The following is a 44808-nucleotide window of genomic DNA, read 5'->3' as shown; positions in this document are numbered from 1 at the left end:
ACCGTCGCAACTTCCGGCACCGTCCCTGACCGTCCGGTCACGGCCGCCGACGCCGGCAACGTGATCGAGCTCTCCGTTCAGGCCCGCAACGGCCTCGGCGTCACCGGGAACACCCTCACCGACAATACGCAGGCCAACGGCGGGCAGGGTAACATCACGGACGGCAACAACGGCCAGGCCGTCGATGCGAATGCCGTTCCGAAGATCAATAACCTCACTGTTGTACAAGCCGCTGATTTACAACCAGGTTCAATCATAAAGGCAACGTATGACTTTGATGACAACAAAGGTGATCCTCAGGATATCTCGACCTATGTCTGGAGCGATTTAAATACTCCAGATGGTTCGACGGCCTCCGCTGCACCTCAGGGGCAGACAATTGTGAACAGTGGGACCGTTCCTGACCGTATTCTGACCGCAGCCGATCTTGGCAAGATCGTTGAAGTATCGGTCTCCCCCCGTAACGGACGTAATACACGCGGGACGACAGTGACGGCACAGATAAAACATGCAGTTGGTTATGTCCTTGCAGCATCATATTTTGCCGATGCGCAGGGAAATGGAAAAATACCTGGAGTAAGTACCTGGATTTGGATAAGAGATCCGAATAGTCCATACTTCGCTTCAGGGCAGTTTACCTTTACAAGTAAAGGTTTCACATCGACTTCAACAACAGGAACGCTCTATGTGAACGCCGATGATAAGGTTGATAAAGTTGTACTGAACGGCACGGAAATAAGCCTTGGCAGTTGTGTAAACAACTGGAGAGACACTTACTGCACAGCCCAGGTCACTAACCTGAAAACAAACGGCTCTAATACCGTGAGCGTAACTGCAACCAACAACCCGGGAGTGGGTGCCGGAAACCCGGGAAGTGTCGGGATTTTAATAAGGGATGCGTCCAGCAATCCTCTTATAAGTACGGACACGGTATCTGACTGGACCTACGATTGATAACAGTCAGCACTAACCTGTAAATGAGGGGCCAGTAAACTGGCCCCTGTCATCTTGACCGTCTGGTCATCTCCGATCGTGCAATGAGCGCAACGTTCAGCGTTGCTGTGAACCTTAGAGGTATTCCATGACTGAGCAAAATAAAAACAGCATCACGCCAGTGCCGGATAGTGGCGCAAAAGAAGAAAGTAAGGCCCCTGAGATTAAGAAAAAAAACTCCGGCGAGTTGATGAAAAAGTACTGCCCTACCGCCATACAACACGCGGAAAGAAAAGGCACGCTTGATGAATCCACGTTTGATTATTTAATCGCTGAGCTTGCTGAAAACGCCCTCAGTGCCGATGTGACAGGAAAGCCGGGGCTCAATCTCAATCTGATATGTATTGAAATTGATGAAACACTCACCCCGCAGGAATCAATACTGCGACTTAAAAAAGCGGAAATGCACTTCCTCGAATCACTGGAAGCCGTAAAGAAACTCAGGGGACTGCGGCACAGGGAAGAGCTGGAGCAGACATCAGATATCATTCGATCCATCAAGCTGGGTATATCAAGATTTAATATCCTGTTTGTTATTCTTTTAATATGCGGGCTGACATGGGCTGCACTTAACCTGCCCAAGGATGCGCTTGCACTCGTTTCGGCGGCGATTGGCGGTGCGATTACACACCTTCTTTCTGAACGAAATGCGGTACTGGCAATGCGAAAAAGTAATGACGGTTCGTGCCGCTGCCATCAGGACGACTAAATATCTAGTTTAGCTGCAAAAATTTTTTAATGATGTAAGCGCCATGTTCAGCTTCATTTTCCCCGACAGTGTCTAAGCACTCACTCCCTCTTCAAACAGATGATGAACTGCCGGTTAAAAGGGGAGTGAGATCGGGGATATCTCAGTAGTTCTTTATAGTTATGAACGATTACCAAGAAAACGATAAAATTCGAGATTACAGGAAATTAGAGTCATGAGCACTACTATACTCTTAAAGAGTGTCTGGTTGTTACCGTGCTTACTATTACCGTAACCTAACAGGTTGTTAAAAAGATAATATTAATAATTAATTAATCAATATCAATTCAATTTCACCTATCTTCGATAAAGCATAGAGAATGTTTTTTAATTATAAGTAAAGTTTACTCCAATTACTGACTGTACATTTCCTGTAGTTAACGTTTTACCGTTTAATACATATCGTGCTTTAAGCCCTAACTGCCTCGGTGCAGTACCTACATTTCCCATATTTACTTCTGTATTTACCGGCACAGCCTGGCCATTACGTACTATTTCAATTCCAATACCAGAAGCTGGTAGATTAGAAGAAATATTTGAAAAAATGCTCTGAGAGTCTGTTCTACCGCTTAATGAAAATTTCAGATTCACTCGTTTTGCACAGCGCACTGATAAATCTATATCTTTCTCGCTAATATCAACAGGATAATCACCCATTCTTATACTAATGTTTCTATTGTTAATATCACACCCGCCGGTGGGCACAATAACGTCATTATTTGCATAAACCTTCCAGTAAAACTCCCTGCGATCTGGAGATTTCTGTGTATTTTTATATATGGCAATTTCAGAAATTAGATCTCCTTTTTTAATTTGCACTCCACCCGCACCTGAAACAGGAGACATAATAAGTTTGTATTTAAAGTTTCGGCGATCATTTTCAGCATACTCTTGTCGGTACTTACCATGATTATCGATCACCATAGGAAACTTTATTGTATTAAGAAAATATATAAGCGTAACATTGTAGCTCTGGAATTTCGGTCCCAGTATAGAATATTTGAACCAAAGGTTGTCTTTAGTTTTACCCCCCCCCTCATGCTTGCAAGTAATAATTGGCTCGAGGTCTACGATGATGTTACCTCCACTTTGCATTGAGGGATTTATATTTACATAAACATCTCTTACTCCGTCGCCAAACCACCCTGAAGGAGGACTATAAGTAATGCATGCAAATGCAAAAGATTGAATTGGTTTAGTGAGTAATGCTAAGCATAGAAAATATCTCATCTTAAACACTGAAAATAATTTATTCATAATAGATATACGAACCTTTAAATACACAAATTATTCATTGATAGGTGTATGTGACGTTGATAGTGCCCTGTATGGTTCCGTCACTTGCCTTACCCGTACTGCTGTAAGCCCTGACTTTTACCGGTAGCTCTGCAGTTCGCTGAGGAGTTATTCCAAGTTTGATACTCTTGCCATTACTCAGATCATTTCCGGCATCTGACTGTAGCTCTATCTCCACGTTTCCTGCTGTACCGCTGTTTCTGTAAAACTTTGAACCCTGCCTGCCACTAAAGCTCGCAGTGATCCCACTTGTCAGCGCAGGGCAGTTACTCAGCCTGATAGTGCCGTTAACCCAAGGACCCGAAGAACCAGCTTTCGCGAGTTCCGAGGCATAAATCTTCCCAAGATCCATATTCAGTTGAGTTGTGTCAACGGTGCACGGTAGTGGCACAACACGCCCGGTTACAGTAATAACGACATCGTCTGCTGCAGCATGTACGCATACTGCAAGCAGCAAAAAGGGTAACAATTTCATTATTCTCAGCGCCATTTGTTAAATCTCGCTATACCACTATGTAACAGGTACGGTTATTTTCTCACTCTCACCACCGAAATCATTGATAAACACCAGTTCGGCTGTTGTTCCGGCAGCGTTACTGCTCCCCATAACCAGGGTTTCATTCGGAGCAAGAGTCAGGCTCTCTTTTTTCAGACTGCCTGTCGTAAACATTGAGATGTTCATGTAGAAAGGGCCTGGGTTATACATCACCACGTCATCACCCCGGAGCGAGACAGTGATTTTCTTCAGCGTATTTTCATCAGGCGTACCGAGCCCCTGCGGACGGTAAAGCAACTTAATACGGTTCGTCACTGCAAACTGCACAAAATTACCCTCCGCTTTGCGTTCAGCTGACGGTACTGCCTTAATGCTCATCCAGAAAAGAGACTCCCGGTCAGTCGGCAGCGGGCTTGGCGATTTAAGAAATACTCTGACTTTGTTTTCCCCCCCGGGTTTAAGAACAAACAGGGGGGGAGTCACTGCAAAATTCTGCTGATTCCCGCCATCCGCTGATTCAATAACAGACTGAACCAGAAACGTCTGACTGGTTTCAGTATTCTTCAGTGGCAGAGTTACCTCGCGCGCTTCGGAGGGATAAATCACACGCGTATTACCCAGTACAACTCCTGACTGCGCCTTCAACGGCATAATAAGCGTCGCGACCGTCAGCATGAATAGACTAATAAATCGGGCAGTTCGTTTACCGCATATAGCAATCATAAATAATTTCTCCACAGCGACACCCCGCTGGTCATGGCTGACAGGGACGTGGCACTAATTTCTGGCCTATAATCTGGACATTACGATTTTATGGGCAGAGAAACTGAATATACCCGAGCCTGATTGTCTTCCCCGATCTGTGTCCATCGCACATCGCACGATGGAGCAGACACTGAACACCCGGAGAGACGCTTTTGGCCATAAGGTGAAATTTCTCCCGGCGAAATGACAGCCTTTCCCTGTACAAAAAGCCGCGATAGCGAAACATAAAATGGAGAAGCGTTTTTCATCACAACATTATCGCCATCACGTACAATTTCAGCTGACGGAATCTGCTTTCCTTCCAGCGAAGCTGGCCGATAGAACAGCTTTATCCAGGTTCTCACCGCTATCTGTACGGTATTTTTTTCTTTACTGCTTTCAGGTATAGCTGAAACCATCAAATAAAACATAGTCTCTCTGTCACGTGCTAATCCATTATCCGGAACAACCACAATCCGCGACTCTCGCATCTGGCCACCCTTCATTAATAAAGCAGGTGGAAGAACGGTAAATTCGCGTGCTTTACTGGCTTTATCACCCTCTTCCAGTGACGTTCCTTCGAATATTCGCGAAATAACCAGATACGCACCACTCCCGCTGGCCCTCAGGCTTACATCTTTATGACCGGCGCTCTCCTGAATCACCAGACGGGTTGCACCAACGACAACACCTGCAAGACATGTTTGCGTCATGACAAGAATGCAGCAGCCCGGAATAAGCAGGTAACGCGATAATAGCCTTTTCATGTCAGTCATATGTCAGCGTAAAAATAAGACTGCCGTCAGCCTTACCGGCAGTAACGGGCATTGCTGTTGAGATATACCGGGCAACAAATCGCAGACCAGTACCATTGCTCCCTGCTCCGTTAAGAACATACGTACCGGAATCTTTGCCTGGCTCTATGCGTTTGCCATACCTGTCGTAAACTGCAATCCCTACATTTTTGGCCGTGTTCGGGGCCTGAGCATTATTCAGTATAAATACTGAAGCGTCTGAAGGGTGCGCCACGCCACTAAGGGAAGCCTTAACTCCTTTAGCAGCCGGTCCGCAGTTTTCAAGAACAATATTAAAAGGATTGTCTCTTGCCTCCACGCCTGTCTGGTAAAAAAGCTTTGTTGCCTCGATCCCCATATCAATTCTGATATTCTGAGAAACCGAGGCCACTGAACAGGTATTATTACGCACAACAGCTTTTACTTTGAGAGAGCCCTTCTCTGTTTTTGCAGCGCTGACACTCAGACTAACAAGCAGAAAACACAGAAAAATAAATATGTTATTCATATTCAATATCCATGAAAATCGTCGCACTCAGATCGCCCGGAGTGACTGACGACTTTACTGACTTCAGGCGCATTGAAAACGAAAGTGTATTATCACCGCCATTCAGCGTATAGCGGTTCAGAGCGCCGGGTACGAGTGGCTGGCCTCCTCCGTTAAGGAGCTCCAGGCCGATATCTCCACCTCCTCCCTGAAGGGCAAAAATAGTGCTGTTGAGACTCGTCCCGCTAAAACGCATCTTTGCTGCACTGATACCGGCAGTACAGTTAGTCATTTCTAATGAGAATGGCACCATTTTTGTAACGCTGCCAGCAGTCGGAAAATCAGTTACGCTGTATTCTCCAAGATCAATATCCTGATTGAGGTTATCGGTATTGATATCGCAGGTTTCAGGCAGTATTTCTCCACTCACGCGTATAGTCGTTGTCGTAGCGCCAGCCCTGAACGCTATCAACGTTGTAGCCAAAAACAGATATAACAGCGGCGAGCGTATTTTCATCCGTTACTCCCCACCGGTTCTTTGTTACATACTGCACTGATCTGAGGCAAACCCTTGCTGTTTTGCGGAATGGTATAATTTGCATGGCATGTTCTGGATGAATCATTTCCCCAGGTAGCAATCAGAGATCCTGTTTCCGGCAGACCAGACATATAAACTTCACCATCATCACCTACTATGCCAGAAATCGGGTTTTCCTCCGCATTACTGCTTAAGGTAACCATGGTACCAAACGGCAGATGCTGGCCATCGCGGGTGAGAGTTATCAGCGCCTTTTTACCTGTACGCATTCCAAAAGAAGTTTTAACAATCGCACCACGGTTTGGGACTACATTTGAGACAGTATCATCTGCTTCAGTATCATCCCCAAAAGAACGGGTATCAAGTGATACACGGTTTTCCCGGTAAGGCGAAGCGCTTGTTACAAGAGCATGACCAAAATAATCTGTTTTCACCCCAGAAACGCCCTCTATAGCAACACCGGCAGCCCCATTGGTATCAACGAGAATGTTGGTTTCACCCAGCCTTGGACCAACGGTAATACCGCCTTCATGAACAAGGATCCCACCGGATAAATCTGTACGAAGCTGACGGGATGATGCACTCCTGGAAACCCCAATACGGCCTTCACCATACCCGCCAATGTAACCAACAGACGCATCAGTACCACTACCATTCCCGCGGGTGTCGTAAGTCTGGTTGAGATTGTAAGAAAGCCTCGAATCTTCAAAAATAGTCCCCCCCAGAGAAGCGCGATGGCGACTGGTTCCATCACGTTCGAACGTTGTACCCAGTGACGCGTTAGCGGTCACACTGCTGCCAGATTTACGGGAATGAATATCAGGTGACATAAGCGGCATAGAAAAGTTAAGCGCCACAGACCTGTCATTTCCGCCCAGAGAATTGTCAGACTGACTGTAGGCCACACCCCATGTGAGACTTTTTACGCTTCCGTTAAGACCAATCTGGATGTTCTGATCAACGTCATCTCTGCCCCAGTAAGTCTGACGGCTGGCGCTTAAATAAAGCGAGCCCAGATCGCCTATTCGCTGGTTTATGCTGGCCTGGGCCTGCCCTTTTTTGGCATAACGCTGCGCGCCAGACGACGTCTCCCAGGTACTTTCATTAAGAGAATAGAAGCCTTTCGTTGAATAACGGTAACCTACCAGCTGGAAGTGTGTACCTAAGCTGTTCAGAGATTTTGCATACAGGAAACGCAGAGACTGACCGCTTTCCTGTTGTCCGCCACTCAGGGTTGTACCTGCGTGCGTGATATCACCCGACACCGCGCCAAAAGTGCCAAGGTTAAGACCACCACCCAGTGCATATGCCCGGTAATTGTTACTTGCCTGAAGACCACCATACAGCGTCACTCCAGCCGGAAGCCCCCACTTAAGCTCCCCCTGAACAACATCGTCCTGACGCTGTGACATCCCCCCTTCAAGACGGCCCAGCGATAGACTGTAACTTTTTTGTCCTTCGCGCTGCAATGATGGGACTGCCGAATACGGAACAACAAACACGTCCTTTCGACCGTCTTCTTCCTCTACGGTCACTTCAAGGTCGCCGTTAGTCCCGGATGGGTAGAAATCGGTTAGCTCAAAGGCACCCGGCTGAACGTTAGTCTGATAAATTTCATAACCATTCTGTCGGATAACAACCTTTGCCGCAGTTCTGGCAATCCCTCTTACTGCGGGGGCGAATCCCTGAAGGGTCTGTGGCCGCATACTCTCATCCGTTTCAAGTTTTGCCCCACGTAAACGTACTGCGTCAAAAATGTCGCCTGAAGAATAGGTGTCACCCAGAATGAAAACTGAGGTGATACCCGGAAACGTCCGCTGCAGTTCTGTAGAGATATGATTCCATTCGCGGCGACCACTGTAATCGCTGTAAGTTGAGAAATCGCGAAGACGCCATGGGCCGAAATTAATTCCACCCAGGAAGTTAATAAACCGACTCTCACTGCGGTGACTGCCGAAAGTATTGTTGCCCGAGAACTGATAGTTCAGATAGGCAGCTGTGATGCCATTATCCCACCTTTCAGGAGGGATATATCCTCTGAACTCAGGACGCAGCGAAATCTGCGGGATGCTAATTTCAAGGCGCAGCTTGTCAAGCAAAGGTGTCGCCGTTGCATCAGGTATAATCTCAGAGATATTCAGACATGTTGCTGTAGCATCAATCCCCGAGAGTGTAGCTGGTTCAATGTTAAACCCTTCCAGCAGCTCAGGACTTAGGCAAGGAAACAAATCCCCGCTCTCAGAAACAGAGCGGAACTCTAATTCCCGTGAACCAAAGCTGTTACCGTTAACATAGATATCAACGCGATAATTCCCCGGAAGGTTTTGGGCACCTTTTTCAAAGCGAGAAAGGTCAGCGACCAGTGACGGATCATCCCCTAAAAATGCAGGGTTGAAATAAACCCCTTCACTGGCGGAGACAGAAAGCGTCGTGAGCGTTATTGAAGCGGCAAAAAAGCCACGGGAACAGCAATTCGGGAGAAGCATACAGCATTACCGGGATTCGTTTACAGGAACGGTAAAATTACTTCATCACACCTTTTTGCTCGGGTGTGACGGCACCATAATCATTAATAGTCCGGAAGGTTATTGACCCGTTACCTGATGATTTGACTGTTGTGCTCCCTTTTGGTAACACCATAGTGTTAGGCAAAACAGTTTTACCATCCATAAAAGCAACCAGTGTTATGTGATAAGGCGTAGGGTTATGGACAACAATCTCGCTCCCCTGTCGTGAGAAGCGAATGTGTTGTGGTGCCTCAATCGCACTCATCTCAAGGCCTGCGGGTCGCATGAAAAGCTTTATCCGGCTCACAGACGCAAGCTGCAGGAGATTCTCCCCTTTTTCTATATCCTTCTGAGGGATTGCCTGAGAGTTAAACCAGTAGAGCGTCTCCCGGTCAGTCGGGAGTGAGCGAACGCCATTAAATTTTATACTGATGATGTTTTCACTACTGGGGCCGATCATGAAAAGAGGAGGGGTTACGGTAAAGTCTGCAGTTTTATTCTCTTTGCTGTCTTCAACCCATGATTTGATCAGGAACCGTGACTGTGCATCTGAGTTATTAACCGGAATAGTTATCTGACGTGAATCCGCGGGGTAAACAACACGGGTTGCCCCGAGCGACACACCGCCAGCAATTGCAGATGACGAAAATAAACTAAAAAATAAAACATATAGATTTGTTTTACGCTTTAAAAGTGAAGACATAAGAACTCCGGGAATGAAGGATGTTATTTAAAAATACGGAAGCATACCGCAAAAAAAATCAAAAAAATTAGTCTTTAAAATTTTTAGTCATAGCTTAAATGTAATAAACCTGTATACCCAGAAGAAACATCAGTAACAGGTTTTGATATAATCAACGGAAGAGAAAACTCTCCCGGATTAATCCGCGCGAACCTGAATGGCTCAACAATGTTTCCTTTGACTACTTTATCCCCTGACTGATGAATAAATTCAGCAAAAGGGGGATTATCAGAAACATCATTTAAAGACATTTTTGCAACATTAATAAAATTATCCGGGCACTGTTTAAGTGCTATTTTTACAGAGGCCGCTTGTTTGCCGGAAGGAGAAGACAGCATTGTTACTTCTTCACCTACAGTTAAAGCACATGTGGCCTCTGTCACCATTCCACTGAATCCCAGACGCCCCTCAATAATCTCAGCATTGGTAAATGCACTTATGCTACTGAGTAATAAAAAACAGGCGCTGTGATTCAGTGTCATGTATACCTCAGGAATTACTGGTAGGTCAGTGTAAATACGGCTGTTGCGTTAGCAGTACCGGCCTGAACAGTCGCAGCAGTTGAGATGTATGATGCAGAAAACGGCAGCTTCATGTTACCGTTCATCATGGGTGTAGCAGTGCCCGGAGTACCATCGAGAGCAACAGGAGCACCTGTTTTATCGGTGATGCGGAGCGCGACACCTGAAGCTGAGCCTGCGCCAGCGCTCAGAGCCAGTGCAGTAGGGTCAGTGGCGTCGACAACCCCGGTGAAACCAACAGCTACTCGTCCCGGAACAGCAGGGGTTGTACCTGTTGCTGCAGTACCACCGATAGAAGAATCACAACCTGTTAACTCAATATCAAAGGGAACAGAACCACTGGTTGCGCCAACACTTGCGAAACTAGCAGTACGGAATTGCCCCATTGGAACAGTAAGATTTTGGGTTTTAACAGCACAAGCTGCGTTTACGAGCTCTCCTTCAAAATTAACAGTGCCACCGTTCACGGTGGCAGCCTGGGCGATACCAGAAATAAATGCAGACGCTACAATTAAGGATGAAATAATGGTACGTTTCATGTTTTTGAATCTCTTATTTAAATAAAAAATTGTCATTACTGAACTGATTGAGCATGCATGCGTAAAATATAAAAAAGCATCACATCTCAAAGCGAAGCAAATATCCAAAAAAACGAGAGACACATCAACATAAATTAAAATAATTTATCATAAATTGAAGTAATTAATCCAAATACAAAAAATAAACCTTTTATATCAAACACTTAGCAGAATTAAAGACTGTCGCAGTGATTATTAAAACGGTAAAAAATTACCATAGAGGACCAAGCCAGCATTGCTATGTGACATGCACTCACCAAAGAATTTCACTCCCCGGCAGGCAGTAGCGACAAATTTTGCACACACCTTGAATAGCCCGCTGCAAAAACCACACTCCCTGAGCTGTAATGACACTGGATACAGAAACGACTATTCAGCACTGCGTTCAAAATCACCATTCTGGCAAAGAAATAAATCATATTTAATCTGAATCAGTGAAAATCGTCTCAGGCAATGTTTTCATTCGCACCACAAGCTTTACCCTCCCTCCCGGTTAATATATCAAATAACAAAGGCGCCAACGGTTAACTATGGGGATTTTTAGCCGGATGCAACTTTATACATCATCTGACTTGCACTCAAAGAAAATCAGTCATCAAGGAAGAGAGAAGCTTATGGAATGAAACATTAGGATTAGCCGCTCGCTATAATGATGAAAAATATATTGAAGTACAACATTTACAGAGAACCTTGATAATCGACCCTATAACATACATCTACCGAAATACTCTGGAAAACACGAAGAGAAGTCGTGCAGCAATGCACTTCTCAGCACGGCGACAGATATGTTGAAGATAAAAATAGCCCAGGCCTATACCGCTACAGATATAACAGCCATAGAAAATAATGTCAGTTATCAAGATCCGTATTGATAAAGGCAGATGAAGGCTACATATTGCCACATACAGCACACATGACCACTCAGTTTTTCAACTCTTCAATACTGGTAGATTGCTTCTCTGTAAGCCTTAACATCACCAGAATCCAGCTGCTGGGGGCTCTCAAACACAGTTGTAGATCAATGACCGTAATGACAGAACTGGTATATTTTCCGCCGGGATTTAGTCACATACGGAAACGATAACTTCAAAGCAAGGGTAAAACCTTGCGGCATGCCACGCACGACGAGCGGAGCGATGAGATTCAGCAGGTTAATTTCAGTCTTAAAATTAACCTGCTGAATCGGTAAAGCCCAGAAATCAAAGAAATATTACATAAAATTATGTGTATATATTATTTTTATTGTCGTAAACAATGAATTCCGGATAGCCCGGAAGATATTTCATTATGCGTTCTGTAAGGAAAATACGATGAAAAAGACTCTTATTGCAGCACTGCTGTTCAGCCCTATTATTGCTAATGCGGCGACAGTCGCCAACATTACGCCACAGACTAAAACCGTTGTTATCACAGCACCAAATGCCTTCACGCACGTCCTGACTCCTGTTACGGGCCTGACGGCAGGCTCTGTTCCGCCGGCGGGCCGGGAAGTGGCCATGGGTGAGGTGAAACCTGTTACCGGCGGAAGCCCTGCGCAGTATGCCGTTCAGTTTGCATTTGGCGGAAGTAATACGTCAACGACAGCGGGCGTTACTGCTTCAATTAAAGGCTCAACAAACGCCTCCAATTTCCTGACGGTGGCACTTCAGCCTGATAACACAATGACAGGTACGGCAACGACACAAACTGTGGGCGGTTCTTCATGGTTAGTGTATCCTTCGTCAATGTCCTTCAAATACGTGGTTAATGCCTCCAACACAACCATCAACGCAGACAGCTATCCAATCACCGTTAACGCGGCCGTGTATACACCATAATCATGGTTTCCACGCCCGGAATGTCTTTCCGGGCGTGAACGGCTTCACGCGGACAACGCGGATCCATACCGGAATATACGGGACCAGAAGTATGCTTCATTCTTAATTTTTTTGACTATAACGATCATTCCTGCACTGCGGAAAATAATGGGTGAAAACACCTGGATAATTTAACAATAAGCTGAATCGGTAAACCTTAAAATAACTAGGTTATTACTAAAAATTATGTTTTTATATTATTTTTTTTATCGTACACAACCCTTTCCGGACATTCCGGAAAAATTCACATTATAAACTCCGCGAGGAAAACACGATGAAAAAAACACTGATTGCGGCAATGGTTTTCAGCCCATTAGCCGTAAATGCTGCATCGGTCGATAATATTACACCGCAGTCAAAAACCATTGTTATCACCGCCCCGAATTCCTTCACTCACGTCCTCAACCCTGTTACAGGCCTGACGGCAGGCTCTGTTTCGCCGGGAACAACGACTGACGTCGCAACAGGTGAGGTTAAGCCAGTGTCAGGGGGCGCGCCTGCACAGTATGCCGTGCAGTTTGCCAGCGGCGGGAATAACAGTGCACCAGTAGCGGCCACTGACGCCATTATTAAAGGCACGTCAGACCCGACTAACACTCTGGTTCTGCTTCTCAAACCTGATGCCACCATGTCCCTGAGCAGTTCGACAGTGTATGTGGGAGGGACTCAGTGGCTGGTTTATCCTTCGTCGACATCCTTCAAATATGTCGTCACTGCAACCAATGGCACCATTAAGGCAGACAGCTATCCGCTTGTCGTCAATGCGGCTGTCTACACGCCATAGTACACACACTTCAGCCCGGAACGTCCATCCGGGCTTTCAGCGCATCCGGGAACAGATACATGATAAAAACGACATCAATTCTGCTGGGCTTGTCTATTCTCTCATTCAGCGTGTATGCGCAGGAGCTCCAGACAACACAAAAAACCTTCGCAATTGAACTCAGCTCCTCGCGCGTTATTTTCACCGGCGAAAGGAATAGCGTTTCCCTCTCCGTGCTCAACCCACAGCCTTATCCGGTTCTCGTTCAGTCGGTTGTATATAAAGAAGATCTCAAAACAACGGGCTCATTTATCATTACGCCCCCGCTAATCAGGCTTGAAGCACAGGACAGAACCAATCTGAGTGTCCGTCTCATAGACGCCTCCGGTTTCGCCAGTGACCGCGAAAGCATGGAGTGGATGTGCGTAAAAGGAATGCCGCCAAAGGATAGTCATGACACGCCTTCTGTACCCGGCGTACCGGAAGTGGTCCTGCAGGTCTCCCTCAACACCTGCAACAAGATATTTTATCGTCCCAAGAGTATGACGGAGTCCCCCTCCTCCTTCTACGGCAGCCTGAAATGGACCGTCAGGGACGGCCACTATGTTGTTAAAAATGACGGGCCCTTTTATATGAACTTCGCGGATGTCAGGCATAACGGAAAACCCGTTTTTGGCTTCGACTATGTGCCGCCTTTCAGCGAGAAAAAATTTAAAGCCGCCGCATCCGGTAAGGGCGTCATGCAGTGGAAACTGGTCACCGATACCGGAGGAGTAAGTTCGGCGTATAAGTCTTCGCTATAGCATGAAACTGTATCCCTGTTTTCTTATCTTCTTTATCGGCGTTAACGGAATAACGACTGCACTGGCAAAGGACTATGAGTTTGATGCCAGTCAGCTTGGAAATGCGGATAGCAGTATTGATGTGTCCATTTTCAATAGCGGGGGACAGCTGCCGGGAACGTACAGTGTTGATATTTACGTTAACAAAAATCTCTCAATGCACAAAGATATCTATTTTTACAACGTCTATGACCGTCAGGGTAAACCGGTTCTTACGCCCTGCTTAAGCAGAGAGCTGCTGCTAAGCCTGGACATCCTTGTCGACAACTATCCGCAGGCCGCGGAAACCAGACCTGAAAACGAAAACCGGCTCTGCGCCGTTCCTGAGGCGATCCCTCAGGCGCAGGTTGAATTCAGCCTCGCCGCACAGGAGCTCCACCTCAGTGTCCCTCAGGTGGCCCTGCAGAAGAAGTTATACGGGATTGCACCACAGGAGAAATGGGATGATGGCATCCCGGCTTTCAGGCTGAACTACAACGTTAACGGTGCAAGGACAACGTTTCGTTCAGGAGAGAATAAGAGCAGGGATGAGCTCTGGTCCACGCTTCAGCCCGGACTGAACTATGGCAGCTGGCGCGTACGCAATATAACTGGCTTCAGCAAAAGCAGCGGAGAAGGCGCCGTCTGGCAGCGGGGTGTCACCTATGCTTACACCGCGGTTAACCGACTCAAAAGCACCCTGACGGCAGGAGAAACCTTCACCCGATCAGATATTTTTGAGCCGTTCATACTCCGCGGCCTTACCCTGGACACCGATGAAGGAATGTATCCGGCAAATATGCGCATCTTTTCCCCCGTGGTGAAAGGTATTGCAAGAACGCAGGCAAAAGTAACCGTTACCGGCAATGGAATAACGATCTTCAGCGACGTGGTTCCTCCGGGCCCCTTTATCCTTGACTCACTGCCGCTCTTTACGCAGCGGGGAGAGCTCCTCGTCACGATTGATGAAGCTGACGGCCAGAGACAGAGCTTTACCGTCCCCTGGCAGGCACCGGCTATTGCGGTCCCGGAAGGTTATTTCAGATACAGCGTGGCCGCGGGTGAATATCAGGGCGGAGGCTTTCAGAAAAATACCCCCCGGGTTTTCCAGTCGACAGCGGTTTATGGTCTCAATGACAGGATCACGCTGTACGGAGGCTATCAGCAAACGCCTGACTTTTACGCGATACTGTCAGGCGCCGGGGCCTCCCTTGGCTATCTCGGCAGCACCAGTATTGACTATTCCCGCTCGGCCAGCACCCTTTCGGATAAGTCTTCGTGGGGGATCTGGCGGTTGCGCTATTCCAGCCAGATAGCGTCTTCAGGTACCGGTATTCAGCTGGAAGGCACACGCTACATGTCACCCGGTACGCAGACCCTGGCGACGGTGATTCAGAGTGGCGGCAGACTGGAAGAGGAAAGAAACGGGCCGCGAACGCAGTACAGCCTCTCCCTGAGCCAGTCCGCCAGTGAGTACGGTTCTTTCTATATGAACGCGTCACGTCAGGGAAATTATGATGGTTCAAAAAATGACAACATCGGCGGCGGCTATACCCTTCCGCTCCCCCTGCAGGGCTCGCTGATGCTGGACTGGTATGAGCAGAACAGGACGAATACCCGCTCAGAGAAAATGAAGGAGCGCATCGTCTCACTCTCGCTGAATCTGCCTCTGGAAAAAATCACGACGGTACCGGTCAATGTCAGCTACCGGCGAACAGCATTTCTCAACAGCATCACGCAGGATTATGCCCTGAACGGCGCATCCTCAGACCAGTCCTTTTTCTGGAATGCAGGACACACTACGGAAAAGGCCTCTTCATCCGCAAGCGTGAAAACCACCTCTGTGCAGGTCATGCTGGACACCCGTGCAGCGCAGCTGGGCGCCTGGTACAGCAACAGCAACAACTGGCAGACGGCCGGCACATCAGCGTCTGGCGGCCTGCTGATTCATCGGAACGGGATGACGGCCGGCCCGTCACTGGGGGAGACAGTGATACTGGTGAATGCAAAAGGAGCCGAGAATGTCAGCATTTTTAATGCCGGCAGTGCGGTGACGGACAGCAGGGGATATGCACTCATTCCCTCAACGGCTCCCTACCAGACAACAAACATCAGCCTCGATCCGTCAACGGTTGCCGAAAACGTTGAAATCGGGCAGACCGATGCCACCGTCACTCCGACGCGTGGTGCCATCATTCCGGCAACCTTCAGCGCCATAACGGGAAATCAGGCCATGTTCACCCTGAAGCGTAAAAGTGAACACCCCGTTCCCTTCGGCGCGGTGGCATCGCTGAAGGAAGGCGATGCCACGGGCATTGTGGATGAGCTTGGCAGGCTTTTCATGGCAGGGCTGCCCGACACCGGAACGATAAACATAAAATGGGGAAAGGAGCACTGCAGTATCAGTTTCAGCCTGACTGACGAAAACAAAAAGTCAGACCTTCATATGCTCAGTGCAGTTTGTGCCTGAGGTACGTTTAAACATCACGTCCGGATATCATTAAAAGTGCACACTTATAAACATCAGCTGCAGAGAAAAAAAACTGCAGCGCTTTCGGTTCTGATTTGTATTATTTTCATTCTTTACCTCATCACGCTGCCACTGAGTCCGCTGTGGCTCCCGGATGAAACGCGGTTTGCGGAAATCAGTCGTGAAATGCTGACGTCCGGAGACTGGCTGCTCCCGCGCATTTTTGATTTCAGCCATTTCGAAAAGCCGGTCGCAGGATACTGGCTTAACAGCATTTCACAGTGGCTGTTCGGCCACAATAATGTCGCGGCCAGGGCTGTCTCCGCCCTGTCGACGGTGCTGACAGCCTGCCTGGTGTACAGAATGAGCATGGCGATCCGCCGGGATGTGAATCAGGCGCTCACGGCGACGTTAGTCTACGCGTCCACGTCGATGGTATACGGAACGGGCACTTACGCCATTCTCGATCCGGCCTTTACATTCTGGATCACCCTGTCTTTGTATCTGTTCTGGAAAGGTCTCAGCGCGTACGGGAATGCGGATGCGTCAGTGTGGTGGTTTACGGGCGGTCTGGCCTGCGGTATTGCCTTTCTGACGAAAGGCTTTCTGGCTTTTGTCATTCCGCTGATTGTGCTCGTCCCCTGGTGCCTTATTTTCCGCAGAATGAAACCCCTGCTTTTCGCTTTACCCCTGATACTCGCCGGTGCCCTGGTAGCAGCACTGCCCTGGAGCATCATGGTCTACAGGCTGGAGCCGGACTTCTGGCGCTGGTTTGTCCGGGTGGAGCATATTCAGCGCTTCATGTCGGGTAATGCGCAGCACACGTCGCCTTTCTGGTTTTATCTTCCCGTCATCTTTCTGGGAATGCTGCCCTGGGCCGGAGCACTTCCGGCAACCCTGAAACAGACATGGCGCCAGGCTAAAGCGATCCCTGCAGTAGCCTGGATGGCATTAAGCGTCGTCGCGCCATTTATTTTCCTGAGCCTCTCAGGAGGAAAACTGCTGACGTATGTTCTTCCGTGCTTTCCGCCGCTGGGCGTCCTTACCGCGCACATGCTCTGTACGCCAGGCCAGCACGTCAAGCATGCGCTGCAGAACAACAGCAGAATAAATATCATTGCGGGCTTACTCGGGGTCATACTGATAACAGGCATCCTGGCCCCCTGGGGAGTATTCCCGCTTTACACCGGGAGCGAAATTATCCCGATGGCGGTGGCTGCCTGCTGCTTTGCCTTCTGGGCACTGGCGGGAATGGTATCCCTTAAGCAAAAGCGGTATGCACTTCTGGTTGCGCTCTGCCCCTTTGCTGTCGGGCTGCTGAATAACATGTTTATCCCGCATGCGGTAGTGTATGCGAAACAACCCCAGCCGTTTATCGAAAACATCCGAAACCAGCTGCAAAAAAGTGAATATATCGTAGTACAAAATACCGGCCTGGCTTCCGCCGTGGCCTGGGAAATGAAGCGTTCTGACATTATTCTGCTGGGCGACAAGGAGGACATTTCCCGCCGTATGTTCCGAAAGCCGGATGATGACGGGATGATCCATGCCAGTCATTTCAGCCAGTGGCTCGAGGACAGGCGTCTTGATAATGATGTCTCGCTGCTGCTGTACATATCAGATGAGAGCCTTATTGACATGTATAAAATCCCCGTTGCCGATACAATATGGCGGCAGGGTAAGTTTATGCTGCTGCATTATATCCGGCAGTCTGAGTGATCCCTGATGCGAAAAGAACCCGGATCGATTGTCATTGACGCCCTTTACCTTAACGGGCGGTACGCCCTTGCCGTTCGCGAGGGTGACGTAAAGCTGCTGATTGAGGCTGGCGCCACACACGCAGTCCGCAAAGGTGACCTCCTGCTCCCCCTGGATAAAAAGACCTATATGGTCAGTCATGAAAAGGGAAAGACCGTAACCGTCCTGAGCGCCACGCGATTTTCGGTTTCACAGTGGCGAATTCTGAAAATGCTTGTGTGCCGGACAAGCGTGGTCGGTCATCCGGAAAGCACCGCTGCGCCAGGAGAGGAGGCATATCAGTAACAGCTTTTGACTGAAAACTTACATCATGCCCTGTAACAGGCTTCTTGTGCAGGGCATTCAGCAGATCGCAGCAGTTGACTCACTGAACAGTATCAACGATCGTCTGCCGCAAGCGCCGCGTGCGATAAATCATAACGTATATCTTCCCTGCAGCATGGAGCGGCAAAAGCCTTCTCTAGTACATTCCCGTCAGAACCGTAAAGTGTGGCTAGCATTTTGAGAAAGCGGCGTGCTGAAAAGCGCAAGGCGCATGACGGGTATGCGCATAAGGCGACAAGCCGGCCGAACAACAGTAAAAACATCACCGATGTTGTCTGGCTTTCCGTTTTTTAACGGTCTGCAACGACAGGTGTTGACGCCCGGCGCTCAGTAAGATGCAGGAAACCCGCGCGGTCGCCACAACAGAAAGACAATCACAACATTACGCAATTCGCTTCATAAAAAAAGCACCCCTCTGAGGTGCTTTTGGTCAGTTAAAACGCGTTATTGAGTATATTTACTCGAATGTCCATTTAGACGGATCGCTTGTATCAAGGACATTTATGTCATCTAAACCAAAGAATCTGTCTAGAACAATCACATTCAGTGCGCCGGGGTTACCACCACCTGGCGATCCATCATTTCTAGCCACAATCGCGATGTTGTTATTTCCATTCTGAATAAAGTTATCAACAGAAACAGTACAGTTGTTCTGATTCCACTTACAGCCATCGGCCGGGACAGAATACGTTTTACCGTTAACCACAATGCCTTCAATGGCATCATCAGCAACCACGCGAATAATGCCATTTGCATTGCGGGTTGTGAAAGGAATCGCATTTCTGAAAGTGAAAGAGCCGATTGCAAACTGTTGAATACTCGCATCAAATGGCCAGATTAGACCTTTCATCCGCTGACCATTTTCGTCACTGACATATTTGAAATTACTCGCATACTCAGTGCTTTCAGGCACACTCTGCAGAATCATACCTACATTCACTTTACTCGTTACTGTTGAGACTGAACCGCGGACGTTCTGACTGTTACGGGGCAATACGGAAAGTTCGATAACTTTCCCCGCATCCGCACTGGTAATATCCCTCTCAGGCACAACACCTTCAGCTGCGATGGTATCTGTAGTGGTGGTTACCGCAGACGCAGTGCCTCCTGCGCCCTGGCCTGGCTGACTCCATGCATACCGGGATGCATCGCCGGGATAGCCGTTGTTCGCATTAAACTGATATGAGCCGGAAACCTTTCCGCCGACAGCAAAGCTGCCTTTGATAGCCAGATTTGTGATTTCAGGCGCTGCGCCAGGGTTGACGATAGCCCCGCCGCTTCCCCCGCCGCTTGTGCCATTACCGTCAGCGATCCCCATACTCGTGTTCACCGTCAGGGTGTTGCCTGATTTCGACGCCCCGTTTCGGGCCTGCACCGACAGCTCCAGCACTTTACCGACGTCAGACAACTCAATCGGGTAAGGCTCAACACTACCCGATGACGTCACAACGTTCGTTGTCGTTGCCAGAGCGTCAGCCGTTGTTCCCTGCACGCCCCAGGCATACGCCGAACGGTCGTTCTTATCGCCCGTGTTAGCATCGAACTGGTAGTTGCCATAGAGCTTCTGGCTCACCTCAAGCTTGCCGGTAAGCGTCAGCCCGGATACCTTCGGTTCCGCATCCGGGTTGACGATAGTCCCGCCGCTTCCCCCGCCGCTTGTGCCGTTCCCGTCAGCGATCCCCATATTCGTGTTCACCGTCAGGGTGTTGCCTGATTTCGACGCCCCGTTTCGGGCCTGCACGGACAGCTCCAGTACTTTACCGACGTCAGACAACTCAATCGGGTAAGGCTCAACACTACCCGATGACGTCACAACGTTCGTTGTCGTTGCCAGAGCGTCAGCCGTTGTTCCCTGCACGCCCCAGGCATACGCCGAACGGTCGTTCTTATCGCCCGTGTTAGCATCGAACTGGTAGTTGCCATTGAGCTTCTGGTGCAGCTGAAGCGTCCCGGTCAGCGTCAGTCCGGATACCTTCGGTTCCGCATCCGGGTCGACGACGCTACCGTCGCTTCCTCCGCCACTCGTGTCGTTCCCGTCGGCATTCGTCATGGCCGTATTCACCGTCAGGGTGTTGCCTGATTTAGACGCCCCGTTTCGGGCCTGCACCGACAGCTCCAGTACTTTACCGGCGTCAGACGACTGAATGGGGTAAGGCTCAACATTACCCGATGACGTCACCACTTCGGTTGTCGTTGCAACAGCTTCAGCCGTTTTTCCCTGCACGCCCCATGCATACGCCGAACGGTCGGTTGTATCGCCTCCACTGGCATCGAACTGGTAGTGACCAGACAGCTTCTGGTTGGCCTCAAGCTTTCCGGATATTCTCAGTCCCGACACTTTCGGCTGCGCGCCAGGGTTGATGACGATACCGCCGCTCCCTCCGCCGCTCGTACCGTTACCGTCGTCATTCGTCATGCTCGTGTCCACCGTCAGGATGTTGCCTGATTTAGACGCCCCGTTTCGGGCCTGCACCGACAGCTCAAGGACGTTACCCAGGTCAGATTGGCCGAGAGTGTAAGGCTTAACGTTGCCCACAGAAGGCACAACGTCCGTCGATACTACAACAGCTTCAGCCGTTTTCCCCCGAACGCCCCATGCATATGCCGAACGGTCGGTCGGTTCACCCGTGTTTGCATCGAACTGGTACCTGCCAGACAGCGTCTGGTTGAGCTCAAGCGTCCCGGACAGCGTCAGCCCCGACACCTTCGGCTCCGCATCCGGGTTGACAACCGTACCGCCGGCTCCTCCGTTTGTCGAACCGTTACCGGCAGCGCTGTCCATGCTGGTATCGACTGTCAGAACTTTACCACTCATATTGAGAGAGTTTTTAGGGAGAAGAGACAACTCGATAATTTTACCTGCATCAGCAGGCTGGAGGGTGTATCCGGGGATCTGTCCTGACGTCGTTACTGTTTTACCAGATGCAATATCGGATTCGGTTTTGCCCTTTTCACCCCATACATAAACAGATTTGTCTTCAGGTGTTACAGTATTTTTAACGGCCTTCTGTTCAGCCTGCGGCTGCAGGAAGGTATAACTGCCCGTCAGCGTTTCACCCACAGCCAGTTTTCCGCTCAGGGTGAGTGACTCCGCAGAAGGGGCGACCGGGGCAACAATCTCTATTGATACAGGTGCAAGTGAAATACCACGCACAACAGGCGTGACCACGAGGGTTCCACTGCGTGTTCCCGTTGTCATGATCGCCTCATAGACACCCGGTGAGGTTTCTTTAAAAGAAGAGAAGGCCGGAACCGTACCTGAGGTGCCGGCCATGTCGAGATTAAGAACAATATCACCTGCCAGTCCCGTTACAGGGTTACCGGCACCATCCGCAAGCTTAAGAATGACGGTCGACGTACTTTGGGCATCAGCAGGTAAGGTATTGTCCTCAGAATAAAACGCGCTTTCTGTCAGGCTGATACCCGCGGATGTCACCGTAATTTGTGTTTCAGCCCGGTTTGAGACATTGCCTTTCCTGTCAACCGCAACAGCGGATATCGTCCAGCTGTTCACGCCGCCTTCCGTGTATGACGGAAGCGTCACGCTGTATTTTTCACCGGACTGCCTGATGCTGCCGCCCGCAGCCGTGAGGGTAGCGTCATCCCAGCGAACGCTGCTCAGACCATATTTTGCGTTAATGCTGAGGTTCAAATCTTTTGTCTGCCCGGATTCACCGGTAACAAGTGGATCGGCTTTGAGGCGAATGAGCTCCTGCTTGCGGTACTCAAGCACAATTTCATTATTACGTTCGACAAGATCGTAGCGGGTGCCGGCAAGCGTGCGGGTATTGTTCACCGCGTCAGGGTCAATCTGACGACTCCAGGATCCGTTGATGTCGTAGGTCAGTCCAATGGTGAAGCGGGTATCCCCCTCACCTGATGTGGTTCCCTGCTTTCTCTCAACGCCCAGATTCAGCAGCGGGAAGGGGGTATAGCTGAGGCCAGCCGTCATCGCGGCAGGATTACGGCTGCGGGTATTTTTTCCAAACAGGCCGACTTCATCACCGTAATACTGTTCATAGGTGAGCGATCCACCAAACTGCGGCAGCGCAGGGATATAGGCCTCAGTACGTAAATCAAAACCGTTAGCAGGACGCTCGTCGTAATCGGTGACATCAGGTGAGGCACGCCAGTTGCTGGTACGGAAGTAGCTGTTTGCCCCGAATTTGAGGTAGTCTCTTGCCAGCTCAAGGCCGAGACCGGCGCGGGAGTGGTCGCGTCTCAGATCGTAGTCAAAAAACGCGTTATAACCAAACATCCATTCGTTATTGATATAATGGCGCTGGCCGAGACCAAGGTTAGCCATGGTTCTGTCGTCAATATGTCTGACACCGAACTGGGTGAACGTGAGCGAGTAGGGCGTATCGTTAAGGGGAACCAGCAGATCGAGTTCACTGCCGTCAACACGTCCTTTATTGTCAATGTTCAGCTTCGCTCTTGCCGTTCCGGCACCGCTCAGCCAGTTATTGATTTCCTGATTAGCCTGATTAACGGCGAGTCCCTTAGCCTGACCGGCAACCGACCCTGCGATATCAGAAGACTGGAGTATGCCGGCAGCCGTTGTACTTCCTGAAGCCAGCTTTTGACTGAACTGATTATCCTCAGCCTTCACTGGCATCACGTCGTCCTTTATGTGCTCAGCAGGTACGTCTATCTCATCACCTGCCTGCAGTTTCTCAAAAGGCTTGCTGTGCTTACGCAGCTGATTGAGCTTTTTAAGCTGCGCGACCGAAAGCTGAAAACGGTCGGCAACGGTGCTTACTGTCTCACCTTCAGCAAGGACATACGGTTTTACCGTCAGTTGTGCCAGCTGTGAGTCAGTCAGATTCAGTTCGCTGTGGGTTTCAGAAATCGCCGTTGAAGGAATAAAAGCGGCAGACACGGGAAAAGCAAGCTGGACAAGTATATTTGTCCATGCAACAGCCTTCACCCCTCGCGGGGACCTGAGTTCGCATATTTTCATATAATTACCGTTAATATTTTATGCCGGAAAGTCGGAAATCAGACACAACATTAGAAATGAATAACCCGAAGGAGATAAAATAGACAAACAGGAAGAAGAGATGTAGTTAATTTATTAGAAATTCAATCAAAAAAACATTAATTACAATTAATTACGGGATAAATCACCCGCCCAGAGAAATAAATTACAAATAACAATTATGAAGATGGCAATACGGTTCAATCCTGAGAGCATATACTCAAAGCCAGCCTTCCGGCGGTTTAACACTGTCATTCAGATCACCGCCATGGATACTCATCAATCAGGCATACCAGCGTCATTAACAGGAAGAACTGTCATATAACAGCACCTCTTCACGGTAAAACAACTGACTTCGTAGATTGCAGTGAAATAACTGTCAGGAAACGCTTTCGCAAATGTAATTGCGCTGAAAATTTCAACTTAGCAGAACAGGCGTCTTCATTAAAGAAAAACGCTGCCATACGGCAGCGTTATAAGCAATACAGCATTGTGTTATAAATCACTTGTGCTGTCGGTTTGAATCAGGGCTGTAATAAGACCACTCAGCAGGAGTGTTTGTGTCTAACAGCATCTGATTATTTTCATCACGAACGGTTAATGCAACAGCGCCCCTTGAGGATGCAGCATTGTAAACTTTTAATGTCATTTTATTACCTGAGACTTTCAGGTTATCTACAGGAATGGCGCATACCTGAGAGAATGAACAACCGGACGTATCATATTTTTTACCATTCAACATAAAGTATTCCATTGAGTCGTCAACCGCAAGACTGACGGTCCCCCTGGTTGTACCTGATGTGAACAACTGTTTGTTGGTAAAGTAAAACGGCCCGGATGCCTCATACGGCAGCCACATCCAGTTCGTACCAGGCACCTGAGCATAGCCACTACCAACCGATACGGGTATCAAACTCCATGCAACCTGCTCAACTGTGTTTGCCGTTAAGATATTACCGTTCAGTCCGTTTCCATTTCTGGCGATAACAGACACTTCAAGTACTTTTCCGAGATCAGCAGACGTTATAGGACGCTTCGGCACAACGCCAGATACCGCAACAGTTTGAGTGCCCGATGCTACCGCAGAATCGGTGGTCCCTTTTTCTCCCCATAGATACGCAGACCTGTCGGTCAGCGGGCCTGTGCCCGGGTTAAAGGTATATAATGCTGAGATCTCATCATTTTCAGATAAGCCATCGGTGATAATTTTAAGTGCGCTGATTGATGGTACGCCCTGTGGATCGATGACAGCACCATTATTACCGCTGCTGGTACCATTTCCCGGAGAAGAACTGTCGGTCGCGACGGTGACAGTGGTTCCTGTGATACCAATCCCGTTGTGCGGCATGACAGAAACTTCAAGCACTGTTCCGACATCACTTTTCTGAATTGTGTAGTCCTTAACAACGTTAGGACTGGAAACCGTATCTCCTGTCGACACAGCGGATGCAGTTGTGTCTTTTTGCCCCCATTTAAAATAGGATGCATCTGCGGTATGACCATTATTAGGATTAAAGGTATATGTAAAACTCAGCGACTGATCTGCTTCAAGTATCCCCTTGATAGTAAGGTCGGTTACGGATGGCGCAGCCAGAGCATCGACCACCTGACCTGTGTAACCCCCATCCGTTGTCCCGTTAGCTGGCGCAGCATCATCAGAAGCAACGGTGATAATGTTTCCTGTTTTATCAAGGCCGTTTTTTGCCAGAACTGATACTTCAATCACTTTTCCGATATCACCTGTCTCAAGGGTTCTTTCGCCCACGGAACCAGATGAGGAAACAGTGATGCCCTGTGCACCAACGTCCTGGGCAGTTTTGCCTTTTTCCCCCCACAAATACTGTGACTTATCAGTTGGTTCACCCGTGTTTGCTTCGAAGGTATAGGTCGCCGTCAGCTTGCTGAAGGTTATTAATTTCCCTGAAACAGTCAGACCAGCAACAGAAGGTGATGCAGACGGGTCCACAATTTTCCCGCTGTTTCCGCCTTCAAAGTTATTACCGGAAGACATATCTGTAGCCATACGCACTACCGAACCCTTAATATCAAGGCCGTTTTTCGGCAGTACAGAGACTTCAAGGATTTGACCTGCATGCTCCTGTCTGACAGGCTCGTCTGGCAGAATCCCCGGGGTCACAACTGGATTACCTGAAGCCGCAACCTGTGAAGCCGTGCTGCCTTTAATACCCCAATAATATAAAGACTTGTCGTTTCGATCTCCGTTATTGGCATCAAATTTATATGTTCCTTTCAGGCTCTCACCGACGACCAGCTTACCCGAAAGTGACAAATCAGTTATCGTCGGTACTGCACCAGGATCGATGACGGTCCCTGCATCATTGCCGTCAAGCCCGTTATCCTTATCGGCAGTGGTCAGCGTGATGGTGTTTCCTGTTACATCTGCACTGTTTCTGGCTCGGACTGAAAGTTCAAGGACTTTACCGATATCTGCCTGTCCCAGCAGACGTGATGGAACCACGCCACTGGTTGACACAGTGTTACCTTTGTCTGCCAGGCCGGCAGTCGTACCCTCTTCACCCCACGCGAACTGAGACTTATCCCCCGGAACACCGACACCGGATGTAAAGTCATAACTGGCAGTCAGGGAAGAGCCAGATACCAGTTTGCCACTGAACTTAAGGTTTGAAACGGAAGGGGCGCTGGTGAGATCGATAATCATCCCGCCTTCACCACCGCCACTGGTATTGTTGCCATCGCTATTTTTCGCATCAGTTGCGAGAGAAACAACTGTACCGGTAATATTTTTGCCGTTTCGTGGCTGGACGGCCACTTCAATAATCTTGCCGGCATCATCAGCTGTGAGAGTATGTTCAGGTATGATACCCGAGGTTACCACCGTGTCTGATGATGTCGCAGCCTGACCTGAAGCCTCTCCTTTTTGGGCCCAGGCGTATGTTGACCGATCCTGAACATCGCCATTTTTTGGTTCGAACGTATAGGTTGCGGAAAGTGTTTTGTTAACCTGAAGAGTGCCTTTTAAAGTCAGACCTGAAATGGCGGGACGGGCAGTAGCATTGATTACCGTTCCGGTACCATCCCCCCCTTCAGTGCCATTCCCTTCTTCTGCTGACATACTCGTATCAATAGTCAGAACCTCACCATCAATACCGAGAGAGTTTTCAGGCAGTACAGAGAGCTCAATAACATTCCCTGCATCATTAGCATTCAAGGGATAGGCGGGTATCTGACCGGAGACACTGATTGCTTTTCCGTTCAGCACAGACTGGGCTGTCGTTCCTTTTTTTCCCCATGCATACTTTGAAGCATCAGATGGCACATAGCTGTTGCGGGGCATACTTCTGTCGGAATCAGGCTGAATAAAAGTATATGTTGCGGTTAAACTCTGCCCGGATTCCAGCATGCCCTTCATGACAAGATTTTTAACTGCAGGCGCGGCAGGAGAAAGCAGTTCTACAGTGGTTCCGACAAGCCTCGTGCCAGCAACCTCCGGAGTCAGGGTTACGCCCCCCTTACGGCTTCCTGCGGTGAGGATTGCCTCGTATGTACCAGGTGAGATCTCTTTCACAGCAGATAACGTCGGTTCAGATCCCTCGCCTGCCTCCATGAAAAGTGTAATCGCAATTTTATCTGAAAGGCCCGTTACGGCGTTGTCATTTTCATCCCTGAGCTCCAGTATCAGGGAAGAGGTGCTTGTACCGTCTGAAGGAAGTGCAGATTCTGCGCTCGTAAACGTACTTTTGGTCGTGCTTATACCCGCAGCCGTTACGCTAATTTGAGTCTCAGCGCGCTTTGACACGTTGCCTTTCCGGTCATAAGCAACTGCAGAGATCGTCCAGCTGTTGACACCAGACGGGCTGTAAGGCGGCAATACGACGTTGTACTGCCCGTTGCTCCCCTGTATCTTACCTCCTGCCTGCCTGAACAGAACATCATCCCACTCGACATAGTCGAGGCCATATTTTGCATTTATACCAATATTCAGGGGCTTCGTTTCTCCTGAGAGACCGGCAATCAGAGAGGGCAGTTTTAAGCGGATGACTTCCTGCTTACGGTATTCGAGGACGATTTGATTGTTTCGCTCCACAAGATCGTAACGGCTTCCTGTCAGAGTGCGCTTATCACGCACAGCGTCCGGATCTATCTGCTTCAGCCATGGCGTACCTAAATCATAGTTAAGGCCAAGATTAAAGAGCGTATTTCCATCGCCGTTTGTACCCTGCTTACGTTCCAGTCCCAGAGAAACCAAAGGTACAGGGGTATAAGTAAGGCCTGCACTGAAGGCTGCCGGATTTTTTCCTCTGACATCCTTACTGATGATGCCCACTTCATCACCGAAATACTGCTCATATGCGAAGGTTCCACCGAGTTGAGGATAGGCGGGCAGCCATGCTTCACTACGGATATCAAATCCGTTTGCCGGGCGCTCATCGTAATCCCTCAGGTCAGGTGAGTTTTTCCAGTTACTGAGACGAAAATAGCCGTTTGTACCGACCTTCAAAAAATCACGGCCATACTCGAGACCAAGGCCAAGACGTGAGTGGTCACGCTTCAAATCGTAGTCCAGAAAACCGTTATAACCGAACATCCATTTGTTATCGATGAAGTGGCGCTGACCGATCCCAAGGTTTGCCGTCGTTCTGTCATCAATATGGCGGATGCCAGCCTGGGTAAAAAGAAACGCATCAGGCTTATCTTCAAAAGGGATAAGGACATCAAGTTCACTGCCGTTAAGACGTCCTTTGTTATCGATACTCAGCTTTGTACGGGCAGTTCCCGCTGAACTGAGCCAGCCTGTTATTTCATCGTTCAGGCGCTCTGAGGCGTATGAGCGTGCTTTATCTGACGCAGCTCTCATTGCATTGTCTGAAGCCAGCATCCCGGCAGCAGAGGTACTGGCAGATGCAAGCTTTCGCTCATCCGACGCGCTGGATCCTGCCTCTGTCTGTTTGCTCTGCCCTGTTTCAACGGGAATGTCTATTTCATCACCGGCAGAGAGCTGGTCAAACGATTTACTGAAAGTTCGGAACTGATTAACTTTTTTTAACTGCTCTATCGTCAGACCTGAACGTGACGCAATATCGTTAACTGTTTCACCCCGCCTGATAACATATGGCCGGGTATGTATATCCTTCAAAGACTCAGTGGTCCATGAAGGCGCTGCAACAGGTGACTGCCCTGCACTCACGGAGGCAGGCGTAAGAGCGGTTGCCACAGGAAAGAAGACCTGCGCGACAATATTTGTCCACGCTGTGGCCTTTAACATTTTCTGAGACGGGATCGGTTTTTTTTTCATAAGGGAACCATTGTGAAAAGTCACGTAATTAAGAAAAAAACATTTAACACGCAAGTTCTTATCCAGACTGCTTATGCAGAGCAGTCTGGATAAATGCAAATGAAAAAATAGATGGGATTTATAAAAAATAAATTTAAGTTTTGTTTTATTTGTAATAATTACGCAAAAAAAGAACCACGATCACGAAAGCAAGCGTGCTTTTTCATGAAGTATTGTGACGCAGCAATGAGTAAGAAAAAAAAACCAAAAAAATAAAATCTTAATTGTACTCTTTGTTTTATTCGTCTGTTGACTTAATTAGCGAGAAGGATTACCTTTAGTCAGCTGGTACCTTTTCTTTAATCCTGTGGAATGATACATTCGCCGTCCCCCAGACGGCATTTTTTTATTTCCGGCGTCATTTCCGGAAATAACCACATCAAAAAGATCAGGATGATTCGAGGTTAATAACAAAATCATTTTTGTGCCTGAACTTCATCCCCCTGACGTAGTTATTAATAAAATAACTCACACGGGCCTCGGGGATTTGCATTTTTTTTGCAATATCCCTGTAAGCCATTTTATAAAACGCATAATAGTAGATTGCTTTCTTCTCCATCACTTTGCTTTTATATCCGGACTGTTGAGCAATGGACAGACAGGCTTCCGGAAGCATAAGTAGATCATCGAGCCCAGTTTCCTTTAACTGAAGCACATGAATCAGCCTGTAAGCCCTGTCGTGGAAAATAACCGAAGTTATTTTACTGAACTGATCGTCATAAAAGATAAGAATTTCATCTTCGGGTGCCACTGAACAGAGGTTCAGAAACTTGTCAATTTCATTTTCGTGAAAGAGAAAAGTATTGAGCTCGTCAAGCTTAGATTTCAGACCAGAATAGAAATAATTATCGTGACTCATCAGTATGGCATATTTTTTCATTGTCATCTCACATCCCATAGTTCTTTAATATAGAGCCCAATTTTTGACAGGTGAGCCGGATAAATTTTATTGCTGTACTCTTCTGCTTTACTGCGTTCTACGTCAACATCCCATTCACCGTACCCCTCGTAAGGGTAAGAAATATTGAAGGTGTAATGAATTAAAAGAAGCAGAGTATAGTGATTAACATCACCTCCGGTCTTACCATTCAAAAGAGAGTTGATAATGATATCCGAGCGCCTCATGACATCCTCATATTTATTAAAATAAAATTAAGAACCAAATTTTTTATTTTATTAATCCTAACCATTACCCAAAAACAACTCAACATAATGATAGATAATTTAAGATAACACCAATAAAATCAGCAAGATAAACAAAAAAATGTCTTTATAAATTATTGCTAAACGCAATCACATAAAATGAAAAAATAAAAACAAGGACAAAACTTTACTTCCGGGAAAAACAAAATATTAATAAAGCACTGTATAATAACCGTGGTTAATTAATGAGTTTTTATTTATATGCTGAATCAAACACAATCAGGCCAAAAACAAAAGTGGTACATTTTAACAGTTATTATACTGATGTATCTTCCTGTTTCTCTTGATGCCACAATACTCCATGTAGCCGCACCGGTACTGTCAGTAGACCTGAAAGCGTCTGCCGATGAAGTTCTGTGGATCATTGATATTTATTCCCTGGTAATGGCAAGCTTCCTTCTGCCGATGGGCGTGCTCGGGGATAAAATAGGGGCAAAAAAACTTGCCATCACGGGAATTATTGTCTTTGGAGTGGCATCATTTATTGCAATGCTGTCACCCACTGCGATGATACTAATTGTCGCAAGAGGCATGCTTGCCATCGGAGCGGCGATGATACTCCCGGCAACCCTGTCGGCACTGAGAATAGCCTTCTCTTCAAATAAAGAGCGCGCTGTTGCTCTCGGAATATGGTCAGCAGTCGGAACCGGTGGTGCGGCGCTGGGGCCAGTCGCCGGAGGGCTGTTACTCGAAAAATTCAGCTGGGGCTCGGTGTTCTTTATCAATATTCCCGTCTGTATCCTGGTGCTCGTAATGGCCTTAAGGATCCCGGACCTTAAAGCCGCAGGCGCAGAGCGCAAAATTCCGGTATGGGATCCGCTTCTGCTGATTGCGTCGATACTGTTAATCATCCTGTCGGTGAAAACAGGTGCGCGTGAAGGTTTTTCACTGGCATTAGCTGCACTTTCTGCATGCGGCATATCTCTGATGGTGGTTTTTCTCAACCGTCAGAGGACGTCAGATAACCCGATGCTGCAGCTGTCCTTTTTCCGGAACAGAACTATCGTGGCAGGTATTATGCTTGCTCTCGCCTCAATGGTTTCGCTGGTAGGATTTGAATTCTACGTTTCGCAGCAGCAGCAGCTGGCATATGGAAAAACACCACTCCAGGCAGGATTATTCCTGATGCCCCTTATACTGGCCAGCTGCCTTTCAGGCCCCTTTATTGGCTGGACGCTCGATCGTACAGGCATCAGATTAATTGCAGTCGGCGGCGTGGCCATCAGCGCAGCCAGTTTCGCCGGGATGGCTTTCACCCGGTTTGATACTCAAATCTGGCATGCATGGCTCCTGATGGTCATACTTGGTTTCTGTATTGAAGCGGCATTACTGGCATCAACAACGGCAATCATGAATGCCGTTCCAGGGGACAAGGCCGGCGAGGCTGGCGCAATAGAGGGAATGGCTTATGAGCTTGGCGCCGGTCTTGGCGTTGTATTCTTTGGCCTGCTGATGGCGTCAACATTCAGGAATAACCTTTCAGCCATGCAGCAAGACTATGACAATGTGAATATTACCGGGATAGGTAATTCCCTGTCTGAAGCATTTTCATATGCAGCAAGTCTTCCGGAAAATCAGAGTACAATTGTCAGGGACGCATCCGTATCCGCATTCCTTAACTCCCATTCGCCGGTTATGCTTGCTTCTTCGCTCTGCCTGACCTTACTGGCAGTATGCATATACGTCCTTCTGAAGGATCGTCCATTGCGTCGCTGATCTCCCCTTCCCTCCCGGCAAACCTCAGTGTCGGGAGGGGTATCGCAACAGAAACAGGTGTACCCTGAATCACACCGCTCCGTCACCCGAAGTTATGCACACTTTTACGGGAAAAATGCGGCATTTTTTGTGGATAATCACTATAACCGCATATTCCGGCTAACATTTCTCATGAAGAACAGAAAATGAACAAAAAACAGCCCCCTCTACATTCTGTGATTTTTCTCACTTCCAAAGAGATTTGCGCTTACGGGATTACATATTACCTCAGGAGCAACACGTCTTAAGCCAGTTGTCTGCGCTGATATTTCAGTCGCATGTCCGGCCTGTACCACTGGTGGTGGTCGAATTATTGAGTGACGGCGGCGAGTTTATATCGAAAGTATAAGATCATGGTTCACCATCCCGGGGGATATCATTGACTGATAAAGTGCAGGTTCAGGACTATACAGAGGCTGCTAAGGGACAGTTAAACGCCCTTCATCAGGGCGTCATGGCTTATTCAGAGGATTTGGGTTTTTCACATCCCTGCATACCGAGCAGACTGATGATGAGGCAGCCGAGCTGATGACCGGTCTCTCCACTTTGCCAGGAGCCCGATCCCGGCTTCTTGGCCATCGCAGGGCTTACTGCTAAAGCGGACAGAACGGAAAAAATAAGGGCAAACTTCTTCATGAACATTTCTCCAGTTTATTGATTTACGCTTATAAAACTATCATATGACGTTTAATCTTATTTCAGCGTTTCAGAGGTAACATAATGAGCGCGTAAAAAAGTGTCAAAAAAAAACCTCCCGGAATGGAAGGCCGCCTGAAGACCTTTGTCGTCGTTCCCGTCAAAGGAAAGCGGCAAAGGAGAATAAATTATTATTGTTTTAAACACATACCTGCTCAGGGTATTTTTGTTTGAACGAAAAATCAGCCCCGTTTCTCAATACAGCTTTTACGGGAATCATCTTCTCGTTTCATAATAATTTCCCGGGTCTCATCCTTTGCAGTAACAGGAAAGCCCATATCATCATACGCACCAAAGCTTATCAGACGATAACCATAAAGCCTGGTATTCGCGAAAGGCAGGCGAAATTCCTTTTTTTCGCCGGGGAGTATCTGGCCGAATGAAGCCGTACGGGGTTCACCGGTTTTACACATTTCATCTACGGGAACAATCACAACGACACCGCCTTCAGCGGGGCTGTCACCTTTGTTTTCTACCGTTCCACCCACAAAAAACTCGTTTTCAGCACCGGCGCCCATATGAAAAAGCAGACGTACATCGGGCTTAGCCATCGCGCCACCGGCGGACAACGAGAGGGCAATAACAATATAACGAATAATATTCATCTATCGCGCACACCTTTTACGCATACAGAAAAACGCCCGTGCTTCATGACTAAACACAGGTTTATAGTAAACTAAAGACAGCTGAAAAATTGCCCCCACGAAATGATCTCTCCTCATACGTGGGGGTAAGAGTCGCGCACAACAGGAAAGTGCGCATTTGTATCCATAAAAAATTAATAAAAGACTATCTTCAGTCAGACTATTTCAACACATTCATGCTAACCATCACCCGGGGGCTTCTGGAAGTTAATTTTCTTTAAAATTATGAAAATTAAGATAAATTATCAACAATAAAGTCAAACACCTGCCTTTGGGATCAGACTCCGGTGGTGCACATGAAGAAAGGATAGGAAAAACCCTCAAAGAAATACAGACCGTTGTCCGGAGAGCTGGCTTTTATATAAAGCTCCTCACCAGGCTTGTCCGGCAGAAAGTAAGTATGAAAAAAATTGCTGTCGACGCCATCATAAGCGCTCACTTTTTCCTTGAATATCTGTATGCCGTACAATCCAACCTTGCCATTTTTCTTGAAGGTAAAACTGTAGGTTCTGTCGATATCCTCTTTTTTTCCTTTGCTGCTGAGAATACCCGTGATGTGCAAAAACCCCTGGTTTCTTGCGCCCAGTGCAAGAACATACAGCGCATCAAGCGTATGCTGCTGACCCTCTTCGAAAACATCATACCGGACGTCCGCTTCACACTTCTGGATCAAAACATCCTGACGCGGATTTTTATACAGCATGAAACCCACGGCTGCAGCCAGTATAACAGCAAGGAAAATCATTCCAGAGAGTAAGATTTTATATTTTCGCATTTCAGATAACCTGACTTATCATTTTTGAAGCATACGGAGACAAACAAATGTCTGGCACGATCTTTATTCAGTGATGAGAAATCGTAATATACATTTGCAGGTTTACTCATACAGCCTGACCGCACTGACGGGAACTGGCTGAGCACCTTATCAAAGGGAATACCGTCAGACGAAAGATTAAAGACATCGCATTGTTCAAATCTGACCATACGCTGGATCTTTTTGTTCAGGGTACTGATCCCCCTGTCCTGAAGACTTATAAACACCAGCGTGACGAGCAGAGTCAACACCGTAATACCCGCAAAGACAATATACACACCATAGCGCGTATGCGATGCAAAGCGACCTGAAGCGGGCTGAATAACATCCGATATTTCGTTTTCGTGAGCCTCATCATTCCCGGCTGCATCAGTCTGTTCTTCATACGGCACAACAGAAGCATTCAGCTGAAAACCAATTTTAGGTACCGTGCGAAGGTCAATCTCAGTGTCACTGAGGCTGGTAAAGTATTTTCTGAGCACGCTGATATTGTTATTCAGGCTCGCGTCAGAAGGAGCATAACCGTTATCCTCCCAGACTTTTTTTAACAATAAAGCACGGGGAAGAACCCTGTTGGGATGCTTTATGATTTCTTCCAGCAATCGGGATGCCGTTGTTGTCAGAGGAACGATAACATCCGGGCTGGAAGCGGAAGATATTTGTTTCCTGTCACTGTCAAATAATATTGCATTTTCAATAATATATTTCATTTTTGGTACCAGACGCAGTGAAAAAAGTGTTGATGAACGCTCAAACCAGAACTGCGATACCGTTATCAGAACCACTGAAGCATTTTAAGCTCTTCTCCCGCATTATCAGAATGATATACGCAATAACCAGTATAAACCCGTACACTGCTTTTTAACCATAGTGTCCACATTATCTACGGACAGCCATCTTCTTCGGAAACCTTTTGCTCACTACAGTGGATATCTGGAAAAGCTATCTTTCATCATTCAGCATGTCTTTCCATACGCAGCACCTCCCCGCACAGCTTTGGCCGCCGGAAGTGAATATGGAAATACACCGTCTTTCCCCGCCGAAGCTCGGTGTAGCCGAGATAACCGATCTCCCTGAGCTGTTCCATTGCCTTTCTGACCGTGGCATTCTGCGTAATCGTCCGGGAAGTAAGATTAAGCCTCATACGAAGACGCCCGATGGAAATCGGGGCAGGGTCGGGAGGCAGACTTTCAATGAAGGTATACAACGCCTGTGCCGATTCCTTACGAGACAGGGCGTTGATGGCTTTGAGCTGCAATAACACCTTGTGATCAAAGCGATAAAGCTCAAAAATGCAGGGATCTGCCTGGAGCGTAATCACATCAAGACGGGGATTATATTTGGCAGACTGAACCAGATGTGTAACGTAGTAACCTCCGCTGCTGCTTGTAAACGAAATCGTGTTAGTGGCAATACGCCCCAGAGAGGCTTCGATTCGTTTTCTGAGCCTGGCAGACGAACGTGAGGTACTGATCCCACAAAGTTTGACAAACTCCACGAAGGGCAGCGTGAGCAGTTCGCCTAGCGAGTTAAGCCGTGAAAAGGCATGGATGATCCCGACCCATACCTTGAAATCATTGTCCATATCGAGCCTGGCACCGGTGATCCTGATATTTTCATATCCTTCCGAACGAACAAGGCTGAGCTGACGGAGCTCATCAGTAACATCGTTGGTTACCATTGACATCGTTCTCCCACGGCCAGTTGATTTCAGCGTAGGCACAAATATCCCAAGACGCATAAGCGCGACAGGCTGAACTGTGTTATCAGAATCCGGAGACAGACTCACGAGCACGCCATGGTCTTTGTGATGCTCCGTAAACGATTCCCTGACCATATTAATATTATTTTCCATAACAGCAGCCTCCTTGCAATGAGAAAAATAAACATATAAAAGAAAATCCTATTATCTGGCTAAGGAAAGCCGGGATGAGAAAGGATATCTCCTGCTGGTTGATGCTGTGGATAAATTTATAGTGAATTTTCAAAAATACAATTTTTTCAGTGTATTAAAGTTTTACACAATGTGGATGTTTTGTCTCTTTCTGCTGACTACAGTGGATACTCAGTGCTGACTACAGTGGTTACTTCACTCGCCACAGTGGATTTTTTACTGACTACAGTGGTTATAAACCTTCGCAATTCAATGATTTTAAAAGAGAAAATCGCACCGTGGATCTTTTATGGATCTAAATACTGGTTCTATCGTGTTGATAACTTATGTAAATGGAATACAATTGTTACTTTTTTAGGATTGATGAATTTTTTAATATTAATCCCACTCACTGGATTCCGTTTATCAACATGGGAAAATTCTGAAATGAATCTAAGCCTTGAGTACTTTGTTGTTAAACATCTTGAAATGCTAGGAATTTATTGATGTAAAAATTAAATTCTTAATAGTTAGCATGTATCTAAGTTCGTGACGAGCGATAGGATAAGCTTTGAACCTCCAGATATAGCAACTTCCACACCGAAAACACTGGAATAAATGTTGGTGTATTCAAGTATATTTCAGGTTGTCAGAGCTATATGGTCTAACTGAGAGGTCATGCTTATAAATCTAATTAAATTTTACGTGCCTTTTTTAGAGTTTTTCTATTGTATAAATAACGTGCGCTAAGTGCATCTTTTTTACAGCAAATTGCTGGATAACTCTTGTTCGTGGTATATAGGAACAGATGTTATTCTGTTCTGAAAACTAGCTGATGCTATGTCGAGCATCTACAGCCGGCCAGATACCTGTACACTGAATGATGCCTCGACAGAAGGATGGTTACGTGAGGTGATCAGCCTAGCTTGAACCACACTTTGAAATCATTGTCTATGTTGAGATATGCGCCAGTGCTCCTGACGTTTTCAAATCCTTATGAACTAGCTATTGAAAGCTAGTTGTGTTCCTTACTAGCATAATTCTGTACAAACTTACCACGAACTCATCTGTTCATTGATTTCAGGGCAGATAAAAATAGGCGCAGTCTTATGTGAGACACGGACTGAACTATCATTTTAAGATCAGACATTAAAAATACAATCTAGACAGAATGGTATTCCTGTTTGCTCGGAAATTGATGGGTTGTATTTTTAAAAATTTCCATGCCGTAATCACATTATTAATGTATAACAGGTTATAATTATAATTCCCGAAAAATTAAATTCTTGTTGTTCATGGTTAGGAAACGCTATCGCCTCTTTTTGACTTTCCTAACCATGAACGGGGGCAATGAGGATCACCATTTGGTGAGACCTGTTGTGTGATAATATGTATAAATGTCAATGTTTATGTTGCTGAGTGCGGTGGTCGTAATATTAATGGACCACTGCACCGCCGCGGTAGTGCCGCCGCTGAGAAGCGGCCACCGCCGGACGCTTCAGGTACCGGCCCAGGTATTTCACGCAGCGCTAAGCGCAGCGAGTCTTTTTGGTAAAGTGGACATTCCGGGCACGGCGATATTGCGCTGCAGGTAACGGTGCCACCGATCTTCGTTGCGGATATGGGCCAGGCCCGCCAGGTGCTGTGTTTTATGTCGAGGCCGCCGCGGGTGACGGAGACGTGGATATGCGGGTGCTGATTGAGCTGCCGGCCGCAGGTATGGAGCACCTAGAAGATACCGACTTCGATCCCCTGTTGGCGCGCCCAGCGGAGCATGGCACGGGTGGCGCAGCGAAACAGGTCATTGAGCAGGGGGCAGTTGTTGTCGAAGAACTGCCACAGCAGGTGAGGCATGGTAAACGTGATATGTTGCCAGTTGCAGTCGGGCAGGATGTGCTGCTGTTCGGCAATCCACTGCTCAGTGGCATTGAGGCCACAACTGCTTCAGGCCTTGGAGTTGCAGTTATGGCAGAAAAAGCGGGAATGGATGCAGTCCGGTGAGGCGCAGCAGTAACGGCGCACGCCCATGGCGCAGGTGCCGCAGCCGAGCATGCACTCGACGGCGAGTTTGAGTCCAGTCGCTGAGGGAGTCGCCGTGTTTATCCAGGTACTGGATCCAACCATCGTCATGCTGGAACAGCAGCTTTGCCGGTCTGGGAATATGCATGCCGCAGAGTATAAAACGGGGCTCAGGGCATGCAAATTATCGGAATCGCGAAGCGATGACGCTCGCACTGTAAGAGCCCTATGTTCACATAAGAATGCATAGGGCAATTTCAATTGAAATATAAAAGAATCTGTAAAAACCAAATGCTATTTAGATTTCAGCATAATATATGGTTTGATTTTGTTGAAATAACAAACACGAGATTGGTTTACCATAGTAACTGCAGGATATAATACATAATACATGAATTATATCCTGCAGTGCTTATTATGCACTCAAAAATAGTTAGCATTAACACCATATTAGCTCCAGATTATTGCAGGTAACTGATTAAGAAATAATATATTGGTGATGCGAAAAGAAGCTTCCTTTTAATTTTACTTTAGGTGGGCATGTAAAATCAGAAAAATTCTAAATGGCATCAGGCCTAACAAAGGTTAAGAATTTATGATTTTTACTAAAAAATCTGATTTTGCGTGTATGTGTTCTGCCTGACATAGATCATGTGATATCATTGGTTGTGTTTAAAAAAAATCGCAGGGGAGTGTTGTTAAGATCAATTCCAATTGTTATTATTTTATCCTTTGCTATGTCACCAGAGTTACTGGGAAAATAACCCAACTGCGGTTCTGATAAGTGGAAAAGTGGTAACGCAAGTAGCCTTCGGCATCCTGAGTTTTATTAACATTAAGAGATGCGAAAGGCCAGAAGATGTCAGGAAATGAAAATATGACTCAATGTAATTGCTTTTTTATGCTATAAAATATATAGTCAGGTATAATGTGCGAAACATATTATACCTTGTATACCCGATTTTTTAATTTAGCACGTTCTAATTTATTTAAACAGGAGTCACCATGTACGCCTATATTCTTCTTGCTGCAGCAATCGCTGCAGAAGTTGTTGCAACAACCTCAATGAAAGCTTTGTCCGGCTTCTCTAAGCCCCTACCCCTTGTTCTGGTCGTTGGGGGCTATGCCATAGCATTCTGGCTCCTGAGTATTGTGGTACAAACGATACCTGTCGGGGTAGCCTACGCAACATGGGCTGGAATGGGGATTGTACTTGTGAGCGTTGCATCCTATTTCGTCTATGGGCAAAAGCTCGACTTTTTTGCCATTGCAGGCATGATAATGATCGTCTGCGGGGTCGTCTTTATTCAAGCACTGTCAAAGACTGCTGGCCATTGACAGGTCTTTATTTTTATTCAGTGAGCATGAATGGCGTTATGCAAAAGCACACTCAGGCTTTTAAAAGAAATACAACCGATATTTATTCCTTTTATTACCAGTAGTTATCATAAATTTAGCACGGACATTAATCGTCCCCTACTTTCTGAAATAGTGGATAATCAAGAGATGCTTTAATACGGATGATAACTGGGTAACGTACATGACACTACAGTGTACCCTTAGTTCAGAGCAATTGCGGATGCGCAAATGAACATAGCACCCTTACAGGGCGAGCATCATCGCTTCGCGATTCCGATAATTTGCATGCCCTGAGCCCCGTTTTATACTCTGCGGCATGCATATTCCGCGCCCTGCCAAACTGCTCTTCACCGTCGATGACGGCTGGAATTTGTTCGTCAATAAGTTCGGCGACAGCGTGACCCCGTGGACCCGTCTCTGCGTCGAGCGCATGCTCGCCTGCGGCACCGTCAGCATGGGCGTAAACCGCTACTGTTGCACATCGGCTGGCTGCACACACTACCGCTTCTTCTGCCAGAGCTGCAAGTCACAGGCCTGCAGCTCCTGCGGTTTTAATGCCACGAAGCAGTGGGTGTCGCAGCAGAGCCACATCCTGCCCGACTGCGACTGGCAGCATATCACCTTTACCATGCCCCACCTGCTCTGGCCCTTTTTTTGACAACAACTGGCCTTTGCTCAGTGCCCTGTTCCTCGCAGCCACCCGGGCCATGCTCTGGTGGACCCGCAAACAGGGCATGGAGGTCGGTATCTTCTGCGCCCTCCGGTGTCGGCGGCGAAGCTCAGGCACGACAGCGGTGGCGAAGTGGTAAATCACTATTACGCCCACTGCGCGCAGCAGTACCGCCAGCAGCCCCTGACCCAGGAAGAGATGATCGGACGCTATATCGGCCACGTACCGGCGAAGCATTTTAAGATGGTGCGCTACTACGGTTTTTTGTCCAGCCGGAAACGCGACGAGCTGCTGCTGAAGGTATACGATGCACTGCAGATGGAGGCGCGGAAAATACCGGAACAACCGGGCTTCGTCGCGCTGATGAAGGCGTTCCTGCACACAGATCCGTAAAGATGCATCCTTTGCGGCAACCTGCTGCGCTTCAGCAGTGCACAGGCTGGCAGACACGCCACGGAATAAGTGGCAGAAAGGCTGAATAACATCGACCGGAAACGGTGGCTTCTGGCACAGACAGCGGGATAAGTGCGCTTTAAAAAAGTCTTTCAGGTTAAAAACTCACCGAAAACCGCATTTTATCGTCATAAGTGCCACAACCACCCGCTACCATTACGCTCCCGACGATAACATCCATGGTCAGGATATTTTTAAAACGAGGATTCATTTTCCTAACCATGAACAGGGGAGGGACTTAACGTATGCCGACAATATCAGACCTGGTGCAAAGATATCTAACCTATAAGCTATAACTTATAATTTATAGGTTAGATAGTGTTCAGCTTAGTATTTCAGCTGCTATCCGAAGAAAACGCTGCTTTGATATATGCATGCACAAATTGCCTATTGATGTTCTTAATATCTGCCCATGTTATAGGCAGCGTCGGGTGAAAAAATATTATTGATGTGATGCAAAAACCACTCTTCGTGCCTGCACTTTAAACGTAAATCGGCAAAGCCTGAATTGTCATTAGATAATTTACAGTGGTTATCTAAAATATTTTAATATGATTTTTATTGCCTTAGGCTTGACGGCGCTTGAGCCCTGACTACATTCATCTTAAGCTGTTTCATTCAGGAAATGAATTTTCAATAAAAAATACCGTAATATTCATTATCACGCCCCAGTAATAAGTAACAGTTGGAGATATGCATGGCAACGTCGAGACGTGATTTTATTGTTGGAAGCGGCGCGTTATTTTTGTCTGCCAGTCTCATAAAATCGTCAGTTGCCGGTAAGATCGGGCTCACGGCAGCAAGGAATGCAGACACTATTATCATTGGTGCGGGCCCGGCAGGGCTGTCGGCTGCACGTAAACTTGTGAATGCAGGCAGGTCCGTTATTGTCATTGAAGCCCGGCAGCGTACAGGGGGGCGAATTTGGACCGATCGTTCGTTTTCGGAGCACGTGGAAGTAGAGCTGGGTGCGGAGCTCATTCATGGTGGGCCGGGTGAAATCAGTCTCTGGGTAATGGTAAAAAATCTGAATATACCCGCCCACCCTGTTGAAAATATGTTCGCCAGATATTCTGCAAATACACCATGGGTTTCCGCGCGCGAAGCGCGCTTCTATTCATTTCCATTATACAAACCTCAACAACCGTCAAGCTTTAAGCCCCTGAAATCCGATAAAAACGCTGAAGAGTATCTGAATCGTCTGGGGATAGAGAAAGAAAACCGACCACTGTCGTTACTCGCCGAAACCATAGACCGTGAGCCATTTGACAAAATGCATCCTAGAGAAATTTCCGGTGAAATGCCCCAGCTGTGGCAGAATGCTTCGGAAAACAATCCTGACCCAGATGGCGGTGACTTCAGACTGACTCAGGGCTATGACAGCATCCTCAGAGCGTTAAGCCAGGGGGTGCCTGTTCAGTTGGATACGGTTGTGACCCGGATCCAGGACAATGGCAATTCCGTTCTGGTTACTGCGACTCATAGCAGCGAGCAGCTGCAATTCAGCGCAAAAAATTGTGTTGTAACCCTTCCCGCTCCTGTGATCCTTGCTGGTAACGTGACCTTCATGCCGCAACTTTCTGACGAGAAAATGCGTGCCCTTCGTTCAGGAAACAGCGTTCCCGTTGTAAAAATAATTATGCTTTTGACAGAAAAGTCCTTCCGCTACATTCGGACAGACTGGATGATTTTTCTCATATTATCCCCTGCGTATGGAATGCATCCGCCGGTATTCCCGACTATCCTGGACAGATACTTGTGGGCTGGTCAACCGGTGATAATGCCAGAAAGCTGCTTTTACTCTCTGAATCAGACCGTTATGAGCATATGTTGCGTGTGGTTCGCGATCTCACCGGAATAAGCGATCTGACGTATCAAAAGGCGACCATGCACTACTGGTCGAGCGATCCATACTCACTGGGTGCCTATGGTTGCTGGGAGGATGAAGAGGGAGTACTAAAGCCAGTGGGGAACATCTACTGGGCGGGTGTTGTCCTGTCACAGGTGGATTACGCTCTTGACTCAGGCGTAAAAGCAGCGAAAGCAATTTTGCGCCAGAGCTGACCAGCCGCCCTTGCCAAGCCTGTATATAGATTTGTGTAATTGCCTGATTTTGATATGTTCAATCCAACATCAAAATCAGGTTGATTTATGGACGAAACATATTTGCAGGCCCTGGCTAACGAACTGGCCAAAAATCTCAAAACCCCTGACGATCTCAACCAGTTCGATCGCCTGCTGAAATAAATCAGTGCCGAGGCGGCGCTCAACGCTGAAATGACCCATCACCTTGGCTACGATATAAATCAGCCCAGACCGGCGACTAACGCCGGCAACGGCAATACCCAAAAGACGGTTATCACTGGCGATCGCCCGCTGGAGTTCCGTACACCGCGCGATCGTGATGGCTTTTTCGAAACGTAACTGGTAAAGAATAACCAGTTCCGGATCTGCTTTCCGGCCTCCGGCGCGCAGCGGCCCGGCAACACAAGATGTAGCGGTGTTCCCTGCTGACAGTGACGCTATATGTTGTGTCCCTCCCCTGCCCTGTGACCGGCCGCTCACCACCATATAAGGGCGCTGTGGTTATTCCCTGACCGTGGTACACTTCCGGAAAGTTGGTATACGGCAGAAAGTCGGATCCGACCGGAACGGCCGTCCGGTAATTTAATAGCGTGGCTATATGACTGCTTATTATCACCCTGAAAATGATGATGGAAGGGAAAAATATTTCCAAGTGACTGTCAGGTGCGTGAGTAGATGGTGGTTTAGGCTTGGTAAAATTGCATTGCTAATTATTCAGATGGGGAAATGACATGTTTACTGCTTTCAATGACAGAAATGATTTCAATTATGCCTTCGAAAAAATTCGCAACGCGATTTCTGCGCCCGGTGAAAGTAATAATTATACAGCCATAAACCTCGGTCTCGGTATTCTGGAGCGTAAGTATGACCAGTTCCGCAAGGAACTGAACGTGGCCGGAGAACTGGGAGACTGGGAATACGATCTTGATACCTACAATCACTGCATTACGGTACTCCAGCGTTATTTCTCCGGCAATCCATCAGGACTGACTGAACGTGATGCCCGGATTTACAGCCATTACCTGCAGGCTGAGCACAAAGGGTTCGTGAAGCTGGCTGAGGAACTTGCTGCCGACCGCTGAAGCCTACAGAGGCGGGATTTCTTAACGACGCGAGCTCGCCTGGTATGGATGCTTTTTACCGGAGCGCAGAACTACATGACTGTGGGTTGTGTTCCGGCCCATGATGGAAAACAGGATGAAATTTGAAACCGTCGCAACGCATCTTCTCAGCCTTCATAGCCAGCTCTGGTTCAGAACAGCAGATGGCATCACTGCCTGCAAGGATAACAGTGCGTGGCGGGCGAGCGAAATCCTCACCACTGAGGGAAGGATCGTGGCCATGCAAACTGGAAGCCCTGATGAGTGGCAATTAGCCCCTGGTTCTGGCCGCCCTGACAGTGATTTTCCAGAGGATATACCCTCTAGGGTTATCCCGCTCAGGGAGGCCGTAGTGATTGCGGAACAACGGGCGCTGCAGGATCTACTGGGAAACGACCTCCCTGTAAGGCCGTTAAAACGGATGGGAAGCCGCTGATGCGACGTATCTTTCGCGGAAAGCGTACCCGTCATGTGATGTTGTTTGATGAACTGCCTCAGCTGTTTGGCAAATCAGGATAAGCCGGAATGAACCATGACCTGATGGCTGCTCAGGCAGCCAGTGAAATCGTTGAGCTGCTGACGCTCTGCCAGGACCTACAGTCGGAAAAGGACGGTCGGGAACGGCCGGCGCCCGGCGAATACTCCCGCGATGAGGATGCGTTTGCGGAACGTATCCGTTCCGCATGCGGGCACGCCCTGCTGCTGCGCCGGCTGCTTCCGGTAACGATCACCCTCAGCGCCATCGGCACCGAGATGGAACGCCGGGGAGAAATCAGTGTGCTCCCGGGTGAGGATTACGCGCAGAAAGCACTGGCTCGACTTACAGTGCAATACCTGTCCACCGGGGACAATAAACAATGATGCCGGCAATACCAGGCCAGGGCGTTTCTTTTTCTGCCGCGCAGCTGCCGGTGGCAATCGACTACCCTGCCGCACTGGCCCTGCGCCAGATGGCACTCGTTCAGGACGAACTGCCGAAATATCTGCTGGCGCCGGAAGTGAGTGCCCTGCTCCACTATGTACCCGATCTCCACCGCAAGATGTTGCTGGCCACCCTCTGGAATACCGGCGCGCGCATCAACGAGGTGCTGGCGCTGACAAGGGGAGATTTTTCGCTGGCGCCTCCCTACCCGTTCGTGCAGCTGGCCACGCTCAAACAGCGGGCGGAGAAAGCGGCCCGAACGGCCGGCCGTTCGCCTGCAGGCAGTCAGGCGCATCGGCTGGTTCCGCTTTCCGATGCTAACTATGTCAGCCAGCTGGGGATGATGGTGGCCACGCTGAAAATACCTCTTGAACGACGTAACAAGCGAAGCGGCAGAACCGAGAAGGCACGCATCTGGGAGATTACCGATCGGACGGTCCGCACGTGGCTCAGCGAAGCGGTTGAAGCGGCAGCGGCCGATGGG

At 48.0% G+C, this 44808-nt stretch carries 34 protein-coding genes and 6 pseudogenes; 21 read left to right on the top strand and 19 right to left on the bottom strand.

What is annotated here, in order from left to right; all coding sequences use genetic code 11:
* Together AC6BYQ_RS23725 and AC6BYQ_RS23720 are read left to right on the top strand one after the other, a co-directional pair.
* Nucleotides 1-954, top strand: a 954-nt coding sequence (locus AC6BYQ_RS23725) for a hypothetical protein (RefSeq protein ID WP_498057624.1), incomplete at its 5' end; no start/stop codon positions are given.
* A gap of 127 nt (nucleotides 955-1081) precedes the next feature.
* Nucleotides 1082-1702 (top strand): hypothetical protein, encoded by a 621-nt coding sequence (locus AC6BYQ_RS23720; protein WP_498057623.1) that lies wholly within the window; start codon nucleotides 1082-1084, stop codon nucleotides 1700-1702.
* 366 nt (nucleotides 1703-2068) lie between these two features.
* On the opposite strand, the gene AC6BYQ_RS23715 is transcribed toward AC6BYQ_RS23720, so the two are convergent.
* The 10 genes from AC6BYQ_RS23715 to AC6BYQ_RS23670 form a co-directional block, all read right to left on the bottom strand.
* Complete coding sequence (locus tag AC6BYQ_RS23715) at nucleotides 2069-2998, bottom strand: fimbrial protein (protein WP_498057622.1); 930 nt, start codon at nucleotides 2996-2998, stop codon at nucleotides 2069-2071.
* Between the two features lie 34 nt (nucleotides 2999-3032).
* On the bottom strand, nucleotides 3033-3527 hold the full coding sequence (locus AC6BYQ_RS23710) for a fimbrial protein (RefSeq protein ID WP_498057621.1): 495 nt from the start codon (nucleotides 3525-3527) through the stop codon (nucleotides 3033-3035).
* 21 nt (nucleotides 3528-3548) lie between these two features.
* Nucleotides 3549-4271, bottom strand: coding sequence for a fimbrial biogenesis chaperone (locus AC6BYQ_RS23705; protein ID WP_498057620.1), 723 nt, complete (start codon nucleotides 4269-4271; stop codon nucleotides 3549-3551).
* 65 nt (nucleotides 4272-4336) lie between these two features.
* A complete protein-coding gene (locus AC6BYQ_RS23700; protein ID WP_498057619.1) occupies nucleotides 4337-5053 on the bottom strand; it encodes a fimbrial biogenesis chaperone in 717 nt (238 codons plus the stop codon).
* On the bottom strand, nucleotides 5046-5579 hold the full coding sequence (locus AC6BYQ_RS23695; RefSeq protein ID WP_498057618.1) for a fimbrial protein: 534 nt from the start codon (nucleotides 5577-5579) through the stop codon (nucleotides 5046-5048). Before AC6BYQ_RS23695 ends, AC6BYQ_RS23700 begins: the two co-directional genes overlap by 8 nt.
* The gene (locus AC6BYQ_RS23690; RefSeq protein WP_498057617.1) at nucleotides 5572-6075 is read right to left on the bottom strand and encodes a fimbrial protein; all 504 of its coding nucleotides are present in this window, start codon (nucleotides 6073-6075) and stop codon (nucleotides 5572-5574) included. The genes AC6BYQ_RS23695 and AC6BYQ_RS23690 overlap by 8 nt, the downstream gene beginning before the upstream one ends.
* A complete protein-coding gene (locus tag AC6BYQ_RS23685) occupies nucleotides 6072-8582 on the bottom strand; it encodes a fimbria/pilus outer membrane usher protein (protein ID WP_498057616.1) in 2511 nt (836 codons plus the stop codon). Before AC6BYQ_RS23685 ends, AC6BYQ_RS23690 begins: the two co-directional genes overlap by 4 nt.
* A gap of 37 nt (nucleotides 8583-8619) precedes the next feature.
* The gene (locus tag AC6BYQ_RS23680) at nucleotides 8620-9306 is read right to left on the bottom strand and encodes a fimbria/pilus periplasmic chaperone (protein WP_498057615.1); all 687 of its coding nucleotides are present in this window, start codon (nucleotides 9304-9306) and stop codon (nucleotides 8620-8622) included.
* Nucleotides 9307-9389: 83 nt separating this feature from the next.
* Nucleotides 9390-9827 carry a hypothetical protein gene (locus tag AC6BYQ_RS23675; RefSeq protein WP_498057614.1) on the bottom strand — a complete coding sequence of 146 codons (438 nt, stop codon included), beginning with the start codon at nucleotides 9825-9827 and terminating at the stop codon, nucleotides 9390-9392.
* A 14-nt stretch (nucleotides 9828-9841) separates the two neighbouring features.
* Nucleotides 9842-10405 carry a fimbrial protein gene (locus tag AC6BYQ_RS23670; RefSeq protein ID WP_498057613.1) on the bottom strand — a complete coding sequence of 188 codons (564 nt, stop codon included), beginning with the start codon at nucleotides 10403-10405 and terminating at the stop codon, nucleotides 9842-9844.
* Nucleotides 10406-11754: 1349 nt separating this feature from the next.
* Between AC6BYQ_RS23670 and AC6BYQ_RS23665 the strand changes: the two genes are divergently transcribed.
* The 6 genes from AC6BYQ_RS23665 (at nucleotide 11755) to AC6BYQ_RS23640 (ending at nucleotide 18397) form a co-directional block, all read left to right on the top strand.
* Nucleotides 11755-12261, top strand: coding sequence for a hypothetical protein (locus AC6BYQ_RS23665; RefSeq protein WP_498057612.1), 507 nt, complete (start codon nucleotides 11755-11757; stop codon nucleotides 12259-12261).
* Nucleotides 12262-12574: 313 nt separating this feature from the next.
* A complete protein-coding gene (locus tag AC6BYQ_RS23660) occupies nucleotides 12575-13084 on the top strand; it encodes a hypothetical protein (RefSeq protein WP_498057611.1) in 510 nt (169 codons plus the stop codon).
* Between the two features lie 59 nt (nucleotides 13085-13143).
* Nucleotides 13144-13866, top strand: coding sequence for a fimbria/pilus periplasmic chaperone (locus AC6BYQ_RS23655; RefSeq protein ID WP_498057610.1), 723 nt, complete (start codon nucleotides 13144-13146; stop codon nucleotides 13864-13866).
* A gap of 1 nt (nucleotide 13867) precedes the next feature.
* Entirely contained in the window at nucleotides 13868-16354 is a 2487-nt protein-coding gene (locus AC6BYQ_RS23650; RefSeq protein ID WP_498057609.1) for a fimbria/pilus outer membrane usher protein, read from the top strand.
* Between the two features lie 36 nt (nucleotides 16355-16390).
* Nucleotides 16391-18073 carry a phospholipid carrier-dependent glycosyltransferase gene (locus AC6BYQ_RS23645; RefSeq protein WP_498057608.1) on the top strand — a complete coding sequence of 561 codons (1683 nt, stop codon included), beginning with the start codon at nucleotides 16391-16393 and terminating at the stop codon, nucleotides 18071-18073.
* A 6-nt stretch (nucleotides 18074-18079) separates the two neighbouring features.
* Nucleotides 18080-18397, top strand: a complete 318-nt coding sequence (locus tag AC6BYQ_RS23640; protein ID WP_498057607.1) for a hypothetical protein — start codon at nucleotides 18080-18082, stop codon at nucleotides 18395-18397.
* A gap of 496 nt (nucleotides 18398-18893) precedes the next feature.
* Here the strand turns inward: AC6BYQ_RS23640 and AC6BYQ_RS23635 are convergent, their stop codons facing one another.
* From AC6BYQ_RS23635 to AC6BYQ_RS23625, 3 genes are all read right to left on the bottom strand, one after another.
* On the bottom strand, nucleotides 18894-23366 hold the full coding sequence (locus tag AC6BYQ_RS23635) for an inverse autotransporter beta domain-containing protein (RefSeq protein WP_498057606.1): 4473 nt from the start codon (nucleotides 23364-23366) through the stop codon (nucleotides 18894-18896).
* Between the two features lie 553 nt (nucleotides 23367-23919).
* Nucleotides 23920-28692, bottom strand: coding sequence for an inverse autotransporter beta domain-containing protein (locus tag AC6BYQ_RS23630; protein WP_498057605.1), 4773 nt, complete (start codon nucleotides 28690-28692; stop codon nucleotides 23920-23922).
* Between the two features lie 427 nt (nucleotides 28693-29119).
* Complete coding sequence (locus AC6BYQ_RS23625; RefSeq protein ID WP_498057604.1) at nucleotides 29120-29617, bottom strand: hypothetical protein; 498 nt, start codon at nucleotides 29615-29617, stop codon at nucleotides 29120-29122.
* A gap of 518 nt (nucleotides 29618-30135) precedes the next feature.
* On the opposite strand from AC6BYQ_RS23625, the gene AC6BYQ_RS23620 reads away from it, so the two are divergent.
* On the top strand, nucleotides 30136-31650 hold the full coding sequence (locus AC6BYQ_RS23620) for an MFS transporter (RefSeq protein WP_493703236.1): 1515 nt from the start codon (nucleotides 30136-30138) through the stop codon (nucleotides 31648-31650).
* 498 nt (nucleotides 31651-32148) lie between these two features.
* Here AC6BYQ_RS23620 and AC6BYQ_RS23615 read toward each other — a convergent pair whose 3' ends face one another.
* From AC6BYQ_RS23615 to AC6BYQ_RS23595, 5 genes and pseudogenes are all read right to left on the bottom strand, one after another.
* The gene (locus AC6BYQ_RS23615; RefSeq protein WP_498057603.1) at nucleotides 32149-32325 is read right to left on the bottom strand and encodes a hypothetical protein; all 177 of its coding nucleotides are present in this window, start codon (nucleotides 32323-32325) and stop codon (nucleotides 32149-32151) included.
* Between the two features lie 242 nt (nucleotides 32326-32567).
* Nucleotides 32568-32990 (bottom strand): membrane-associated Zn-dependent protease 1, encoded by a 423-nt coding sequence (locus tag AC6BYQ_RS23610; RefSeq protein ID WP_498057602.1) that lies wholly within the window; start codon nucleotides 32988-32990, stop codon nucleotides 32568-32570.
* A 316-nt stretch (nucleotides 32991-33306) separates the two neighbouring features.
* On the bottom strand, nucleotides 33307-33804 hold the full coding sequence (locus tag AC6BYQ_RS23605; protein WP_498057601.1) for a FidL-like protein: 498 nt from the start codon (nucleotides 33802-33804) through the stop codon (nucleotides 33307-33309).
* Entirely contained in the window at nucleotides 33771-34553 is a 783-nt protein-coding gene (locus tag AC6BYQ_RS23600) for a winged helix-turn-helix domain-containing protein (protein ID WP_498057600.1), read from the bottom strand. The genes AC6BYQ_RS23605 and AC6BYQ_RS23600 overlap by 34 nt, the downstream gene beginning before the upstream one ends.
* Before the next feature lie 281 nt (nucleotides 34554-34834).
* A pseudogene (locus AC6BYQ_RS23595) lies at nucleotides 34835-35698 on the bottom strand (RepB family plasmid replication initiator protein); the annotation flags it as partial.
* A 213-nt stretch (nucleotides 35699-35911) separates the two neighbouring features.
* Here AC6BYQ_RS23595 and AC6BYQ_RS23590 point away from each other — a divergent pair.
* Nucleotides 35912-36223, top strand: a complete 312-nt coding sequence (locus AC6BYQ_RS23590; RefSeq protein WP_498057599.1) for a hypothetical protein — start codon at nucleotides 35912-35914, stop codon at nucleotides 36221-36223.
* 932 nt (nucleotides 36224-37155) lie between these two features.
* Here AC6BYQ_RS23590 and AC6BYQ_RS23585 read toward each other — a convergent pair.
* Nucleotides 37156-37883: pseudogene (locus AC6BYQ_RS23585) on the bottom strand (IS91 family transposase); the annotation flags it as partial.
* An 857-nt stretch (nucleotides 37884-38740) separates the two neighbouring features.
* Here AC6BYQ_RS23585 and AC6BYQ_RS23580 point away from each other — a divergent pair.
* The 11 genes and pseudogenes from AC6BYQ_RS23580 to AC6BYQ_RS23530 form a co-directional block, all read left to right on the top strand.
* Complete coding sequence (locus AC6BYQ_RS23580; protein WP_498057598.1) at nucleotides 38741-39073, top strand: DMT family transporter; 333 nt, start codon at nucleotides 38741-38743, stop codon at nucleotides 39071-39073.
* 337 nt (nucleotides 39074-39410) lie between these two features.
* Nucleotides 39411-40289: pseudogene (locus AC6BYQ_RS23575) on the top strand (transposase zinc-binding domain-containing protein).
* A gap of 625 nt (nucleotides 40290-40914) precedes the next feature.
* On the top strand, nucleotides 40915-42078 hold the full coding sequence (locus AC6BYQ_RS23570; RefSeq protein WP_498057597.1) for a flavin monoamine oxidase family protein: 1164 nt from the start codon (nucleotides 40915-40917) through the stop codon (nucleotides 42076-42078).
* Nucleotides 41976-42281 carry an FAD-dependent oxidoreductase gene (locus AC6BYQ_RS23565; RefSeq protein WP_498057596.1) on the top strand — a complete coding sequence of 102 codons (306 nt, stop codon included), beginning with the start codon at nucleotides 41976-41978 and terminating at the stop codon, nucleotides 42279-42281. The genes AC6BYQ_RS23570 and AC6BYQ_RS23565 overlap by 103 nt, the downstream gene beginning before the upstream one ends.
* 87 nt (nucleotides 42282-42368) lie before the next feature.
* Nucleotides 42369-42638, top strand: a pseudogene (locus AC6BYQ_RS23560) (transposase); the annotation flags it as partial.
* Nucleotides 42639-42657: 19 nt separating this feature from the next.
* Nucleotides 42658-42888, top strand: a pseudogene (locus tag AC6BYQ_RS23555) (hypothetical protein); the annotation flags it as partial.
* 145 nt (nucleotides 42889-43033) lie between these two features.
* Nucleotides 43034-43384, top strand: coding sequence for a hypothetical protein (locus AC6BYQ_RS23550; RefSeq protein ID WP_498057595.1), 351 nt, complete (start codon nucleotides 43034-43036; stop codon nucleotides 43382-43384).
* A gap of 115 nt (nucleotides 43385-43499) precedes the next feature.
* Nucleotides 43500-43838 carry a hypothetical protein gene (locus AC6BYQ_RS23545; protein ID WP_333042650.1) on the top strand — a complete coding sequence of 113 codons (339 nt, stop codon included), beginning with the start codon at nucleotides 43500-43502 and terminating at the stop codon, nucleotides 43836-43838.
* Nucleotides 43823-43921: pseudogene (locus AC6BYQ_RS23540) on the top strand (hypothetical protein); the annotation flags it as partial. The gene AC6BYQ_RS23545 and the pseudogene AC6BYQ_RS23540, both read left to right, overlap by 16 nt.
* A 6-nt stretch (nucleotides 43922-43927) precedes the next feature.
* Nucleotides 43928-44263, top strand: a complete 336-nt coding sequence (locus AC6BYQ_RS23535; RefSeq protein ID WP_498057594.1) for a hypothetical protein — start codon at nucleotides 43928-43930, stop codon at nucleotides 44261-44263.
* The coding region (locus tag AC6BYQ_RS23530) for a site-specific integrase (protein WP_498057593.1) at nucleotides 44260-44808 on the top strand (549 nt) is incomplete at its 3' end. The genes AC6BYQ_RS23535 and AC6BYQ_RS23530, both read left to right, overlap by 4 nt.

This window comes from Serratia sp. LTN-2 (genome assembly GCF_059740205.1).
Note: the sequence above shows the minus strand (reverse complement) of the source record. Positions and strands in the feature narration are given on the sequence as shown.

What these genes read in the sequence shown, in the direction of transcription:
- AC6BYQ_RS23720 (WP_498057623.1), top strand. Translation starts at nt 1,082, where the DNA reads ATGACTGAGCAAAATAAAAACAGCATCACGCCAGTGCCGGATAGTGGC.
- AC6BYQ_RS23715 (WP_498057622.1), bottom strand. Translation starts at nt 2,998, where the DNA reads ATGAATAAATTATTTTCAGTGTTTAAGATGAGATATTTTCTATGCTTA.
- AC6BYQ_RS23710 (WP_498057621.1), bottom strand. Translation starts at nt 3,527, where the DNA reads ATGGCGCTGAGAATAATGAAATTGTTACCCTTTTTGCTGCTTGCAGTA.
- AC6BYQ_RS23700 (WP_498057619.1), bottom strand. Translation starts at nt 5,053, where the DNA reads ATGACTGACATGAAAAGGCTATTATCGCGTTACCTGCTTATTCCGGGC.
- AC6BYQ_RS23695 (WP_498057618.1), bottom strand. Translation starts at nt 5,579, where the DNA reads ATGAATAACATATTTATTTTTCTGTGTTTTCTGCTTGTTAGTCTGAGT.
- AC6BYQ_RS23690 (WP_498057617.1), bottom strand. Translation starts at nt 6,075, where the DNA reads ATGAAAATACGCTCGCCGCTGTTATATCTGTTTTTGGCTACAACGTTG.
- AC6BYQ_RS23685 (WP_498057616.1), bottom strand. Translation starts at nt 8,582, where the DNA reads ATGCTTCTCCCGAATTGCTGTTCCCGTGGCTTTTTTGCCGCTTCAATA.
- AC6BYQ_RS23680 (WP_498057615.1), bottom strand. Translation starts at nt 9,306, where the DNA reads ATGTCTTCACTTTTAAAGCGTAAAACAAATCTATATGTTTTATTTTTT.
- AC6BYQ_RS23675 (WP_498057614.1), bottom strand. Translation starts at nt 9,827, where the DNA reads ATGACACTGAATCACAGCGCCTGTTTTTTATTACTCAGTAGCATAAGT.
- AC6BYQ_RS23670 (WP_498057613.1), bottom strand. Translation starts at nt 10,405, where the DNA reads ATGAAACGTACCATTATTTCATCCTTAATTGTAGCGTCTGCATTTATT.
- AC6BYQ_RS23665 (WP_498057612.1), top strand. Translation starts at nt 11,755, where the DNA reads ATGAAAAAGACTCTTATTGCAGCACTGCTGTTCAGCCCTATTATTGCT.
- AC6BYQ_RS23660 (WP_498057611.1), top strand. Translation starts at nt 12,575, where the DNA reads ATGAAAAAAACACTGATTGCGGCAATGGTTTTCAGCCCATTAGCCGTA.
- AC6BYQ_RS23655 (WP_498057610.1), top strand. Translation starts at nt 13,144, where the DNA reads ATGATAAAAACGACATCAATTCTGCTGGGCTTGTCTATTCTCTCATTC.
- AC6BYQ_RS23650 (WP_498057609.1), top strand. Translation starts at nt 13,868, where the DNA reads ATGAAACTGTATCCCTGTTTTCTTATCTTCTTTATCGGCGTTAACGGA.
- AC6BYQ_RS23640 (WP_498057607.1), top strand. Translation starts at nt 18,080, where the DNA reads ATGCGAAAAGAACCCGGATCGATTGTCATTGACGCCCTTTACCTTAAC.
- AC6BYQ_RS23630 (WP_498057605.1), bottom strand. Translation starts at nt 28,692, where the DNA reads ATGAAAAAAAAACCGATCCCGTCTCAGAAAATGTTAAAGGCCACAGCG.
- AC6BYQ_RS23625 (WP_498057604.1), bottom strand. Translation starts at nt 29,617, where the DNA reads ATGACAATGAAAAAATATGCCATACTGATGAGTCACGATAATTATTTC.
- AC6BYQ_RS23620 (WP_493703236.1), top strand. Translation starts at nt 30,136, where the DNA reads ATGCTGAATCAAACACAATCAGGCCAAAAACAAAAGTGGTACATTTTA.
- AC6BYQ_RS23615 (WP_498057603.1), bottom strand. Translation starts at nt 32,325, where the DNA reads ATGAAGAAGTTTGCCCTTATTTTTTCCGTTCTGTCCGCTTTAGCAGTA.
- AC6BYQ_RS23610 (WP_498057602.1), bottom strand. Translation starts at nt 32,990, where the DNA reads ATGAATATTATTCGTTATATTGTTATTGCCCTCTCGTTGTCCGCCGGT.
- AC6BYQ_RS23605 (WP_498057601.1), bottom strand. Translation starts at nt 33,804, where the DNA reads ATGCGAAAATATAAAATCTTACTCTCTGGAATGATTTTCCTTGCTGTT.
- AC6BYQ_RS23600 (WP_498057600.1), bottom strand. Translation starts at nt 34,553, where the DNA reads ATGAAATATATTATTGAAAATGCAATATTATTTGACAGTGACAGGAAA.
- AC6BYQ_RS23580 (WP_498057598.1), top strand. Translation starts at nt 38,741, where the DNA reads ATGTACGCCTATATTCTTCTTGCTGCAGCAATCGCTGCAGAAGTTGTT.
- AC6BYQ_RS23570 (WP_498057597.1), top strand. Translation starts at nt 40,915, where the DNA reads ATGGCAACGTCGAGACGTGATTTTATTGTTGGAAGCGGCGCGTTATTT.
- AC6BYQ_RS23550 (WP_498057595.1), top strand. Translation starts at nt 43,034, where the DNA reads ATGTTTACTGCTTTCAATGACAGAAATGATTTCAATTATGCCTTCGAA.
- AC6BYQ_RS23545 (WP_333042650.1), top strand. Translation starts at nt 43,500, where the DNA reads ATGAAATTTGAAACCGTCGCAACGCATCTTCTCAGCCTTCATAGCCAG.
- AC6BYQ_RS23535 (WP_498057594.1), top strand. Translation starts at nt 43,928, where the DNA reads ATGAACCATGACCTGATGGCTGCTCAGGCAGCCAGTGAAATCGTTGAG.